Below are 57671 nucleotides of genomic sequence, written 5' to 3'. Positions count from 1 at the left end.
GGTTCAAAATGATGTGACCCACGTAACGATGGAGGTATCCTCAGCGGCACTAGAATTACACCGTGTAGAAGGGGTCAACTATGATATTGTGTCTTTAAACAATATGAGTAAAGAGCATATGGAGATGCATGGCACCTTCGAACGCTATTTTGAAGCAAAATCGAGCTTAATTCGAAATGCATCTGAGAATAGCTTTGCGATTTTAAATCTAGATGATCAATATTCTGCTTCGTTAGTGGATAAAACAAAAGCAAAGGTTATTTCATTTGGAATCGACAGTAAAGATGGCTATGTCCATTGCAAAAACTTGGATTTAACTACTGGTAGAGGGAAGTTTACCGTTGAGATTTTAAAGCCATTTGAAGCAAATGGTATTTCATATGAGCCAAGCGAATTCGATGTTGAATTAGCTGTACCAGGACTCCACTCAGTGTATAATGCGATGGTTGCGATCATTGCTTCACTTATTAGCGGAGTTCGAATAAGTACGATTCAAGAGACGCTAAAAGAATTTTCTGGAGTACCTCGTCGTTTTGAGTTCATCTATGAAAATGAAATTAAAGTAGTAGATGACCATTTTGCAAACCCAGGAAATATTAATGTTACCTTACAAACATTAGACTTTATGGATTTCGAGCAATTACAGCTTGTCTATGCGATTCGTGGACAACGCGGGGCAACCATTAACCGTGAAAATGCGGAAGTCATTGTAGAATGGGCAGATAAGCTTGGAATTAAGGAAGTTATTGCAACTCGAAGTGTATCCCATACAACGCCAAAAGACGAAGTGACAGATGATGAAGTCAAGGCATTTTTAGATGTGATGGAAAAAGCTAATATTAAAGTGGACTTATATAATGATTTACCAGATGCCATACATGAAGCATTATCAAAAGCGAATAAAGGTGATTTAGTACTACTTGCTGGATGTCAAGGTATGGATTATGGTGCAGGTATCGCCTTAGAAGCCTTAAATAAAGAAAATGCGGAAGTCAAATAGTGTCTATGCATAGTATGATATAAAGCAGGTGGATTGATTGAAACAGAAAAAGCTAGGCGTTTTAGGTGGGATGGGACCTGCTGCTACCTCGTTATTTTTTGATCGAGTTATTGAAAATACGGTAGCCAATAAGGACCAAGACCACATAGATATGGTTATTCTTAACCATGCTACGATTCCGGATCGGACAAGAGCAATTCTTGAAGATAATAAAGAACCGTTTTTACAAGCAGTTAAAAAAGATTTTGAGATTTTTGAAGCTGCTGGAATAGATAACATTGCCATTCCTTGCAATACGTCCCATTATTTCTTCCGTGAAATGCAGGAAATGACTTCGATAAACATAATTAATATGATCGAAGAAACGGTAACCCATATTCGAAATACATTTGGCAGTACAGCTAAGGTAGGTATTTTAGCAACGGATGGGACAATTAATACAGGTATATATCAGGCTGAGTGTCATAAATATAATATGAAGGCTCCCATCCCAAATGTGCATGACCAACAAAAAGTGATGCAAACCATATATAATTTCAAAGCAGATCAACCTGTTGATGTTCACGCATTCGAGCAAATTATTGCTAAGCTGATAGAGGATGAGAACTGTGATTGTGTCATTCTAGGATGTACAGAGCTTTCTTGTATTGAAATCTCAGAGCATTGGAAGCCGTATTGTGTAGATGCAATGCAGGTGTTAGTAAACGAGTCCATCATTCGCTCAGGCAAAGAATTAAAAAAGCGAGCAGTGGTCTCTAACCTGCCTATTTAGTTCAGCCATAATAGGGGTTTTATAATGAATAATGTATAAGAATAGCTACCGCATGTGAATGTTATATTCTCTAAGTGTAAGGAGGGAAGTTCGTGTTATCAGATAAAGAAGCATTTGATGAATTCTTACTCGAATCCTTCAAGGACGGTAGAAGTGTACGTGAATTGAGGCTTTCTGAGGAGGAAGCTAATTACATTAGAGTGAAAATACCTAAAGCAAAGTTTCGAAAAATAGCAGAACGCTGCAATACATCGGCTAAAGAATGGTATGAAGTAGATACTCGAGGTATGAAATAATAAATGTTAGGATGTTTCAGGAAGCTTGCTTAATCCTGAAGCATCCTTTTTTAATAGATGAAAAAGTCTGAGGTAAAGCCCCTAGTCTTATAGAGTGGAGTTGTTGGATTGGGAGATTCAACATGGTTTTAGCGCGAAGTTACGTTGGATTCGCGCGAGAGTCACCGCAAATCGCGCGAGGGTCATCAAAAAACGCGCGAGAGTCATCAAAAATCGCGCGAGCACCACAGAGTCGCGCGATTTTTACATAAGGTCGCGCGAAACACCCAAATCCTCGCGCGAATTGCTTTGCTTATCGAATGCGAGCTTATCTTAAACGATAAATAGGAATAACCCAACATGTCTACCTATTCCTCATTAGGATGAAGAAAACAGGTGTGTACTATGAACACTCAATTTAGCCTTTGGGTCCAAATAGGCTTTTGCGTGATTGATTGCGATAGTTGCTTCGCCAAATCCAGTAGCAATAAGCTTTGGCTTCCCTTCATACGAGCAAATATCTCCACAAGCATAGATTCCGGGAATGTTAGTCTCCATTTTACCATTCACGAAAACAGCATTTTTAGTCGTTTCTAGTCCCCAAGATTTTATCGGACCAATATTTGTGATAAAGCCATAATTGACGATGACCTCATCGACCGTGACCGTCTTCCTGTCTTGTTCTTTCACCTTCTGGAGTGTGACATGATGTATGTCATGCTCCTTTCCAATTAAGTCTGTAACTTCATATGGGGTGAGGATAGTTACGGACGAATGTTTGAGCTGTGTGAGACTATGCTCATGCGCCCTAAATGCGTCTCTCCGATGAACAAGCGTAACATCCTCTGCAATATCTACTAGTGCAAGCGCCCAGTCCACAGCTGAATCCCCGCCGCCGCATACTAATACCCTTTTGTTACGAAACCTTTCTAACTCCTTAATAAAGTAGTGTAAGGTATGCTCTTCGAATTGAGCTATATTAGCTAGTTTTAATTTTCTAGGTTCAAAAGCGCCCGCACCTGCTGAAATGAGAATGCTTTTCGAATAATGAACGGTTTTCGTTGTATAAATTTCAAATGTACCGTTCTCTAGACGAATAATATCTAGTACTTGCTCATTCAAACATATGGTAGGAGAAAAGGTTAGTGCCTGCTTATGTAGCTCCTTTACGAGATCCTTTGCCTTAACTCCCGGAAATCCTGCCACATCATAAATGTACTTTTCTGGATATAAGGCCGCTAACTGCCCACCAACCTCTGGCATACTATCAATCACTTTCACACTTGCTTCCCGCATACCTGCGTAAAATGCACTGAACAAACCAATCGGTCCAGCACCGATAATCGTTATATCCACCATCTCTTCCATGTGTTAGTCTCCTTTTTACTATTTTCCAGCACATTAAATAACAAAAATACATATAACGGATAAAATACGAATAAATATATTTCGATATATAAATAATAAGAATATTATAAATAAAAGTCAATCAATATTCTGAAATTTTAAAAATAAAGGTCTCTTCTCCTACATTTTATTGAAAAATTACACTTGAAATCGTTTTATAATCAAGTTTAACTCATATTGTTAGAATACATATTTAGTTGACTTAATTTAGATTATATTGACAATGGGTATGGTGATATTTAAACTAAAATAAACGTATTTTAAACGGACTAATAATTTTAGTGTTATTTTAATAAACATGCAATTTTGAGGAGTGGAGAAGTTGAAATATTCTATATCCGATTTGCGAAAAGTTGTATCAGATGGATTAACCCCGCCACCTTGTGATGTCACGATGCAAATAAAGGTGGACGAGGCAAATGATGGCATAGCTAAAGGGATTTGGACGGTAGATGATAAATATATAAATGGTTTAGGAGTTGTCATGGGGGGCTTTTTATCATCGGCAGCCGATATTTTAATGGCCTATGCAGTTGCTTCTAAACTGACAGAAAATCAGGGCTTTGTGTCGATTGATCTAGATACAACTTTTCATCGACCAGGCGTAAAGGGAGAAATAGAGGTAACCGCTAGAGTCGAGAAGATGGGAAGGACCTTAGCATATGTGGTGGCGGATCTAGTGCAGAATGAGAGGAAGATTGCTACTTGTGTATCTTCTTTATTGATTCAAGAAAAATAAATTACCCAATATATTTTGTTGTTCATCCATGTTTAATTCCTCAAAAATATACTTGTTTATGACGTAACGAGATATTCTACAATTAATACGTGAAGGATACCTTATGGAGGTGATGAACAATGTATTCTGTTGGGGAGTTGGCACAAATGGGGAATATTTCTGTACGAACATTGCAATATTATGATGAAATCGGTTTACTAAAGCCTGCTGCAAAAACAGATGGAGGAAACCGATTGTATGGTAAAAATGAGAGTATGAAATTACAGCAAATACTGGCTCTTAAATTTTTGGGTTATCCTCTAGAATCCATTAAGAGGATGTTAGGAACAATGGATCAAACCTGGGAAGAGACATTGCACCATCAACTTCAGTCTATAAAAAAAGAACAAGAGCACCTAAAAAAGATGGAATCCGCGATTCGTTCTATTTTGCAATCAATGGAATTAGAAGAAGAATTAAAATGGGACGTGGTTCAACAACTTGTCGACCTGTATAAAGAGAATCCAGCTAACATAAAACGTTATTTAGACAATTACTTTACACAGGAAGAACAACAATTTTTACATCACTTACCACATTTGGGGGATGAAAATCAAGAGGTAAGGGAATGGGTTAAACTCATCAAAGAAGTGAAAGCCAACCTCGATAAGGACCCTTCCTCAGAGGTTGCACAATCAATAGCCAAAAGATGGATGGATCAGGTCAACACCATGTTCCATGATAATGAGGAGCTTCGAGATAAATCCTGGAATGAAATAAAAAATAATAATAGTCCGATGGGTAATTATCCAATTGATGCTGATGTAATTCAATTCATTGAGCATGCTGTTGAAGAACTCTATAAGCAACGTAAGTAAACAAATCTTGGTAACAACATGTACTGATGAAGTCTGATGTTTAAATCTAATGCAACACATGTAGCTGACTAAGTTACATATCGGAGTTTTAGAAAACCACTAATTAAAGGCCGTAACATGAGGGTAGTGGAGCTTCGGCAAATGACAAGCTCCCTACCTCATGTTACGGCCACTCTAAATTAGTTTCGAATGAAAAAGACTTCCTACCTTTTAACGAAAATCCTACAGGTTTACTACTTATTCCAATTCGCCTGTATTTTTTGTACGTCCCCTTGTTCGTAGACATTCTTGAAAAATCGTCTTGCTGGCTCAATTAACATATTATAATAGTCCGTGAATAAGGAAGCAGCAGAGTCACCAAGCCATCTAGTTGGTAAAAGCTCCTGCGGTAGGTTTGGGTCAATGAATAAAAACTTCCGGTATTGATGGACTAAAAGCGCTGACTTCACAAAGCAACTACCATCCGTTAATTCCCCTTTTTCAATTTTATTTTTGTCGATAACGTATTTTTGACTATATTCTTGAATGAATAATTGATACTTTTCATTCACATCATCAAGATTCCAGCATTTTTGAACTAGATCTTCCTCATTATTCATACCAATATATGAGGCATTAAAGAACGAAACATACTCATGGATATCGTATTTCTCCATTAACAGATTTACTTGCTCTTCTAATGGATTTGGGGTAATCCAGCAGCTATTTGATAATAAACCAAATCCACTCCACACCAGTTCTTTTCTTAATTCATCTCGTAAATGGCGTTTATTCTCAGGAATGGTGTATACAAGAAGTCGCCACTGTCCATCCCAAGATGGGTGCTCGGTTTTATAGATACGCTTCGATGCTTCTTCCATCCTTGCTTTCCCTCGGTCAGTCAAGGAATAATAGCTCTTGTTGCCAATTTTTTCTGACTGTACCCAGCCCTGTTTACTCATTCTGGAAATAGCTGCTCGAACCGATTGTTCGTTATGACCAAATTCCTCCAATAATCGAATTAAGCTTCCAATCCATATCACATTATCATAATGCCTAATATAATCTCCAAATAACGTGAAGATCATGGACCTCGTATTAAATTGCTTTTCCACCTGAAACGTCCTCTCTTATGTCCATCGGGTTATGTAATTTTTATATGTTCAAATTTTAACAAAAAATCTGTGAGCTGAACAGTAAATGCCCTACTTTCTCATTTTTATAAATAATAACAGGAATAAAACGCTACATTTCTAACTGTTATATAAATTTGATATCGAAGCCTTAATACTAGATTGGCAGAACCCATTATAGCATAAAATGTCGATTAAATTTGTGAAAATTTAAAATTATTATATTGTCATAAATATGACACTTTGTTATCATTGCGTTAAAGAAACGTTATGAAGGGGTGGTAGAATGTATAACTATGTGGAGGACGGGGATTCCAAAACAACTGCATATGTTGAGCAAGATCCAGAGAAATATGATGCATTTATGGCCCGAATTAATTCTGGCGAAAAAATTGAAGCAGATGACTGGATGCCTGCCGATTATCGTATGGCTCTAATCAAGCTAATTTCCATGCATGGAATAAGTGAAATAATGGGAGCACTTCCTGAAAAAGAATGGGTGCCAAAAGCTCCAACCTTGAGAAGAAAGCTAGGCATAATGGCAAAGGTGCAAGATGAAATGGGCCATGGTCAATTATTACTTCGGGTCGCAGAAGACCTGATGAAGCCTTTTGGGAAGACGAGAGAAAATCTGATAGAGGATTTATTAAATGGAGATTTAAAGTTTCATAATGTCTTTCATATGCCAACCAAAACATGGGCAGATGCCGGTATGGTTGGTTGGCTAGTTGATGGCGCGGCCATTATGTCACAAACCAATATGCTAGATGCGTCCTATGGTCCATACCAACGGGCATTACAACGAATTTGCCAGGAGGAAGTTTTTCACGCCCAACATGGCGAGTCCATCATTATGGCATTAGCGGAAGGAAATGCGTACCAACGTGACATTTTACAGGAATCACTGAATCGTTGGTGGCCGGCACTACTCATGTTCTTTGGCCCTGCTTCAGCTGAAACGACTGGATCCTCGAAGCAAGACATTATGATTAAATATAAAATTCGTAAGAGTACCAATGAAGAATTGCGCCAAGCATTTTTATCAAAATATTTGCCTAGAGTATTTTCACTCGGACTAACCGTCCCAGACGATACGATTCGTTATGATGAAAAAGAAGAAAAATGGATTTACAAGCAGCCTGATTGGGATGAGTTCAAACAAATTATTCGAAATAAAGGGCCGAAATCAAAGGAGCGTTTACGATTAAGAGAGATTGCGTATAACCATAACCGTTGGGTACGCCAAGCGCTTGCTGAGGACCCAATCACGGTGTAAGGAGAGGAGGGAGAGACAAATGACGAAGGAATCCGATTTTTATCAGGTTTATGAGGTGTTCAGTAGAAGGGGTAACAAAGCGCCAATGCAGCATCAATTTAGTTTGCTAGCACCGAACCAAGAGATGGCGATGATCATGGCACAGGAAAATTTTATGCGTCGGGAAGACGTAGTGGATGTATGGGTCGTAAAGCAAAGTGATATTCGAAAGATGAATAGCGAGGAAAGACAGGTCTGGACTAAGCGCTTGGATAATAAAGCGTACAGGACAACTAAAGGATACGGGTATTTACGACAAAAGTGGAAGGAGAAAGAGCAGGGCATGCTTGATGAAAAAGAAATCATGTCTTGGAAAGAGGTGAAGAGAAAATGAGCGAGATAATCGAAACACCAGATCAAGCAAAGCAAGACCCTACGTATTTTCAAGCGTTAAAGGAGCTCTTATTTCAGTTAGCAGATGACGATTTATTGATAGCATTTAGAGGCTCCGAATGGTTAGGGTTAGCTCCTCATATTGAAGAGGATGTGGCTTACTCTTCTATTACCCAAAATACAATGGGGCATGCGGTAATGTACTACAACCTTTTAGAGGCGTTAGGGGTAGGAAAGGCAGATATATTGGCACATGACAGAAAGCCAAGTGAACGACGGAATGGCAGCTACTTGGAAAAACGCAATGGTGAGGGGACGTATTTAGAAGAACCATATTACGACTGGGCATTAGCAGTAGTGAGAAATTATTTCTATGAAACGTTTAAAAAGATTAAATTGGAAGCGATTGCAAATAGTTCTTATCAACCGTTAGCTCATGTTGCTAGAAAGGTATTAATGGAGCATCCGTATCACTTGGCTCATTGGAGGATTTGGATGAGACAGCTTCAAGGCGCTACCGAAGAGTCGAAGAAACGGATACAAGATCGCGTCGAGGAAGCATGGAATGAATTTGCTGATGTACTAGAACTTGGCGCATTGGAAGCAGATATGAGGAAGCATCAATTAATTATGATCAGTGCAGAGGAACTAAAGGCTAAATGGCTAGAGGAAGTAAAAACTGTGTTACGAGAGACACCACAAAGCCCACTTCAACAGAAATATGGGAATGGTAGAAACAAAGAGCATACTGCTGATTTAGAACAGGCGCTGGATACTTTAGCGGAAGTATATAACAGTGATAAAACAGCAGCATGGTAAACGAATCATCTTAATGTGTCATGTTACAGGAGAGGAGGAGAGACATTGGAGGAGATGACGAATTTAGAAGCGATTTATGCTGTCTTAAAGACTGTCGATGACCCGGAGCTCCCTTCTGTTAGTGTCTATGATTTAGGTATGGTACATGATGTCGCGATCGACGGAAATCAGGTGGAGATCAAAATGGTTCCAACGTTTGCAGGCTGCCCGGCGTTAGACTTTATCGAGGTAAATGTGCAAAAGGCTGTTGAAACATTAGAATGGGTTACCAGTTGCCAGGTGAAATTTACGATGGAGCATCAATGGTCAACCGATACCATAACCGAAAAAGGGAAACAGGAGCTAAGGAAGCATGGCATTGCGCCGCCACCAGAAAATTATCAGCCAGGGGATGAGTGGACGGTGAACTGTCCATATTGTGACTCGGATTACACGTCGATGGAAAATGTTTTTGGACCAACTGCATGCCGCAGTATCTTGTATTGCCGTGTCTGCAGGAATCCATTTGAAGCAATGAAACCAGTGGTAAAGCCACTTCATACCAATTATTAGGAGGAGAAAGTATGGTAAAACTTATTGCGTTATACAAGCAACCAGCAGATAAGGAAAAATTTGATGAGCATTATTTTAACACCCATGCACCAATTACAAGCAAGATTCCAGGATTACGAAAGATGGAGGTTACTAGAATTGTAGGTTCACCAATGGGAGAGAGTGAATTCTATCTATTGTGTGAGATGTACTATGACGATCATGAATCCTTACAACAGGCGATGAGAACAGATGAAGGGAAGGCATCTGGGAGAGACGTGATGAAATTTGCGGGCGATATTGTCACGCTCATGATTGGTGAAGAGGTAAATGACTAGATTCATTAAAGTCTACTCGGAAGACGGTGTTGGTGTCATTCAGTTCGATCGCCCACAAGTGCTCAATGCCTTGAACCGAGAAATGGTCGATGAAATTGTGACACAGCTTGAAGCCTTTGACCTGAATGGGTCCATCCGGGTCATTGTGTTAAAAGGGAATGAAAAGGCCTTTGCAGCTGGTGCTGATATTGAGGAGATGATGGAAGAAACGTCACTCTCATTAGAGCTCTTAAATCCATTTGCACAGTGGGATAGAATTAGTCTAATTAAAAAGCCACTACTAGCATCAGTAAATGGTTTTGCACTTGGTGGAGGATTTGAATTAGCACTTCACTGTGATCTGATTATTGCAAGCGAAGATGCTAAGTTTGGTTTTCCAGAAGTAAAGCTCGGTATTTTACCTGGGGCAGGTGGAACCCAGTTTCTTACAAAAGTGATGGGAGTTAGAAAGGCGTTAGAGTGGATTTGGCTAGGAGAACAAATGACAGCAAGGGAAGCTCTCCACTATGGGGTTATTAATCGGATTGTAGCACCGGAGCTAGTAGAGGAGGAAACAATGAAGCTAGCCCATCAACTATCCAAACAAGCTCCAATATCGTTACGGTTAATTAAGGAAGCCGTTCATGCAGCAGCTGACTCATCTCTACTTGAGGGGAAAATGCTAGAGCGGAAAAATTTTTATCTTGCCTTTTCCTCGGAAGATCAAAAAGAGGGAATGCGTGCATTCACAGAAAAACGAACACCTTCGTATAGGGGGAAGTAGTGATATGTACTATGAAACAATTTTTTATGAGAAAAATGAAAATATCGCCACTATCGTATTAAATCGGCCTGCTGCCTATAATGCATTTACAGAACAGATGAATGTAGAGATAGGAAAAGCATTGAAACAGGCAACGAAGGATGAAGCAGTGACATGTATTGTCATAACGGGGAATGGGAAAGCCTTTTGCTCAGGACAGGATTTAGCGGATGTCGATGAACATACGAACCATGCTGAATTCTTAAAGAATCGATATCATCCGATGTTAAAGCAGCTTAAGGAAACGTCGAAGCCTGTTATTGCTGCTATTAATGGAATTGCTGCTGGGGCTGGAATGAGCTTAGCACTAGCCTGTGACTTCCGTGTAATGAAGAACACAGCGAAATTCGTTAGTGCCTTTATGAATATTGGATTAGTTCCAGACTCTGGATTTCTTTATCAGCTTCCACGTATGGTTGGCTATGCCAAGGCAATAGAGATTGCAACATTAGGCAAACCAATCATAGCGGAAGAGGCTCTAGAAATTGGATTAGTCACAAAAGTTATTAGCGAAGAAGCGTGGGAATCACAAATAGGAGAATTTGCTTCACATATTGCAAGTCTACCAACAACGTCATTCTCCCTTATCAAGCGATATATGCTTGATAGTATGCACACAAGCTACGAAACCTTTTTAGAGCAAGAGGCTTTTGCTCAGAGAATCGCAGGATTATCACAAGACCACCAAGAAGGACTCCAAGCATTCATGGAAAAACGCAAACCAAATTTTGTTGGGAAATAAGGAGGAGAAATAATGGAACAAGTGGTATCCGATAAAATTACATCGGTTGGAGAAATGAAGCGTAGTCACTACGGGATGATTATTAATGGTGAGCGAGTAGAAAGTGTTTCAGGGGAAGTGTTTGAAACGTTTAATCCGGCAAAGGGAGAAGTTATTGCGACGATTGCGAAGGCTCAAATAGAAGATGCAGAAAGAGCGGTTCAAGCTGCGAGAAATTCCTTTGACAATGGAAAATGGCGTAAATATCCAGTAGGAAAGCGTGCCCGTGTATTAAATAAAATTGCGGAAATAATGCGTAGTCGCTTCCAGGAGCTTGTTGAGCTTGAGGTGTTAAATAGTGGAAAATCGCTTGGTGCTGCACAAGTGCAAATTAATCAAGCCATCGAAGACTTTGAATTTTATGCTGGTGCAATTGTTGGACATAGAGGAACGGTAAATAATATGCCGAATGGATTTTTCAATTATACACATAAAGAGCCTGTTGGCGTTTGTGCACAGATTATTCCTTGGAATTATCCGATGATGATGGCTGCGTGGAAGATTGCCCCTGCTATTGCTGCTGGTTGTTCAGTTGTTGTAAAACCAGCAAGCTTAACACCAATAACGGCCCTTCTATTAAATGAGATTTGTCATGAAGCAGGCGTACCAGAAGGAGTAGTAAATACCATTCCTGGTGCCGGGCACGTTGTGGGAGATTATTTAGTAACCCATAAGGACGTCAATAAGGTGGCATTCACCGGTTCAACACCAACTGGTCGTGACATTATGGAGAAGGCTGCTAGTACGTTAAAGCGTTTAACACTTGAACTAGGTGGGAAATCACCGAGCATTGTTTTTGAAGATGCGGACTTAGAAGCGGCTGTTGCAGGCTCTCTATTTGGAATCTTTTTTAATACCGGTCAGTCCTGTGAGGCAAGATCACGCTTATTCGTTCATGAAGCCATCTATGATGAATTTATGGAGCAGTTCGTTACAAGAACAGAGAAATTAAAGCTCGGCGACCCATTTGATAAGGCTACCCATATCGGTTCCATCATAAGTCGTAGCCAGTTGGAAAAGATTGATTCCTATGTGCAATCTGCCCGTGAAGAGGGGGCAACCATTGTAACTGGTGGAAAAGAGAGGAAGATAGAGGGCTTTGAAAATGGCTACTGGTATGAACCAACTATTATTACGAATGTAACACCAGATATGAAGGTCGTTCGTGAAGAAATATTTGGCCCTGTCGTGGTGGTAGAGAGATTCTCTGATGAGCGTGACGTAATAAAGCAAGCGAACGATACAGAGTATGGACTAGGCTCTGCTGTTTGGACGACGAATCAAGCGAGAGCAACTAGGGTAGCCCATCAAATTCAAGCGGGGATTGTCATGATTAACAGCCCGTTCTCCGCCTTCCCAGGAACACCATTTGGCGGGTACAAACAATCAGGATTTGGAAGAGAATTAACCGTTGAAACACTTGATTTATATATGGAGGATAAAAGTGTCCTATCTTATTACGGACCAAAGCCGATAAATCCATTTGGTGTGTAAGAATAGCTAATGATACGCCTTTGCTCGATTACATGTTACTTATTATAGAGAAAGCATGATGTCTGTTGGCGCTTCCTCTTACCGTTAGCGAATAAGCTAGGCTTCCATCGGGGGAATTTGCCAATACCTTGCTACAGGAGGTTACGCCACGTAGCTAGAGGGAATAGGGTCACCTATCCTCCCTCTGGTTTCTTCTGTGTATTTGGTCAGATAAGGCATGACCACTATTATATCCACTAGGCAATAATTATGAGAAAGGAATGCTTACACATGACGATAGAAAACATTACGGTCGTAGGAGCAGGTGTGATGGGAAGAGGTATAGCCTATGTCTCAGCACTGGCTGGCATACGCACGACACTAGTTGACATATCCGAGGAACAATTAAGGAGTGCCCTAAACGAATTAACCCGTCTTGCAGAAAAAGCAGTCACCTTAAATAAACTATCCGAAGCAGTAACAAACGAACTATTTTCCAAGCTACATACGTCATTAGACCTCGTCAACACCGTAAGTGACACAGATTTGGTCATTGAAGCAGTTCCGGAAAAACGAGCGTTAAAAAAGCATGTGTTAGAAACCGTTGATCAGCATGCACCAAGCGATATCGTAATCGCTTCGAATACCTCAACCATCAGCCCAACAGAATTAGGCTCCTATACCAAAAGACCCGAAAAAGTGGCAGCTATGCACTTTTTTAATCCCGTTCATCGAATGAAGCTAGTTGAAATCGTAAAGGGACTAGAAACAAGCAGGGAAACGGTGCAAATTATTCGGAAAGTTGCAGAACGTATGAATAAGGAAACCGTTGAAGTGAATGAATTTCCAGGCTTTGTGACAAGCAGGATTAGTGCGATGGTTGGAAATGAAGCCTTCTACATGCTTCAAGAAGGTGTTGCTAGTGCAGAAGATATCGATAAAGCGATAAAACTAGGATTGAATTATCCAATGGGGCCACTGGAGCTTGGCGATCTAGTTGGATTGGACACACGGCTCCATAACTTAAAGTATCTTCATGAAACATTAGGAGAAAAGTTTCGACCTGCACCATTATTAGAGCAATATGTGAAGGCCGGTAGACTGGGGCGCAAGACTGGTAGAGGGGTCTATGATTATTCTACGGATGGTGAGGTGGTGAAAAAGTGAGAGAAGTTGTAATTGTGGATGCAGTTAGAACGCCGATTGGACGGTATAAGGGAGCATTAAAGGATATCCGGCCAGATGATTTAGCAGCTGTAGTAATTAAAGCACTAGTGGAGAGAAATCCCAATTTGCCTGCTGCAGATATTGAAGAGGTCGTTTTAGGAAATGCTAACCAAGCTGGGGAGGATAATCGAAATGTGGCCAGAATGGCTGCTTTGCTTGCAGGTCTTCCAGTAGAAGTTGGTGGTACCACGATTAATCGTCTTTGTGGTTCTGGACTAGATGCTGTTATGTATGCGGCTAGAGCAATAGCGGTAGGTGAAGGTGATTGTTTCATTGCTGGTGGCACGGAAAGCATGACCCGTGCACCACTCGTTATGGCAAAGCCAGACAAAGATTTTCCAAGGGGAAATATGGAGCTTTATGATACGACCATAGGGTGGCGTTTCATCAATTCTAAGCTGGATACATTATATGGCACCGATTCCATGCCACAAACCGCTGAAAATGTAGCCAAACGCTATGGAATTAGTCGTAAGGAACAAGATCAATTTGCCTTTCAAAGTCAAATGCGTGCTAAAAAGGCAGTAGAAGAAAAGCGATTTTCTCGAGAATTAGTTCCGGTTGTCTATCACGATAGGAAAGGGAATGAGATTCGCATTGAACAAGATGAGCATCCCCGCCCAGATACATCCTTGGAGAAGCTGGCAAAGCTAAAGCCAATATTTGAAAGTGGTACGATCACAGCTGGAAATGCTTCTGGGGTTAACGACGGAGCCTCTGCACTTTTATTAATGAGTGCAAGTAAAGCAAAGGAATTAGGCCTTAACGTCTTAGCCCGTTATGTAACGGGTGCAACAGCAGGTCTTGAGCCAGCGGTGATGGGACTAGGCCCAATTCATGCTACGAGAAAAGCGCTGGCACGTGCCCACTTAACCGTACAGGATATTGGATTAGTAGAATTAAATGAAGCATTTGCCTCGCAATCTATTGCCTGCATTCATCAGTTAGAACTAGATTCTGAATTGGTAAATGTTAATGGTGGGGCTATTGCGTTTGGTCATCCGCTAGGTGCAAGTGGTGCCCGTATATTAACGACACTAGTACATGAAATGGGAAGACGGAGAAATGTTCACTATGGGTTAGCAACGATGTGTATTGGTGTAGGGCAGGGTATCTCGGTAATTGTAGAAGGAGTATAAGCATGCAAAAAACAAACAGGGTGTGAATGGAATCCTCCAAGAATCATCCAAATATAAATAGAATAGCACCACTCGAAAGGAGAAACAAATGGAAACAATTCTTTTCCAAAAAAACAACCATGTCGCCTACATTACGTTAAACCGTCCAAATGCCTTAAATGCTTTTAATTACCAAATGCTAACAGAACTAATGACGATCGTAAACCAAATCCATCTGGATCATGAAATTAGAGCGGTTATTATTACCGGTGCCGGTGATAAGGCATTTAGTTCAGGTGCCGATTTGAGAGAACGAAAATCGTTATCCGAACAAGAAGTAAGACGAAATGTGAAAGCGATTCGTGATTGCTTTGAGCGAATTGCTAATCTCCCACAGCCAACTATTGCTGCGATAAATGGTTACTGCTTTGGTGGTGGATTTGAGCTTATGCTCGCTTGCGACTTTGCGATTGCGGCACATGAGGTGAAAATGGGTCTTACGGAAACAAGCTGGGCAATCATTCCTGGTGCTGGTGGAACACAGCGCTTACCTAGATTAATTGGGGAGATGAGAGCTAAGGAGCTGATTCTTACTGCAAGGAAGATTACAGCCGATGAGGCAAAGGAACTTGGCATTTTGCTAAAAGTGGTATCGAAGGATTCTTTGTTAGATGAATGTAATAAGTTAGCCAATCGCATGCTTCAAAATGGGCCGATTGCTGTAACACAAGCAAAATATGCGATAACGGTTGGCATGAATACAGACTTGAAAACGGGCTTCGATATTGAGGCAAAAGCATATGAGCACACGATACCGACAGAGGATAGAATAGAAGCATTACAAGCATTTAGTGAAAAAAGAACACCTAAGTTCCAAGGAAAATAGGAGGTATAGTGATGAACAATGTAACTGAGCTTTTAACTATTTCCTATCCGATTATCCAGGGGGGCATGGGAAATATTTCAAATGCACAGCTCACTGCTACGGTCTCGAATGCAGGGGGATTAGGGACGATTGGTTGTGGCACGATGACACCAGTGCAAGTAGAAAACATAATCCTCGATACGAAGCGATTAACCAATAAGCCATTTGCCCTTAATATTGCACTGCAAGTATCGCCATTTGTTGATGAATTAATAGCACTAAGTATTCAACATGATATACCAGTGATCTCCCTTTCAGCTGGAAATCCAGCCCCCTATATACCGAAGCTACATGAACATGGGAAAGTCGTTATCGCAATTGTCGCCTCCGTAAAGCATGCCCAAAAAGCGGAAGCAGCAGGTGCAGATATTCTAGTAGCGGAAGGATTTGAAGCAGCTGGAATTAACTCGGCACTAGAGCTTACTACCTTTACATTGGTTCCACAAGTCGTCCAAAAGGTTACCATACCAGTCATCGCTGCAGGAGGTATTGGTAATGGGAAAGGGTTGGCAGCAGCTCTAATGTTAGGGGCAGAAGGGGTTCAAATTGGCACACGCTTTATTGCTACTAAGGAAGCACCTTTTCATGAAAATTATAAAGCCCAACTACTTCAAGCAAATGGTACGGATGCGATTATTATTGGGCGAAGCTTTAATAGATTAAGACGTGTAATCGGTACATCCTATGTCAGAAGTCTACTAGAAAAAGAGAAAAACGGTGTTAGCTTGCAGGAGTTTGCCAGCCTAACAAGTGAAGAACACCATGTAATCGGTGCGCTTGATGGTGATTTGGATCGGGGGTTTATTAATGGTGGTCAAGTAGCGGGATTAATAGAAGATATCCCAAGTGTAAGAACATTAATAGAGACCATGATGGAGGAGGCGAAAGATCAGCTAAAGTCTGGACTGAAGCAATTGGAAGCGATTAGCAAGATAGAGTAGTTTGAAAAATTTATATTTTATAATAATTGATTGACCGGAACATTACATAATGATAAAATTACGTTAAAATAACGTTATATTTTTAAATGATATATATAACTCTGGTTCTACTAGACTAGTATTGGAGGTTATTGGATGGAGAACGCTTATCCATTAAAGCAAGTAATCGATGACCAAGGCAATTTGCTCGATGTTACGAGTAAATCCTTGATACAAGAGGAGCTTGTTCAGAAGGCGTATTACCATATGTATCGAATTCGCACATTTGATAAAAAGGCCAAAAGCCTGCAAAGACAAGGGAGAATTGGAACATATCCTCCGTTTGAAGGTCAAGAAGCGGCACAGGTGGGAAGTGCACTGGCATTGCGAGAAAATGATTGGTTGTTTCCTACATATCGAGATCATGGTGCGATGTTAACCTTTGGGGCGGACATGACCCGGACATTTTTATATTGGAATGGACGGTTGGAGGGCTGTGTCCCACCAGAAGGGAAACATATCTTTCCAGCAGCTGTCCCGATAGCAACACAACTCCTCCATGCGGTTGGTGCATCGTGGGCTGAAAAGCGGAAGGGGACACAACATATCGCGATTGCCTATTTTGGTGATGGAGCAACGTCAGAAGGAGACTTTCATGAGGGATTGAATTTCGCAAGTGTCTTTCAAACACCAACGATATTTTTCAACCAGAATAATGGCTATGCCATTTCTGTGCCCTTTGAACGACAAATGAACTCGAAGACAATTGCCCAAAAGGGAGTAGCTTATGAGATTCCGAGTGTACGGGTAGATGGAAATGATTTTTTTGCGGTTTATTTTGAAATGCAACGTGCCACAGAGCGAGCTAGAAATGGTGGCGGTCCAACCTTGATTGAAGCTGTAACCTGGAGAACAGGAGCACATACCACTGCAGACGATCCAACGAAATATCGTCCAGAGGGGCAGGGAGCAGAAATTGTCGATCCGATTGTCCGAATGGAACGGTTTATGAAAAATGAAGGGTTTTGGCAGGATGCTTATATCCAATCCACTCAAGCAAAGATAGAAGAGGAAATTGAAGCAGCAGTTAAAGCAATGGAAACATATCCGAAGCCTAATGTGGAGGATTTGTTTGATCATGTATTTGCAGAGCTTCCTCATTCATTGGCTACACAAAGAGATTCCTATCTTCAGCTGTTAAGGGGTGAGTAAAATGACAACAGATTTTACAGAAGCGAAAAAAACAGCAACGAAAAGTATGACAATGATTCAAGCCATCAACGAAGGGATGAGGACAGTATTAGAGCAAGATGAAATGTGCTTGATCTTGGGAGAAGATGTTGGTAAGAATGGTGGAGTGTTTCGTGCTACCGATGGATTACAGGAAGCGTTTGGAACAGATCGTGTCATCGATACCCCTTTATCGGAATCTGGCATTATCGGTACATCTGTCGGATTAGCGGTTAATGGGTTTAAACCGATAGCAGAGATTCAATTCATGGGCTTTATCTACCCAGCTTATGATCAAATTATGACCCATGTATCGCGAATTCGCTCGCGTACAATGGGGAGATATTCCGTGCCGATGGTCATTCGTGCCCCGTATGGTGCTGGAGTAAGAGCGCCGGAGATTCATTCGGATAGTGCGGAAAGCTTATTTACTCATATGCCAGGGCTAAAAGTAGTTTGTCCGGCAACACCGTATGATGCAAAGGGATTGTTAATAGCAGCGGTAGAGGATCCGGATCCAGTGCTGTACATGGAACCAATGCATAGTTATCGTTCCTTTCGGGAAGAGGTACCAGTTGATGCATATACGGTTGAGATAGGGAAAGGGAAAAGGCGTATCGAGGGTAATGATGTCACCTTGATTACATGGGGAGCTATGGTCCCTTTAGTTGAAAAGGCTGCAAAACAAGTAGGTGAAGATGGTATTAGATGTGAAGTACTTGATCTTCGTACACTTTACCCGTTAGATGAGGCACTAATTGCTGAATCTGTGCAAAAGACCGGGCGAGCAGTTGTGATACATGAAGCACCAAGAACAGGTGGACTTAGCAACGATATCGTTACGATTATCAATGATACAGCTTTCCTGTATTTAAAGGCACCTGTGGAGAGGGTTACCGGTTTTGATGTCCCAGTCCCGTTTTTTAGCTTAGAGAACCATTATTTACCAACAGCTGAGCGAATCACAAAAGCTATTGAAAAGGTAATTCATTTCTAGGGGGGTAATTAAGGGAACGTAGTGAAATTCCCCCCCCTAAATAGTAAGCGTTTACAAATTGAATGAATTATCAAAAAAATAGGGTTGACTAAAGTTTTCAGTATGTTATAATTTCTCAAATTATACTTTAAGTTTAGAAGGGTTAAGGGGGAGTAGAGAGTGAAAAGAGGACTTCAGTTAATCGTTTTAGCATTAATTAGTGTAGTAGTTTTAGCTGCATGTGGTACAAGTGGAAGCGGTGATACATACAAAATTGGTGCATCGCAAATAGTGGAGCATCCATCGTTGGATAGAGCCTATGAAGGCTTCCAGGCAGCGCTAGAGGAAGCCGGGTTAGAAGTGGAGTATGACTTTCGGAGTGCCCAAGGAGATCAAAATAATTTAAAGCCAATTTCAGATGGCTTTGTTGCAGATGATGTGGATTTAATTTTTGCAAATTCAACACCTGCAGCATTATCAGCGCTGGAAGCAACAAAAGATGCACGGGATATTCCAATTGTTTTCACATCTGTTACAGATGCGGTAGAGTCAGGATTAGTGGAAGCAATGGATGAACCAGGGGAAAATATTACTGGGGTAACCGATTTACATCCCGAAGCAATCCAAGAAACAGTGAAATTTATTGATCAATACTTCCCAGACTCAACAGTCGGATTGATTTACAATGCAGGGGAATCGAACTCTGTGACACAAATTAATGCAGTCCAAGCGGCTGGTGAGGGAACTTCTTTAAACTTTGTAGAACGTACGGTTGCGAACTCATCTGAAGTTCAACAAGCAGCAACCTCATTAGTAAATGACGTTGACTTATTCTATATTGTGACCGACAACACGGTCGTATCTGCACTGGAAAGTGTAGTAGCGGTTGCCAATGAACAAGATATTCCTTTAGTTGTAGGGGAACCAGATTCCTTAGAAAAGGGTGGATTTGCTACATTTGGAATTGATTATTACTCAATTGGGAAGCGGGCAGGGGAAATGGCTGTTGAAATTTTGAAGAACGGTAAGTCTACAAAAGACATCCCAGCCGAGTATCCGCCAGAAATTCAATTATTTATTAATAAAGATGCTGCAGAGGAGCAAGGTGTTGAGTGGAATGCGGAATGGGATGCAACTGCTCAATTTAAAGAGACACAGTAATCATTTTGTTAGCAATGTACCCGATAATGAGACCCATTTGGAAGCAGGCTATTGGCCTGCTTCTCTATTCTAATGCGTGAGTTATTTCCACTTTATGTAAGTAGGTGGAAAAGGAGGTAAAGGAATCGTGGCTATATCGATATTTGGTGCTGTTGAGTCTGGGATTATTTATGCCATTATGGCTTTAGGGGTATATTTAACCTTCCGGGTATTAGATTTTCCTGATTTAACAGTAGACGGTAGTTTTGTAACTGGTGCAGGTGTTGCTGCCATTTCGATTGTAAACGGCGTATCACCAATCGTGGCTACCTTACTTGCAATCATTGCTGGTTTTATCGCTGGCTGTTTAACAGGCCTTTTGCATACAAAGGGGAAAATAAACGCTTTATTATCCGGTATTTTGATGATGATTGCCTTGTATTCTATAAACCTACGAATTATGGGGCAGCCGACAGTATCCTTGCATAATCAGCCAACCATATTCTCACAGCTTCGAGATATTTGGCCAGCTAGTATGGATAGTTTTTTCAATGGAATATGGACAGCCATTATGTCAGGACGTGCACCAGCAACATGGGTTATTGTACTCGTAATGATAATCGTAACGTTAGTAATAAAATTATTGACGGATGCCTTTTTAAAAACGGAAGTAGGATTAGCATTACGAGCAACCGGAGACAACAAACGAATGATTAGAAGTCTATCAGCTAATACCGATAATTTAATCGTGTTAGGAGTCGGCATTTCCAATGCTATGGTAGCACTTAGTGGAGCATTGATTGCGCAAATTGGTGGTTTTGCAGATGTTTCGATGGGGATTGGGATGATTGTCATTGGTCTTGCCTCGGTTATTATCGGGGAGGCGTTATTTGGTAAGAAGACTATTGCAATTGCAACAATCGCCGTAATTGGTGGTGCAATTGTGTACCGAATCGTGGTTGCGTTAGCACTTCGCGTAGACTTTTTAGATACCGGTGATATGAAATTGATTACGGCATTTATTGTCATCGTTGCATTAATTACACCGAAAATACTCCAAGCTCATAAGGAAAAGAAGCGGCGAATCAAAAAACGTGCCGCCATAAGTGGATTAAAGGAGGGGGCTTAATATGTTACATGTAAAGGAAGTCGCAATAACATTTAATGAAGGTACCCCCGATGAGAAGAAAGCATTACAACGAATTAATTTAACATTAGAAGAGGGAGATTTTGTCACTGTAATTGGCAGTAATGGTGCTGGAAAATCAACCTTAATGAATGTAATATCAGGTAATCTCATGCCAGATATCGGGGAAGTGGTCATTGGGAATAAAGATGTAACACTGCTTCCAGAATATAAACGGTCGGCATACATTGGGCGCGTGTTTCAAGATCCTATGGCAGGTACGGCACCTTCTATGACGATTGAAGAAAACTTAGCGATGGCCTACTCGAGAATTCGGAAAAGAAAACTAAGACGGGGAGTAACCAAAAAGCGTAGAGAAGACTTTAAAGAGCATCTAAAAACACTAAACCTAGGATTAGAAGACCGCTTAAATGCGAAAGTCGGGCTATTATCAGGGGGAGAACGCCAAGCATTATCCTTATTAATGGCCACCTTCACAAATCCAAAGATTTTATTACTTGATGAGCATACAGCAGCCCTCGATCCATCAAGAGCACAACTAATCACAACCTTAACGAAGGAAGTGGTAGAAGAACATGGGCTCACCACTTTAATGGTTACCCATAATATGCAACAGGCACTTGATTTAGGGAACAGATTAATCATGATGGATAAAGGCCAAATAATCTTAGACATTAACAATGAAAAGAAACAAAACCTAACAATTGAAGATTTATTAAGGGAATTCCAACGAATACGCGGAGCACAGTTTGAAAGTGACCGCGCCGTTTTGGGGTGATTCAAGTAGAACAGGAGCATCATTCGCTCCTGTTTTTTTTGGTGTTAGATTAGTTGTATGGAGAGAGGAGTAGTTTGTGCGTTTTTTGGGTGGAGAACGCGGGGGCTCGTGAATTCCGCGCGAGCAAGGGAGAAAATCGCGCGAGCCCGGAGGAAAATCGCGCGACCAAAGGAGAAAATCGCGCGACAGGAGGAATCTCGCGCGAATTTAGGGGAGTCCCGCGCGAATCAGGGTGAATCTCGCGCGAATTTAGGTAAGTCCCGCGCGAATCAGGAGGAATCCGGCGCGAACCAGGGAGAATCTCCCGCGGATCAGGGTGACCTCGCGCGAAATCGCGCGAGCAAGGAAGAAACTCGCGCGAGCAAGGAAGAAACTCGCGCGAGCAAGGGAGAAAAACGCGCGAGTCAGTGGAAAAATCGCGCGACAGGAGGAATCTCGCGCGAATTTAGGTAAGTCCCGCGCGAATTTGGAGGAATCCCGCGCGAATCAGGAAGAGTATCGCGCGAATCGGGAGGAATCCCGCGCGAATTTAGGGGAATCCCGCGCGAACCAGGAGCCCCCCGCGCGAATCAAATCCCCACACCCCTCCTACTTACAACCGCTCTTCCACCTCAACTAAAAATTCCCGAATACTCTTATCCCGGACAATATAATCAGCATAATGATCCATTGGTGTTGGCTCACGATTTACAATAACTAGCTTTGCACCGTGCTCTTTTGCAAGCATGGGGAACATATTAGCAGGGCTCACCGTCAATGAGGAGCCTAAGACAATAAATAAATCGGCTTTACTTGTTTCTATCTCCGCCTTGTAGAAAACATCCTCTGGAAGCATTTCACCAAAAAGGACAATTCCCGGTCGAACGGGACCATTACAGTACGCACAATGATGCTCCCCATTGATATACCGCTCTCTGACCTGCTCTCGTTTACATTGATTACAGAAAAACTTCCGAAATGTTCCATGAAGCTCCATCACATTATGACTCCCAGCATCATGGTGAAAGCCATCGACATTCTGTGTGATGATGCCATTAACAAGTCCTTGCTGCTCCCAGCGGCCTAATATATGATGCCCTTCATGTGGCTTGTATTTTGTTATCTCTCGAAGGCGGAATTGGTAGAATTCCGTAAATTCCTGAAAGTTATGCACTAATGCTTGGACATTCGCTAGTTCATCTGGATTAAATTTGGACCATAATCCTCTATCCTTTGAGCGGAAATCAGGAAGTCCGCTTTCCGTGGACATGCCAGCACCAGTAAAAAAGAGTGTATAAGAAGCAGAGCGAATTAAATCAACTATGTTCTCCATCGGTTCACCATCCTCACCTATTTATTATTATTTTACTGAATAAACCTACCAACTTCCAATTCTATTGGGATAATCTGGGACTACGTTGTATACTTTTAATTAGTTTAGAAACGATGGAATAGGGGAGGGAAAATCTGTTATGTACAAAATTCTAATTGTAGAAGATGATATGACAATCGCTCGTTCAATGAAAAAGCATTTAACATCTTGGGGATACGAAGTAGAATATATAACCGACTTTCATGATGTTATGGCATCATTTGTTTCAATAGATCCGCAATTAATTTTACTAGATATTTCACTACCATCATTCAATGGCTTTCATTGGTGCAGTGAGATTCGTAAAGTATCCAAAGTACCAATCATTTTTATCTCTTCTGCATCTGACAATATGAATATTGTCATGGCTATGAATATGGGTGGGGATGATTTTATCTCCAAGCCATTTGACTTAAATGTCCTAACCTCCAAAGTACAAGCAATGTTGAGAAGAACGTATGATTTTACTGGGCAAACGAATTTGCTTCAGCATAAAGGTGCTATTGTGAATGTAAGTGATGGGACACTGACCTATGATAGTCAAAAGATAGATCTGACTAAAAACGAGTTAAAAATACTACAGTTTTTATTAGAGAGTAAGGGGAAAACCGTTTCTAGGGATGCCTTGATGACAAGACTTTGGGAGACAGATAGCTTTATCGATGATAATACACTTACCGTAAATGTTACGAGACTACGAAAGAAGTTAGAGCGTGTAGGTCTCATCGACTTTATCATAACAAAAAAAGGGATAGGATATTTGGTGGAATAAGATGAATCAATCTAAATTTAAATTGTTTCTTCAGTACATAAAGTATAGAAAGTTTTATATCGTCCTATTTTTACTCATTACCCTTATTTTCTTCTTTGTAAATTATTTATACAACCAATCTCTAGAACCGGTAATCTATTCTGCCGTACTTTGTTTCTATATCGGAATCGTTGTCTTGGTCATTGGTTTTGCCAAGTTTTATAAACATTATCACAAGCTTAAGGAACTGCATAACACTATCACGGTAAAATTGGAACAGCTACCAACACCTCAAGATACGTTGGAGGCAACATACCAGGAGATCATCCAACTTCTCTATCAAGAAAATATGGATAGTAAGCATAGAGCCGATAGTAGCCATACCGATTTAATTGAGTATTTTACCCAATGGACCCATCAAATTAAAACACCAATTGCGGCCATGCGGCTTATCTTACAGACAGAGGAAATGGAGCATCACCAAGAATTATCAATGGAGCTAGTTAAAATAGAACAATATGTGGAATTTGTATTACAATACCTCCGCTTGGATACGATGTCCTCTGATTTAGAGCTGAGAGAATATAGCTTGGATGATATCGTAAAGCAGGCGGTTCGGAAAAATGCAAAGCTGTTTATTCGAAAGAAGATTAGCTTACATTTCGATGAACTGAACTGTCACGTACTAACAGATGAAAAGTGGCTTCTCTTTGTCATTGAGCAAATTCTATCGAATGCCCTGAAGTATACGAAGGAAGGTTCTGTTTCCATTTATATGGATCCTAACGAGGAAAAAACGCTCGTAATACAAGATACTGGGATTGGGATTCGGGCAGAGGACCTACCGCGAGTGTTTGATAGAGGCTTTACCGGCTTCAATGGTAGGATGTTTAAGAAATCTACGGGACTTGGATTATATATGTGTAAGCAAATTACAAGCAAACTCTCCCACCAAATGAAAATGGAGTCAGAAATTGGACAAGGCACCAAAGTGTCCATCGATTTAAAAACCGCTAATATTGAAATCGAATAGTTACCTTACATTATCGTAAGGTTGCTACCAGAATTGTAAGCAAAAGCGATGTCTAACGCGGTTTGATGGTTGGTATACTGAGCATGAAATAAGACGTGGAGGTAATAAGAAATGACGATACTTGAAGTGAATAATGTAAAGAAAGTGTATACGACACGTTTCGGGGGTAATCATGTTCAGGCACTAACCGATGTATCCTTTTCCGTTGAGGAGGGGGAATATGTGGCAATTATGGGGGAGTCAGGATCAGGAAAAACGACCCTATTAAATATCCTGGCAGCTTTAGATAAGCCGACAAGTGGGAATGTGCTATTAGAAGGCAAAAGCATTCTTACTATCAAAGATAAACAACTATCCTCATTTAGACGAGGGAATCTTGGTTTTGTGTTTCAAGATTTTAATCTACTGGATACGTTCTCCATTCAAGATAATATATTCTTACCTTTAGTCTTGTCTGGTAAATCATATAAGGAGATGCGCAGTCGTATAACACCACTTGCTCAAAAGCTACGGATCACCAAAATATTAGAAAAGTATCCATATGAAGTGTCTGGAGGGCAAAAGCAACGAGCAGCAGTAGCCAGAGCTTTAATTACTAATCCAAAGCTGATCTTAGCTGATGAGCCAACAGGGGCACTCGATTCCCGTGCATCGGATGATTTACTAAAAATGTTTACAACTATCAATGATGAAGGGCAAACAGTGCTTATGGTAACCCATAGTACGAAAGCGGCAAGCCATGCAAAACGAGTTCTTTTTATAAAAGATGGTACCGTATTTCACCAAATTTATAAGGGCTCGTTAACGAACGAGGAAATGTATCAAAAAATATCAGATGCCCTCCATGTTATCGCAACAGGCGGTGTGGAATATGAGTAGATTTTTCTATCCAACGTTAGCATGGAATAATTTGAAAAAGAATAGAAAAACATATATTCCGTATATCCTAACCTGTATTGGCACGATTGCGATGTTTTACATGATGGTTTTTATTAGTGGGAACCAGGGGTTAGAAGAAATACCGGGAGTAGAGGTTCTCCAATTATTGCTCACTTTAGGTAGTTATATTATTGGCATATTCTCGGTGATTTTTCTATTTTATACAAACAGCTTTATAACAAAACAACGACAAAAAGAGTTTGGCCTCTATAATATTCTAGGGATGGAGAAAAAACATATTGCAAAAATGATTACTTGGGAGGCTTTCTATGTAGCTGTATTCAGTCTAGTAGTAGGTTTAATAACAGGAATTGTGGTCAGCAGATTAATGTTTTTATTACTTATGAAGCTATTAACCTTTGAAATACCGTTTTCCACAGTAATCTCTATGCAACCATTACTTATTACGGTCATTCTTTTTAGTGTGATATTTTTGCTAACCTTGTTAAACAACTTAAGGCATATTCACTTGTCTAAGCCAATTGAGCTACTTAAGGGAGGAGAAGTTGGCGAGAAAGAGCCAAAGACAAAGTGGTTAATCGTACTAATAGGCATTATCGCACTATCAACTGGATACTATATTGCTTTAGCGACCGAGTCACCTTTAGCTGCTCTTAACAAATTCTTTCTAGCTGTATTACTCGTTATTATTGCAACGTATGCTTTATTTACTGCAGGTACTATAGCATTATTCAAAATGCTTCGGAAGAACAAGTCGTTCTATTACAAGACAAACCACTTTATTAGTGTTTCTGGAATGATTTATCGAATGAAACAAAATGCGGTTGGACTGGCAAACATTTGCGTACTATCTACGATGGTTCTTGTTATGTTATCGTCAACGGTTTGCCTATATATCGGGATGGAGGAGTTAATTAAAAATCGTTATCCAAAAGAAATTGCCGTTACCGCGTATGATGTTCAACCAGAAGATTTAGCAGTAATGGAAGAACTCATTCAGGAAGGGGCAAATGATCTTGCACTAACAATTGAAAAACCACATTACTATTACTATAAGGAACTTCAAGTAATCAAAAATGGTAATGAATTCGTAAGTGGGGCTGGAATGGGTTACGGTGCTGACATAGGCATGATAGTCCTCATTCCCTTAAGTGAGTATAATCGGATGGAAAATCGTTCAGAGCAATTAGCTGAAGATGAAGTGCTTTTATACACCTTTAGAGGTGAAGAAATCCAAGATTCGATTACGATGTTTGACCAAACGTTTACCATAAAAGAGCAGTTACCTGATCTACAGGTAGATGGAATTGCTTCAGCCATGATTTTGGATAGCTTTAATTTCGTCATTGTTCCTGATGAAGAAACCATTCGTGAGCTCGATCCTACTGATGCTGAAGGCTACAACGTATACTATGGGTTCGATGTAGATGGCGACGTAGATAATGAAATTGCCTTACCAGGTCAATTGACTGAGAAATTAAAAGCTGCAAAAATGGTTGGGCACGCAGAAGGTGCCGAGGAAAGTAAAGAGATATTTTACTCACTATATGGGGGACTATTTTTCTTAGGGATATTCTTAGGTACCCTATTTATCATGGCGACGGTATTAATAATTTACTATAAGCAAATCTCGGAAGGATACCAGGATAAGAACCGTTTTGAAATCATGCAAAAAGTTGGCTTAAGCAAGGCTGAAATTAAGAAATCGATTCGCAGTCAAGTATTATTAGTGTTTTTCCTACCGTTATTTGCTGCAGTAGTCCATATTTTATTTGCTTTCAATGTCATTACGAAATTACTGGAAGCTCTAAATTTAACGAACGTGGGATTATTTGCTATGTGTACAGCTGGTGTTATTATTATTTTTGCTGTATTATATTTGCTTGTCTATCTGTTAACAGCGAGAGAATATTATCGCATTGTAAGTAAAAATTAAAAATTTTACATGCTGGATACCCTATGGATGAGAAGGTTCATAGGGTATTTTGGTTATATGAATTCTAGAAATCTAGCAAGAATAGGATTGCAAAAATTATTAAACTATGATAGGGTAATAATACAATATATTGTGATGATGATGTAAATTAATACCATATATAGTGTCGTAAGTAATGGTGACACACATGTCTTAATAGGGAATCTAGTGAAAGTCTAGAGCTGTCCCCGCAACTGTAAGTGCCGACGAACAAGATATCCACTATATCGATTCATGGAAAGATATGGGAAGGACTTTAGTAGAATGAAGCGCAAGCCAGGAGACCTGCCATTAACTTATAGTTTCATTTTTCTTCGGGTTGAAAGAGCATGAAACGATGGATTATATACATAGATTTTGTATGGATTCTGTCGTTTTTTCTATGCCGTTCATCCCTCGGGTGAGCGGTTTTTTATTTGATTTATAGGAGGATTATTATGATAACAGTAGAACCAAGTAGTAAAGTGAATCTAGAGCAAGTGATAGACTTTGCTACAAAACGCTTAAAAATCAACATATCTGAATTCGATGTAACCATTCCTGATGACTATTCAACTGATAAAGCGATAGATGTACTCATCAGAAGAGCGTTAGAAAATATTGATGAAGCCAATCCGGATTGGACTTTTGTAGCTAGTAGACTATACTTACAAAAACTATACTACCATGCAGCTAAAAACCGTCAATATAGTCCTTCCTTAAAATATGGAGATTTTTATCAACTCCTTGAACTACTGATACAAGAAGGAATCTATACACCGAGCTTACTGGAAAAGTATACAAAAGATGAAATTATTACATTAGCTGGGAATATGGATTACGAAAAAGACTTACAATTTACATATCTAGGTCTATATACACTTGCAAATCGTTACTTAGCAACAGATCATGATAAGAATACATATGAATTACCACAAGAGCGTTGGATGGTAATCGCGATGCATTTGATGCAGGATGAAGATAAAAGTAAACGTTTGGATCTTGTACTGGAAGCGTATTGGGCATTAAGTAATTTATATATGACAGTTGCTACGCCAACTCTTGCAAATGCTGGTAAAACACACGGGCAATTATCAAGCTGTTTTATTGATACGGTTGATGATAGTCTGCAATCGATTTATGACAGTAATACTGATATTGCCAAGCTTTCCAAAAATGGTGGCGGAATCGGTGTATATATGGGGAAAATTCGTGCTAGAGGAAGCTCTATTAAAGGGTTTAAAGGGATGTCTAGTGGTGTTGTACCATGGATAAAGCAATTAAATAATACCGCAGTGAGTGTGGATCAGCTTGGTACACGAAAAGGAGCTATCGCTGTCTATCTAGATGTTTGGCATATGGATATTGAGGCGTTCTTAGATCTTAAATTAAACAACGGGGACGACCGCATGCGGGCACATGATATTTTCACTGGTGTTTGTTTACCTGATTTATTCATGGAGCAGGTAGAAGCACGTGGTGACTGGTATTTATTTGATCCACACGAGGTTCGTGAGGTAATGGGATATTCCTTAGAAGATTTCTATGACGAAGAAAAAGGCAATGGTACATGGCGAACAAAATATGAAGAATGTGTTCAAAATGATCAGCTTACCAAAAAGAAAGTACCTGCAATCTCGATTATGAAACGAATTATGATGGTTCAGCTAGAATCAGGTACACCATTTATGTTTTACCGTGATGAAGTAAATCGTCAAAACAGCAATAATCATAATGGAATCATTTATTGTTCTAATTTATGTACGGAAATTACGCAAAACCAATCACCAACAGAATTTCTAGAAGAATTTACCGATGAGAATGGCTATTTAATCAAGCGTTATAGACCAGGTGACTTTGTTGTATGTAATTTAAGCTCAATCAACTTAGGGAAGGCTGTCCCGGATCAAATACTAGAGCGACTCATTAAAATTCAAGTACGGATGCTTGATAACGTTATTGACATTAATACATTGCCGCTTTTACAGACACAAGCAACCAATCAGAAATATCGTGCTATCGGTCTAGGGACTTTTGGTTGGCACCACCTATTAGCGAAAAAGCATATTGCCTGGGAATCCGAGGAAGCAGTACAGCTAGCTGATGAACTTTATGAACAAATTGCTTTCTTAACGATTAGAAGCAGTATGGAACTAAGTGAGGAAAAAGGAAGTTATCCTGCATATGCTGGTAGTAAATGGAGTACAGGGACTTATTTTGATGAAAAAGGCTATGTGAGCGAGGAATGGCAGGAATTAAAATCTTCTGTCATGAAAAATGGTATTCGTAATGGTTATCTCATGGCAGTCGCACCGAACTCTACGACCGCATTAATTGCTGGGTCTACAGCAAGTATCGACCCAATTTTCAAGCCATTTTATTATGAGGAGAAAAAGGACTTTAAAATACCGATGACGGCACCGGAATTAGATCATCGCACATATGATGTGTACCGTCGTTCCGCTTACATCGTTGACCAACGTTGGTCTGTTAAGCAAAATGCTGCACGTCAGAAGCATATAGATCAAAGTATCTCCTTTAATCTATACGTTCCAAATACTATCCGTGCGAGTATACTACTTGATTTACATCTTCAAGCATGGAGAGAAGGATTAAAGACGACTTATTATGTGAGATCGACATCCAATGATGTGGAAGAATGTGAGTGGTGTTCAAGTTGAGAATGTTAATAGCATACTTATCCTATAGTGGCAACACAGAAGAAACAGCAGAATTGATTCAGAAGAAGCTTATAGCTAAGGGAGCATCGGTGGACATGCATCGGATTGGCATTGATCCACCGATCAACCCAAGTCACTATGATGTCATGTTTATGGGGACCTTCACTTGGGATAATGGGAGTACACCAGATGAGGTAAAAGACTTTGTGTTAGAAATAGGCTATAAACCGGATAATATTGCGGTGTTTGGAACAGGCGATACACAGTTTCCGTTCTTCTGCCAAGCTGTTGATAAACTAACACGATTTTACGAAAGCAAGTGGCAAGGGTTAAAAATAGAGCAATCACCTAGAGGTTCACAGGAAATCAAAATTGACCGTTGGCTGGAAGGAGTTTTACAGTATGTCAGACGTATTGCTTGAGAAAGCAAAAACAATGGAGCCGCGTAATCCGAATAAGGCGACTAAAGTATTTGGTGGCAAATCCAGTGGCATCCTCAATTGGAATGATATTAAGTATCCACATTGGTATAAAATGTACAAGCGATTAGTAGGGAATTACTGGCAAGCAGATGAAATTAATATGTTTTCTGATGTAAAGCAATTTCCGATGTTAACAGAAGCAGAACAGGATGCTTACTTAAAAGTAATTGGTCTGTTATCTACCTTGGATGCCCCGCAAACAAGGACAGCGTTGTTATTATCCTTATATGCAACAGATCCATCTGTACAGTCCATTTTAGCGGTGATTTCACAGCAGGAGGCTGTTCATAATGAAAGCTATTCTTATGTGCTTTCTTCAGTTGTGACACTGAAAGAACAGAATGAAGCATTCGAATTAGGAAGAAAGAATCCGATTTTATTAAAACGAAATGAACGGTTAATTACAGGCTATAATGAATTTGTAGAGAATCCAACTGTGGAAAATATATTGAAGACATTAGTGTACACATCGCTCTTAGAGGGGTTATTCTTCTACTCAGGATTTGCCTTTTTCTATCATCTTGCAAGGGAAAATAAGATGGTAGGAACGTCGACGATGATTAGCTATATCAATCGAGACGAGCTAGAACATGGCAAGTTTATCTCGGAGCTTTTCCGGGCAACACTAGCGGAGTACCCAGAGCATAATAATAAAGAATTCATTGACTGGGTATATCAAGAATTTAAAGTCGCAGTGGATATGGAAATGGAATGGTCGAACTATGTCCTTTCCGATGTGGATGGCATGGACTTGAAGCAAATGGAAGGCTATATTCAATACCGTGCCAATAAAATGCTCCGATTACTCGGGTTAAGCGAAATATATCCAGATAATGTGGAAAACCCAATGAAGTGGATTCGTGCATATGTAGATAATATTGATGGGACAAAAACCGATTTCTTTGAGCAGAAATCAAGACAGTACACGAAAACAAGTGATTTAAATGGGTTTGATGATCTGTAAAAGTGAAGGCTTGTTACGTTCCATACAAAAACTCGTACCATGAATGAGTGGTACGAGTTTTTTAAATTTAATGGTATTGTGTGGGTGTTATCCACGTTTTTAACCTCGAGAAATGATAATAATTAAGCTTCAGTAGATACTTCTTTATCCTTATTACCTTTTTTACCGGATACAAACCATCCAATTACAGCTACTGCTAATAGTACTCCCCAGAACACAAAAGTCCATGCTGTGCTATGTGGGAAATCGTGTGGTAGGATGTGTACTTTATCATGACTTAATGTAATAACAGCAAGTTTTACCCCAACCCAAGCTACAATTAGATATGCGACCGTTTCTAGACCTGGTCGTTTATCCAATAGTTGGACAAACCAGCCAGCTGCAAATTTAATCAATACTAATCCAGCAATACCTGCCACTACGACAATAAGGAATTGACCAGTATCCATTCCACCGAAATGACCTAGGCCTGTTTCTGGTAAAACAATCGCTAACGCAACAGCAGCAAGAATTGAATCGATAGCAAATGCTAAGTCAGCTAAACCAATTTTACCTACAGTCGGCCAAAAACCTTTTCCAACCGATTCCTTCTCCAGATCCTTTTTATCCCCTTTAGGTTTAACGAAATGATCTTGAATCACATGTTTTAAACCTAAATAAATCAAATAAGCGGCACCGATTGCTTGCACTTGCCATACATTAGCTATAAAGGATATAGCAAATAATGCAGCAAATCGGAATATGAATGCCATTAAAATACCGTAGTTAATAGCTTTCTTTTTCTGATCTTCAGGTAAATGTTTTGCGATAACAGCTAATACGAGTGCGTTGTCAGCAGACAAGATCCCTTCTAACCCAATCAAGATTAACAGGGTCCAGGCATACTCTAACCAAATTGACTCCATGTTAGTTTTCTCCCTTCCAACATAAAAAATAGAGGCTCAATACCACCTGAAATGGTAAAGGCCTCTAAAAAAGAATAGACCTTTACCAAATCGGCAAAGGTCTTGCTAACAACACCGAGTTGCCAGAAATGCCGAGAGTATTCAAGATACTCTGAAATGACGACATAACTGTTAAAGCTACTCCCCTTTGAAATTATAAGTTAATTTAATCATTAATTCGAATATATGTCAATACATGATCTAACCATCGGGTGAGTGGCCCTTACCTAACACTAGTTTGAAACGATTACATGCATTTATTCCAAGATGATATTCCAAAATGATGTAAATTATGGAAGGTGAGTTGAGCTTGGGTTTGGCAGAGGACTCCTTTTTTAGGATGAGAAGCTGAGGAAGGTAACAGAGAAGCGCCATCAGAGCCCTTTTTAAGTAGAAATAGCTGAAAAAGGTAACAGAGGAACGTCGTCAGAGCCCTTTTTTAGGATGAGAAGCTGAAAAAGGTAACAGAGAAGTGCTGTCAGAGCCCTTTTTGAGGATGAGGAGCTGAAAAAGGTAACAGAGGAGCATCGTCAGAGCCCTTTTTTAGGATGAGGAGCTGAAAAAGGTAACAGAGAAGCGTCGTCAGAGCCCTTTATGAGGAAAAGAAGCTGAAAAAGGTAACAGAGAAGCGTCGTCAGAGCCCTTTATGAGGAAAAGAAGCTGAAAAAGGTAACAGAGGAACGTCATCAGAGCCCTTTTTAAGTAGAAATAGCTGAAGAAGGTAACAGAGAAGCATCATCAGAGCCCTTTATGAGGATAAGAAGCCAAAGGAGGTAACAGAGAACCACCATCAGCAAATAAAGCTAACCGCTCCCCTCAATCCTACCCCAAAAATAAAAGGCCCTCCTACATTAAGAAGGCCTACAAATCCGCTAAGAGATTAAAATCCTTTAAAACTGGAAAATTGGTACTTCTTCTCCAGTAGTGCCAATGACAACGACTTCACAGTCAAGCTTTCCACATAGGTGATAGGAATCCGAATTAGGATCTTTTACATAAACAGGAGTTAATTCCACGTGTTTGATTATTTTGTCGAATGCTTCATCACGTGAAATAGTGACATCTTCAGCTTTTGCATAGGATTCGAACACTTCAAATAAAAGCTTGCTATCCCAGTAATTAGCTGTTTGTAAGCTATCTCTTGAGATAATTACTTTTAATTTTCTATCTAATGGTGTGCTTGCTGCCATTTTTAATTCTGTAATGATATAGTTACCTTCTGGGTACATACCGGTCAGTGTCCACTTACCAGAATCGTCTGGATAAAGATTGCTCAAAAAGTCTTTCGTTTCCTCCATTGTGGATTGTATTTCATCGTCTGTTAATGGGTTCACCCTTACTTTCGCCATTGCATCTTCGTAAGAGATTTCTGTAGAGAAATCAATCTCTTGAGGTGTGAAATCTCTTTGGCTAGTGCTAGCCCATTCCAAGAGTACGTTTAACTCCTTATAAGTATCTATTTGATAAAGGGAGGCAGGTAAAATGATGTTGGATTTATCATTACGAATAAAAATTGTATCCATTGTCCAAACCTTTAGCCACTTTTCTTCTTCCTCAATTGGTGTTTCTATCAATTTTAGCTGTTGCTTGATGTTTTCCATTAAATCCTCTTTCATTAAGGAGAAGGGCTCCCAATCGATATCTTCTTCGGAAGGAAAAACGCCATCTATTGAAAACTGTGTTAGCTGATTGTTTTCATTGAAGGTAATATCGATATTACCAGAAGGTGCTACGGCAATATTGTCTACTGTAGCTTGGAAACTAAATGCCGTCCCGTCTTCATAATCAAGCTTAAATTGTCTACCGAACATCATCCCGGTCTTTTCCTCCACCCATTCAATCACCGATTCTATTTCGGGAGGAGGGAAAATGCCTTCTGTTGCATAGGATACATCGTTTACGAAAATTAGCTGTTTAAGTTCGTTCGTATGAAGGTTGACCTCTAATACTGCAGTTCCCTCTGGATTATATTCTTCATTTTCTTCGGACTGATGAACTGGAAACCACTCTAAAGAGAGTATGTAATTCGTCTGATTCTCCTGTGTTGTTTCCGAGAAGATATGCTCACGTTTTAAAACATACTGCTCCAAGCCATATTCTTGCTGAAGTTTATTCGCTATTTCTTTTACATGCTCGTTCATCGTATTACCTCACTTTCGGGTTCGCTAACATTATAACAGAGGTTTTGCATTATTTAAAAAAAGTTCTTTACCTTCCCCTTAGGGTAACGTTTATAGTGGAATAAAGAGGGGGTTTTATGATGCAAATCAAGGAAGCGGCAATGTATTTAAATACGACACCAAAGGCGATTCGCTTTTATGAAGCAAAGGGGTTAATTACACCAAAGAAGGATGAGGGAAATCAGTATCGTTACTTTTCGGAAAGTGACCTTTATAGATTAAGCACGATTCTAGCATTACGAGAGATAGGAGTGGCTGTGCAAGATATCAAAACGATACTAGAAGATCCTAATCTAAGTATTAGACAATATCTTGACATTCAACGATCGGCTCTTTTTGAACAGTGGTTAGAGATGAGGGATATGATAGAGACGATTGATGAAATGCTGGAGCAAAATTGGAAGAATGATTCGATTGAAGCGATTCATCAGCTAGCAGCTCATTTAAAGAATATGAAGGAAATCCGAGGGAAATGGCAAGACCGATGGAATTTTAACGAGCAAGCCAAGGATTATGATGACCATATTAAAAAGGAAGGACATGTATTTAATGTACATGAAGGCTATGATGAAGGACTTCAAGCTGTAGTCGAGAAAGTGAAGCTAGGTTCTTGTAGTGTGGTAGCTGATATTGGAATTGGTACAGGAAATTTAGGGGCAAAATTTCTTCCTAACCACAAGGTGATAGGAGTAGATCAGTCAGAGAAAATGCTAGAGAAATGTAAGGAAAAACATCCAACTATTGAGACTCGAAATGGACATTTTCTCGCTTTACCATTATTGGATCAGTCTGTCGATGCTATTGTTTCTAGCTATGCTTTACACCATCTTCCAGATGAAGAAAAGCTGTTAGCCCTTAAAGAAATGAAACGAGTGCTAAAACCTAATGGCCAAATTGGTATTGTTGATTTGATGTTTCAAGATGAAATACATCGAAAAAATGTGTTAAACCAATTCCTGAAGGCTGGCAATCATATTGCGGTGGATTCCATTGAAGATGAATATTATGCGAATCAATCACTACTAGTAGAATGGCTAAAACAAAACGGCTATAAAGTAGAAGCGATACAGATTAACCGTATATTGGGTCTGATTTACGCTTATAGTTGAAATCTTCTTAATATAACTTTATGATAAAGGGAAATAACGGCTATGGAGGGATTGGATGGGTATTTTCGTTACAGAACTAGAAGCGTTTACGGCGGTTGGTGTGTGTTGGAAGGGGACTTTTAAACAAGCTCAAGCGGGAGAGATTAGAACCTTTATGCAGGAATTCCGTGAACGATTAGGAGAGCTTCCTCAAGATGCGGATAAATCGGAAATAATAGGACTTTCATATGATGTCACTTCAGAGGGCTTTACCTATTACTTATGTTGTAAAGTGCCAGATTCAAATGGGCAGCTACCGGAAGGGATGGAGCAAATAACGGTTCCTGCCTTAACTTATGCGTCCTATGAGCATACAGCAGAAGAAGAGGTGAATGGATCATACACGAACATATATGGTTGGATCGAATCAAATGGATATCGTGCAAATGACGAAATTAATTTAGAGCATGTCGAAATCTACCCCTCAGATTATCATCCCATTAATGAACGACCAAGGCTCACCATCCATATTCCAATTAATCGGTAAAAAAAGATGTCTCATATGGGTTTGATTTCCCCTATGAGGCTTTTTTTGTTCAGCGACGGGAAAAGTAATTGACCTTATCAAACTTGTTGTATACCGGAACAGTTGTGTCTAGTCCCTAGATCAGCCCTCTCCTAGAATATAATTGCTTCATTGGCAGGTAATCAATATCAAAACATTATCGGAATTATAGTGCGATCTCCCCCTATTTCTCTCAGCTTGAAAAGCAATAACCGTACGCTAATCCGGAAAATTCAGCTTGAAACTGTAATTAACAACAACTTAACTAAAATTAAACACTCGAAAAAATAACGTATAATGGTAAAATAAGAAGTATATGTAAATATTTTCGCAATTCAAATATAGGAGGGCGCGTATGGAGGAACATTTTTCACGACCGAAGAGCTTTGGTACAGTACTAGACCAAACGTTTAGAATAAGTAAAAATAACTTTTCGACTTTTTTTCTAGTTTTCCTCATTATGGTAGGTCCACTGATTCTTTTAGATGCACTACTTTCATTAGTATCAGGAACGAGCTTCTTTCGTGATATGGCAAGTGGCTCCACCTTTTTAGACCGGCTAGTTAATACGGTAGATGAGGCATTATATGGTACCACTACTGTCTTTGACGACTTACGTACGATAATTATTGGTCTTGGAGGACTTGTATTATACCCATTAGCAACTGCCGCGGTCATACTCGCGATAGACGCAAAAAGAAGACAAGAAGAATTTACTGCCGGATCGCTTCTTAAAGAGTCACTTACTAGATTTTGGCCGATTGTTGGTAGCTCACTCTTATTCGGTGTTATCGGGTTTGGACTGATTTTCGTCCCTACTTTCATTATTGTCATGATCGCAACAGTAGGTTTAATGGTTGATCCGATTATCGGGATAGTTATGGGAGTTGTGTTATTTCTAGCTGCAGCAGTAGTTGTTGCTTTTCTACTAACTAGATGGGGACTTTATCTACCTGCTGTCGTATTGGAACCGTGCGCCCCTGGATTAGGTAGAAGCTGGCAATTAACAAGAAAGAACTTTTGGAGAACCTTTGGCTTACTTGTTGTAATTGCTCTTATTTCGATGATAATAAGTTCCGTATTTGAAGTAATCTTGACACTGCTTTTAGGCTATAGTGTGCTGTACAGTATACTTGTCGATATCATTTCAATCATTACCATGATGTTCTTCTCTGTAGGCTATGGGTTAATCTATTTTGACTTAAAGCTACGAAATGATGGGGATGACTTAATGGAAATGATTGATAACTATGAAACTACTAAACCATAATCCCTAACCTTAAGGTGATAAAAAATGACTGATTTGGATCAAGCAAGAGAGAAAATAGAAGAAATAGTAAATACCGAAGAATACTTGAAGTATTATGAGGATAATCGCGGGTTCCTAGAACGATGGTGGGATTCAGTAGTGGAATGGTTCAACGAGCTACTATCCAGAATCTTTGGATCCATATCAGCGTCTAATGGGTTTGCTACGGGATTAGTAATTGTTATAGCGATACTTGTAATCATGCTAGTTCTCCTTGCTATTTTCTTCTTACTTAGGCATTACCGGAGAAAACTTCATTATCGTGATCGTCAGCTCTATCGTAAGCAGGAGAAGAACTGGTCTTATGTAGAACATTTATCGGAAGCGGAAAAACAAGAGGAAAATGGCAACCTTCAAGTAGCAACTCGACATTTATTCTTAGCATTATTACTTAATTTTCATGAAAGAGGCTATGTTGAAGCAAGAATTTCAAAAACAAACTGGGAATATTTTGAGGAAATCAAACAGCTGGAGAAGGGTCGAGCTGAAAGCTTTTATAAGCTGGCCCGGATTTTTGATGACGTTGTATATGGAGAGCAGCCAGTAGATAGCGCATCCTATCAATCCTATAAATCATCCGTGTTGCGTTGGGTTTTAACATCGGAACAGAAACAAGAAGAAGGCTAAGGGAGGCACTCAATATTGCAAAAATCAATAACGAAGACATGGGGCTGGCTCTTTGTACTCTTAATTATTTTCATCGCCATTAGTCTTGTTTTCGGTTCTAATAAATTGGAGGAATATCCGCCCTATTTATCGACATCACCATCTCCAACCGGGGTAAAAGGCTTTTATACCTATTTAAATGAAAATATCGATTCCGTTGAACGGTGGGAAGAATCACCAAGTCAACTAGTGGAGGAAGAAAACCAGCTTCTCCTCATGGTGGAGCCGACCTTAATTTCAGATCAAGCTGTCATGAATGAGTATGTTTCATTTATGGAAGCAGGAAATACCATTCTTCTTTTCAAGAATAATTTGGAGGGTATGTTTGGAATAAGTACAACCTATGGAATGGTAGAGGGAGAAACGGTGATAATGGAAGATGCTTCTGGTTCGGAATATGAAGCTACCATGAACACACAAACACGGATATTACCGGAAAATAACGATGAAATACTATTGCAGGATGATCAAGGAGTCATCGCAATAAAACGTTCATATGGTAATGGAAATTTAATAGCAGTAAATTCACCGGACTGGCTGACGAACCACTATATTTTAGAAGCGAATAATCTCGATGTTGTATTAAGCCTATTAGGTGAAGAGAAGTGGGAGGAGATTCGTTTTGATGAATACACCCATCGATCATTAAAATCTCAGGCAATGCACGACATTTATCCAATGTGGCTACTTGTAGCAGCTTTCCAGCTTATTCTCTTTACACTATTGTGGCTTCTTTATAAAGGGAAACGATTTGGGTCAATTCGGACACCAAGGGAGGAATATGTTCGCTTTAGTGATGAACATATTACAGCACTAGCTGCCTGGTATAAAAGAGGAAAGGCATATATGGAATCCTTGAATAGCCAAGCGGATTATTTACGCTTATTACTTCGGGAAAAATGGGGAATTTCCTACCAAAAAGAATGGAAGGACTTAGAGGAAGTATTAGCTGTCAAGCTACCTTTGATAAAAGATGATGAATGGACCTCCTTTTTTAGTGAGATAGAGGCAGTTCTTCATAGAAAGAATATAACAAAGCAAGAATACTTATTATGGTCAAAACGAATGGATCGTTTACGGAAAGAGGTGGAGGCAGAATGAGAAATGAATTAACAACCTTAATAGAAAACTATGAAAAACGTATTTTAGGGCAATCTACGAATCTACGCCTACTATTATCTGCCATATTATCAGGTGGCCACGTACTTCTCGAGGGGGTACCAGGAACAGGTAAAACACAAATGGTAAAAACACTTGCAAACCTTTTGGGCGGAGAATTTAATCGAATTCAATTTACACCAGACTTACTACCAAGCGATATTACAGGTAGTACGATCTACAATATGAAGGATAGTACATTTCAGACGTTAAAGGGTCCAATCTTTGCTAATGTGTTATTAGCGGATGAAATTAATCGTACCCCGGCTAAGACACAGGCCGCACTGTTAGAAGCGATGGAGGAAAAGCAGGTTACCATTCAGGGAGAGACATACCCATTGCCGGAGGTCTTCTTTGTAGTGGCTACGCAGAATCCAATTGAATTTGAAGGAACTTATCCACTTCCAGAAGCGCAGCAGGATCGTTTTCTATTAAAGCTATTTATTCAATTTCCTTCTTTAGAAGAAGAAACGAATGTTTTATTAAATGTACTTGAAAATAAAACCTTTATCGATGAGGTTCAATCTATTATGGATATGGATACATTTCTCGCCATTCGTAAGGAGATTGAAGCTGTTACATTAAGTGATGACGTATTATCCTATATCATGCAAATTGTTCGTCGTACAAGAGATACGGAGTCGATTCGGTTTGGAGCAAGTACTCGTGCTGCAATTGCACTAGGTAAGGTTGCTAGGGCTTGGGCTTATTTATCAGAACGTGATTATGTGACACCAGACGATGTCAAAATAATTGCTAAACCTACATTAAGACACCGTATTCAGCTATCTCCTCATATGGAATTGGAGGGAGTGAACATTGACCAAGTTATTGAAGAACTTGTGGGCTCGGTTCCTGTTCCAAGATAGAGGGATTGTACCAACAAGAAGGTTCCTGGTCGGATATGCCATCCTTTCCCTAATCATTATCTTGTTAACACTTGTTGGCCTATCCTGGACCTCTGTAATACTACTAAATGTATTCGTATTACTAGCTAGTTTACTGGATTTATGTTTTACACCAAAACGAAGCCAACTAGAATTTACAAGGGTCATTTCACAGCAATTAGAAAGAGGCCTTCCATATAAGGTAGCAATCGAAGTGAGAAACGAGTCTGATTTAAGCTGTAATATGCAATTGATTGATGGGGCACCACAATCCTTTCAAGCCTCACTTCCGCTAAAGGGAGAAGTAACCGGAACAGGGACGACAACCTTAACATATGACGTAATCGCCCCAGTACGCGGTTTATACGAGTTGAAAAAAATCTATGTGCGCTATTATAGCGCCTATGGACTATGGCAGAAGCAAACCGCTCAGGAAATCATAGACGAGGTTAAAGTCATCCCGGATTTGACGGAAACGAAGAAGTATTTGGAGGATGCCCAGCACTATCTGATGCATGAAGGAATGAAAATTCGCAAACGGAAAAGTGGTGTAGGGGAATTTTCTCAAATACGTAATTACGTCGTAGGTGATGACCCGAGAAAGATTAATTGGCGCCAGACAGCTAAATTACAGTCTGTCATGACAAATGAATTTGAACCAGAGCATGGAAAACATGTGATGCTACTTATTGATTGTGGACGGATGATGGGGGCAGAATTGAAAAGTGCGAATCGGCTGGAAAGGGCATTAGAAGCTTCCATTACGGTTGCTGCAGCTGCACTTGGTAATGGAGATTATGTTGGCGTGATTGCTTTCTCCAAAGATGTTTCCGTCTTTGTACCACCAGATAAAGGGATGGCCCAATTACAAAAGATACTTCATGCAATCTATGATTTGAAGGTGGATGCAGTTGAATCGAATTATGTTCAAGCATTAAACTATTTACAAGCAGTACAGAAAAAGCGAAGTTTAATTCTCTTGTTTAGTGATATGCAAACATTTCTTCAAGAAGACCGCACGTTAGGCTACTTTGAAGGAATTAAAAGACGTCATCTATTCCTTTTAGTTACAATACAAGATGAGTTGTTAGTAAAGCGGGCAAAAGAAAATCCGAATGATGTAAATCAAGCCATGATCAAAGGTGTCGCTCAACAGCAGATTCTATATAAGAAACGTCAAAAGGTGAAATGGGAGAAGCGAGGATTTTTGATGGTGGAAGCAAAGGAAGAGCGGCTAGCAACAGATGCCGTCTCCCATTACATCCAGATTATGAATCAAGGCCTACTTTAGGTTTTGGATGAAGTAGAACTTTTCCTAGGGCGATGTAAGCAATCATACCGACTACGGTGATTCCAGCTACGATGTATTTTGCTTCGAGTGAAATAGCAGCGGGTGTGATAAAGCCTTCAATAATACCAGCAATTATGAACAGCGGAACGGTCCCTAGGAAAAGCTGTACGGACCGTTTTCCGTGATATTTTAACTGGTAGCCCCTTGAATATGCACCAGGAGCAAAGAGCTTATACCCCATCAGGAGACCGGCACCACCTGCAATAAAGATAGCGGTTAATTCGACCATACCATGTGGTACGATATAAGCCCAGAACTCATAGGACATATCATAATGCCAATACAGTCCAGCCAATGCACCAACAAGAAGGCCGTTATAAACCATTAAATATACAGTTAATAGACCAAATGTAATTCCGCTGGCGAATGCGAGAATGGCAACCTGTATATTATTGGTCATGATTTCCGCTGACATCAGGGAGGAATCAACAGATTCGTGCCCCTCACCTAATCGTTCCGGATCCACACTTTGTGAGACCTCTGCTGGAAGAACAGAATATAAATGAAGTGGATCATCAGCAATTGCAAGAAAGCCAGCAAGCCCACCAGCGAAGAATAATAAAGCGGCAACTACGATGAATTTCCATTGCTCATATAACAGTCCGACAAACTTTTTGGAAAAAAAGTCGCGAATCTGTTTCCCGCTGGTCACTTGGTTTTTATATAATAGGTTATGAGATTTACCGACTAGCTCATTAATGTAAAAGGTAATTTCCTCATTAGGGAAATAGGTCTGACTATACGATAGATGCTGACTAACCTTTTGATAAAGACTATCAAACTCGGTAATCGTCTTACTCGTCACATTTTTTCTTCCTTTACTTAATAGGCCGATATATTGCTCAAGCTGTCTCCATTCCTCACGATGGAGCTTAATAAATTGTTTTATATCCAAAGAGAGAACCTTCTTTCTGAACGGTTGTTGGTTACGTTATGTACAAAGATAATAGAATTAATGCTCTGTCACAATCACGGGAGGCTGTGATGTATCCATTAATTAGATTATTTCCTTTGTTTATAATTATAATTTAAAGAATAGTGAAACATCAACAGGAGGATTAAGATGAATCAAGGACAAGTCGAAATAAAAACACCTCAATTTGTTTCCCTTCAATATCAGGTTGCTGGACTAGGTAGTCGTGCAGCTGCAATGTTAATTGACCAGGCGCTCATCATGGTTACTAATCTTCTCATCTATCTTATCTTCATCATCGCTAACCTATCCGATATGTTTTACTTTTCGGATTCTTGGCTACCAATTGCAATCGCAATTACTATCGTATTTGTTATTAACTGGGGTTACTTCTTTTTTGCGGAATATTTCTTCAGTGGGAAAACACTTGGGAAAAAGTGGCTAGGAATTCGTACCATCCAAGAAAATGGTCATAGTCTAACACTTTTATCTAGTTTAATTAGAAACCTCCTTCGTATCATCGATATGCTACCTACTGGCTATTTTGTAGGAATGATGTTTGTATTTTTTCATTCAAAACATAAGCGGCTTGGTGATATTGTGGCTGGTACGATTGTAGTACATGAGCGAGGTGTAAAAAAAGAAAGAACCTCAAGAATAGATAAGGAAATTGCCAGACGTGGCCTAACTAAGGATAGCTTGCAACTTGAGGACTGGGCATTGCGTGCGATAGGAAATAAAGAATGGGAATTATTACGAGCTTACAGTAGAAAATTCCTGAATGTAAGTGTAGTGCAAAGAGCACAACTTACCAACCATCTTGCAGAGAAGCTACTTCCGAGATTAGGGATAGCCATTGATGGTAAGCCTATTACCGAGCGGGAGAATATTCTTCTAACCCTTTATGTGATTGCTAGAGAAGAGTGGGAATATGAGCTGTCATGAATAGATATATTATCAATACGATGAGCTAGTAGAACTTAAAAGCGAAATTCTTGAGAATCTATATGATCTATCTGTACCTGATAAAAGGTTTTATTAAACTAAAAAAGGCCAGACCCTATTTAATAAGGTCTGGCCTCTTCATATGTGAATTAAGAACGAATCCACTTCCAAATCTCGCCAGGTGTAGCATTTTTACCATACATTAAAATTCCAACTTTAAAGATCTTACCAGCAAGCTTCATAAATACGAAGATGCTAATCAGCAGAACAGCTAAAGCAATTAGGATTTCAATCCATGGCCATTCCTCTAATACGGTTAGGCGCATAATAAGAACACCTGGGGAGGTGAATGGAATATATGATGCGACCTTAGCAACTAAGCCACTTGGATCAGAAAGGACTGGTGCAATTAACACGAATGATAGGAATGGAAGCATCATGACTAGCCCTTGGAAGTTACCACTTGTAGACATATCAGCCATTGTCGCACCAATCCCAACGAAAATGGATGCGAATAGTAGATAACCTAGAATTGCAATTAACACTAATAGCAAGGTTTCCGGAACTAATAAGTACTCCATTACGGGCTCATCTATTTTGAATGCTGCAAATGGTACAACAAATAGAAGCAATACCACCACTTGAATAATACCAAGAACAAAATAACCAATAATCTTACCATTCATTAATTCACTAGGTGTCACGGATGAAAGAATAATCTCCGCAATTTTATCCTTTTTCTCCTGAGAAGCACTTTGGAAAATCATCATACCAGTGATTACGATGGAGAATAGTATGATTCCTGCAAAGAGACCCGGAACAATTTTTTCTAACGGATTATCTTCCAGCACAGATTCCTGCCCATCTTCCGTCATGATTTCATCAACAGCTACTTCTTCAAACAGTACACTAGTTGAAATGATTGCTAATTCCTCATCTGTTAAGTCTAACTTGGAAATTCTCTGCTGTTGTAATGGTCCCGCTAAAAGATTTACCTCGCTACTAAAGCTTGAAGGCATATCCTCTGTAGTATAGACAGGGATTGCGCCCGACTCTAAGCTTTCCGAGTTAAGAAAGATGTAAGCGGTATTCTCACCATTTTCTAGCTCTTCTTGAATCTCATTTTCGGTTAAATCGGTTTGGTGTAATACCCAATCTAAATCATACTGGTCAGCTGTTTCTTCCATTAAATCAAATACATTCATCTGATCATTAACAAAGATAGTTACCTCAGTTGATTCACTATCAGAACCAAATAGGCTTCCTAGAAATCCGAACGCTAGAATTAATAGTGGTGTAAGGAATAAACCAATAACAAATGATTTATTTTTTAAATTACGCTTGATTTCCCATTTTGCTACTTTCATTGAATTACGCATCTAGATCACCCGCTTCCTGAATTAACTTCCTGTTGGTCGCAATATCGATGAAGATTTCATGTAAAGAAATACGATTGATTTTTAATTCATGTACAGTTAAATCAGATGGCAAGTTTTTAAGCCAGCTTGTAGGCTCGACATCTGAATCAAGATATAGAATGGTTGTTTCGTCTTTCTCCTCTACACGTTGAACAGAGGGGATACGTTCTAAATCTTGGCGAGCATTTTTCCCACGGATTGTACATTTAAAATTAGCATATTTCGTTTTCACTTCATCTAATGTTCCATAGATAACCTTCTGACCGTTTTGAATCATAAAGAGACGGTCACACATTTCTTCGACTAGATTCATCTGGTGAGAAGATAATAGAATTGCTGTCCCTTTATCTGCAAGACTACGAATTTCTTCTTTAAACAGCTCTTGACTAACAGGATCTAGACCAGAAAAAGGCTCATCTAATATTAAGAGTTCCGGTTCATGGAGAATAGCACCGATAAATTGTACCTTTTGCCCCATCCCTTTCGATAGCTCTTCCATTGAAACCTTTTCTTTTCCTTCTAAATCAAATTTCTTCAAATACATGAGAATCCGTTCTTTTGCTTTATCTAGTGGATAATCTTTTAGATCGGCTAAGTACAGTAAAATATCCATGACTTTCACATTCTTGTATAACCCGCGTTCTTCTGGCAAATAGCCTATCTTGTTGCGAGGAATTTCTTTTCCTTGATGGTTATGAAACGTAATCGATCCTTCATCGGGATACATAATCCCCATAATATTTCTAATCGTGGTGGATTTACCAGCACCATTAGGACCTAAGATGGCCATGATCTCGCCTTTCCTTACTTCAAAGGAAATCCCCTTTAAAGCCTGTTTGTCTTTGAAGGATTTTCTTAACCCTTCTACGGTCAGCATAACTTCCATGTTATTCCTCCTATAGTTCTTTTTTTGTTAGTAATAGGGTAATAATGTCTTCCATTTCAAGTGAACTACGGTTATTCCATTTCACGTTATTCATTTCAAGAAAGTGTTCTGTTTCTGATGGGTTATCTGAAATTAAAACATTCCCCTCACGTGATATGGCACCAGGAATTGGGGTTTCTGGAACGGCACCAGCTAGCCAATAACGGGCATAATGTTCCATTAGTTCCTCTTTTTCAAAGTTACCAATTACTTCCCCGTTATGTAGTACGAATAAGTAATCGGAAAGTTTCCTAATATCATCAATTTGATGACTTGCAATGATAATGGAACGATTGCCAGGCTCCATCCAATCTACTAATAAATCGATTAATAATTTCTTAGATGGGATATCCATAAAATTGGTAGGCTCATCTAAAATAAGTAGTGGTGCGTTTCTAGGGATGGTTAGGGCAAGGTTTAATTTTTGTTGGACACCCTGTGAAAGTTTACCAAACCTTTTATCGACTGGAACATGAAATAATTCAATCATTTTCTGGTATAGACGCTCATCCCAATTTGGATAAAGTGGGGCAATTAAATCCTTTAACATCGTACCAGTGAATGAATCCCAGCCTATAGTGGTTTGGGGCTGGTAGGCAACAAACTGCTTCCAATTTTCATTATCACCGTGGACTAACATATTGTTTACTTTGATATTTCCCATTTGTGGCTGTAATAAATTCATGATTAATTTCAGTAGTGTACTTTTACCAGAGCCATTATTTCCGACTACTGCGGTGATCGTTCCGGGTTCTATTGATAAATTAACTGGACCAAGATGAAAATCATCTACATCTTTCTCAAGATTTTCAATATATAGTAGAGAATTCGAATTCATAGCTAATTATCTCCTTTCTCTTTCAATTCCAGTAGTTCGAGAAAAATCTTCCTAACTTGGTTTAGACTGTAGTCATAGCTTAGTGCGGTATCAATAGCATTTTCTAAGACGTTATAGACAGAGGTTACTTTGACCTCTTGTTTTAAATCCTCAGATATATCAGCGACAAATGTCCCTTTCCCTTGAGAGGTTTTAATGAAGCCTTGCACCTCCAGGTCTTGATAGGCTCTTCGTGTTGTAATAATACTAATTTCTAAATCCTTTGATAAGACTCTGATAGAAGGAAGTGGTGTGCCAGCAGATAAGTGACCACCAGCAATAAGGGCCTTAAATTGGTTCACGATTTGGTGATAAATAGGCTCTCTTGAATCCTTTGAAATCCTGATAGGAAGTTCCACGATATACACTCCTTTCTATTAGAGGAAATCAACCTGTTTAAATTGTTTGACCATTTTGTTCTTCCAATAGTTCAATCCAATAATGGCCGCCATAATGGATAGAATCGCAGAAAGAAGCGTCCACTTTTTGGCAATAATAATGGTCCATTCTACTATTCCGTAAGTAAAGAAGGTTGGAAAAGATAGGATTAATATTACAATACCAAGTAATAGTATTACAGATAGGACAGTTGTAAGCCGCGAACCATTATTATTAGTTCCAATATCTATAATAAGTGCACTATAGCCTATATAAATACCGAATGATAGCCAAATAATGGCGAATGAAATATAGGCATCTAGTTCCATCATGCTTTTTATTTCTGGACTAACTAGATAAAGCATGAGGAACATATATAATTGAAATGGGAATGAGCTTAAAAAATAGTGAATGATAGATTTCAATACAATAGTTTGTTTCTTAATTGGTAAGCTTAAGCCCATAACAACCGTTGGCGACACCCATGTATGACCACTGATTCGTTGAAATTGTAATCCCATAGGTCTGTGCCATATGGGACCGTAAATAAATAGCAGTAAGAAAAACAAATCCAACCCGACAAATCTATCCTCTTGATTTTGAAGAGTTATCAAAAATAAGATGGTGAACAAGGAATAGAATAAAAATAACCCAATAAAACTTTTCCATGATATTTTGATTTCTGTTTTGACTAATGGAATAGCAGCTTTAAAATTGTCTTTTAGCATGTCATAACCTCCATATCTTTATCCGTAACGAAGTTTTTTTAGAGCTTTTCTCATAGAGCCTATCCATGCTTTATATCCAATAACTGCTATGATGATGGAAATGCCTGCTGCTAACAGTGGAAGATTATTGGCGAATACAATGGACCAATATACAATTCCATGTCCAAATAAGACGTGAAAGATGGTTAGTATCATAAATGTTAGTAGAGTTAATAGGGTAAAGGTAATTAGGGAACCTACATTAGTTACTGCCAATCCTTCCGAACCGATATTTAATTTCGGAATGGAATAACCCAAGCTGATGGAAATGGCTAGCCAAATCATACAAAAGGACAGAAATGAACCAACGGACAATATATTGGTTAACGGTGTTGCTAGGTATAGTATTAAAAGTGCTACAACCTGTATAGGAAATGTATACAGAATGTGCATAATCAATCTACTAGTTATAATCACTTCATCTCTTATTGGTAGCTGCTTTTGCAAACAGACGATAGGTGAAGCAAATAGACCATTTTGCAATTGCTGAACTTCAAAGTTCTTTGGCTTAGGGAATAGTGGAGATGAACTAAATAGCAAAAGGAATAAAAAATCAAATAAGATTGTTCCATTTTCCATATAGGATGAAAACTCCCTTATGAAAAAGAGTGTAAACATGATCGTAACAAGATATGCCAACACAATATTAATAACTGATTTCTTTATCTCCCACTTATTTAGTTGAAATGCCGTTTTCCAACTATTCATGGTAGTCTCCTCCTCACAAGTGTTATACTGTATATATCTATATGCACAGTATAACTTTAGCTTTTGATTCTGTCAACAGGAAGAATAGAATATTGTGAATAGTTCCCTTCAAGCTTTGTACCCACGCATACTATGACCTATCTAAAAAGCTCACATTATGCACGTTCACAATTTTGTAAAATATATTGTGAAATAATGCACAAATAGATATTTACATAAATAAGTTCACATGTTATTATCAAGGTGTAATAAGGAAACACACTTACAATATATTGTGAAATAGTGAGCAATTAATTAAACAAGATAAAAAAGGAGATGGATTAAATGTTGAATGTTATTCGGGAAAATAAAGTAGCAGCGGGGATTCTAGCAATTATACGTATTTACATTGGTTATGCATGGTTAACAGCTGGTATTGGGAAATTAACTGGTGGAACATTTGATGCAAGTGGATTTTTACAAGGTGCGATTGCAAGTGCTGGAGGAGATCATCCGGCAGTACAAGGATGGTGGGCAACATTTCTAGAAACAGTAGCTCTCCCAAATGCCGATCTATTTAGCTTTATGGTTATGTGGGGAGAGATATTAGTAGGTATTGCACTCATTCTAGGTATTTTCACTAACTTCGCAGCATTAATGGGCTTAACAATGAATTTTGCATTTCTATTCAGTGGAACAGTAAGCACAAATGCACAAATGGTTCTATTAACCGTGTTCCTAGTAGTGGCAGGATTTAATGCTGGAAGATATGGACTAGACAGATGGGTAATGCCTTTCTTAAAAGCACATATGCCAATTCGTAAGCATAGAGAAAAAGTTGCCGTGGCATAATGAATAGGAACAAGCTGGTCACTTACAGGGTGGCCAGCATATATTCACCATAAAATATAGGTTCTAAAAGGAAACATTAAATAGGATAAATTATGGTACGCCACTTTTTTCAATTAATATTAGTCTTTTGTTCGTAACGTTATATAAATCTCTTTTAAGCTTGCCTCATGGTTATGTGAATTGAACTAATTTCTTCAACTCATTTTCCATTGATTGTTGCTCCATTTTAGAGACATTTCCCATTAGCCCATCAAAGATTGCAAAGACACTTCCTCCAACTATAGAATAATTACATGTTTAGCCCTTTCTATTCATGTGAATAATGTAAATAATTAACATTCAGTTGGAGGGAAAAGCATGATTAGAAAATGGGTCATTATTGTATCAACCATCGGGGTAGTTTTAGCTTTGGCTTTAGCAGTCCTCAACCATGATGGCGGTCAAGAGGACAATCCGAGTATCGAGACAACCGGTACATTGAAAGAGGTATCTGATTCACTTCTAGTAAGTCTGATAAATAATAAGGGTGAGCAAATTGGTCATGCCAAGCTAACGGAGACATCAGAAGGAGTGAGCATTAGCCTCGATGCCTCTAATTTACCACCAGGTCCACATGGATTTCATATTCATGAGAAGGGAGTCTGTGAAGCACCAACCTTTGAGTCAGCAGGTGCACACTTTAATCCGACTAATGCCAAGCATGGCTTCGATCACCCGGAAGGACCACATGCAGGTGACTTACCCAATGTGGAAGTGAAGGCTTATGGTTCCGTGTCCACAACGGTGGTAGCCAATATGGTGACATTGGAAAAGGGAAAAGATCATTCACTATTACGTGAAGGTGGAACAGCATTAGTCATCCATGCTAATCCGGATGATTATAAATCGCAGCCTTCTGGTAATGCGGGTGACCGAATTGCTTGTGGCGTAATTGCAGAATAAACAATAGTAGGACTCCGAGTAAAGCAGCTTGGAGTCTTTTTTCTGTGGTAAGGAATAATGTATCGCTATTCTCTTTTTTTGACGTGGTAAGAAGTTACCATTTAAATGTTCACTTTAAACAAATTTTGAAAAAAAGTAACATTTATCATTGACATATTTGTGAATATGGAACATAATGATGTTAGTTACTAACATTAAAGTGTTAAAAGATAACGAAAAAGGACTGATGAGATGCAACCATCAGAACGAAGACAATGGGTTTTAGAAAAGATAGAACTTGAAGGTAAAGTGGAGATTGATTCACTTTCCAATGAATTAAATGTATCTCCGATGACAATTAGACGTGATTTAGATCAGCTAGAGGAAGAAGGTCGCGTGATTCGAGTTCATGGTGGAGCAGTAGCGGCACGTACCCTTATTCCGGAAACGCCTTTCCTTACAAAAGAAGGCCGACATACTGAAGAAAAGAGACAAATTGCTAAGAAAGCATTATCCCTTGTGAGAGACGGTCAAATTATCCTTTTGGATTCAGGAACGACAACATTAGAGATTGCTAGATTGTTAAAGGTTAAACAAGATTTAACCGTCATAACAAATGATATAAAAATAGCAGCAGAATTAGTTGATAGTAAATTGAAAGTCATCGTAACCGGTGGAGAATTACAAAATGATGTTGGAGCATTATTTGGTCCGCAGACACATCACTTTTTAAAAAACATCCATGCGGATTTATTTTTCCTAGGTGCACATGCCATTGATTTACAAGCGGGTATTATGTCACCAACATTTGAGAAATCATTAGTAAAACAATTGATGATGGAAGCGGCAGAAAGCACATGGTTAGTAGCCGATTCTAGCAAAATTGGTGAACGTGCATTGTCCAAGGTATGTGATTTACAAAGCTTAACAGGGTTTATAACCAATGAACATATTTCTGAAGAAGTAAAAGACCAGCTCTCAGAAATTATGCCGATTATATAACAACTGAGGTGATACATCATGAAGGTTGGTGTTGTTGCGGACGATTTAACGGGCGCAAATGCAACCGGTGTCAAATTAAGTAAACAAGGCTTTACAGCGGCGACTGTTGTATTTAATGATGAAATTCCAGAAATGGATGAATTAGATGCTGTTTGTATTGATACAGATTCACGATATGCATCTGATCGGATTGTCATGAATCGAGTAAAAAATGCAACAGAAAAATTCCGCACTTGGGGTGCACAAGTAATTTGTAAACGGATTGATAGCACTGTTCGAGGGAAGATTGGTTTGGAAATTGATACGATTTTAGATGAAGTTGGAGATGATAGTCTTGCTGTTGTCGTTCCATCGTTTCCAGACTCAGGAAGAGTGTGCTCAGGTGGTTACTTACTTGTCAATGGTGCCCCAGTACAAGAAACAGATGTAGCGAAAGACCCAGTTATGCCAATTAAACAGTCTTACGTACCAGCTATTATTGAAGAACAAAGCAAATTTGAAGTTGCCCATATCGGATTAGATACTGTCTTAACGGATTCAGCGAAAATCAAAGCAGCCTTTGATTCCCATATCCAAGACGGGAAGCGAATCATTGTAGTGGATGCGGTGACAGATGAAGATATTGAAGAAATTGCTGAGGCAATGGTGCAAATTCAAGGAGTACAACTTATTCCTACTGACCCAGGCCCATTAACAGCATCTTATGCAAGGGCATATTCACATCAACATGTTGAACAAAGCAAGGTTATTGTGACAGTTGGTAGTGTAACAAGTTTAACAGGTCAGCAGTTACATTATTTAAAGGATAAAACGAATGCTACACCTGTTTATGTAGCAGCTGAAAAACTAGCTACTATGAAGGATTCCTGGGAATTAGAAGTGAATCGTGCCGTGAAGGAAGCGTTAGAACGGATCCATCAGGATGATGTCCTTATTATTACAACCCACAAGGAGCAAAACGATTTAATAGATTTCCAATCGATTGCTGCTATGGAAAATGCTACCCAAGATGCCTTAGCGAAACGTATAACCGATGGCCTTGCAAAGATAACGAGACTAGTAATGGAACAAACAAATTACACTATTCAAGGTTGTTTTACAAGTGGTGGAGATGTAACCGCATCCCTTTGTGCGCTAAGCATGGCTTCAGGTATTAAGCTAGAGGATGAGGTATTACCACTTGCAGCATATGGAACACTGATAGGTGGACATTTCCCAGGGCTACCTATCGTCACAAAAGGTGGTATGGTCGGGGATAAAAAATCTATTTTTGCATGTGTAAAATATTTAAAAACAAAAAGGAGTGCAGCACGATGACAAAAGTAAGAGAAGTTATTGCGATACCAATGGGAGATCCAGCAGGAATTGGACCAGAAATTACAGCGAAAGCACTAGCTAACCAAGAGATTTACGATATGTGTAAACCGGTTGTGGTTGGAGATGCGAACGTCTTTAAGAAAGCAATCGAAATTGTCGAAAAGGATTTAACAGTGAATGTAATTACTTCCCCAGAGGAAGGTCAATATGAATATGGTACGGTTGATCTAATTGATTTAAACAATATTGATATGACAGAGCTAGAGTATGGGGTTGTTCAGGCACAATGTGGAAAAGCGGCATTTGAGTATATTGAGACATCTGTTAATCTAGCAAAAGCAGGTAAGGTAAAAGCTTTAGCAACCACACCAATCAATAAAGAATCCTTAAAAGCTGCCGGTGTTCCTTACATTGGACATACGGAAATGCTTGAATCATTGACCAATACAAAAGATCCATTAACCATGTTTGAAGTACGAAATATGCGTATCTTCTTCTTAACACGTCATCTTTCACTTAAGGATGCCATTGCACAAATGACAAAAGAGCGTGTTCGTGATTATTTAAACCGTTGTGATAAAGCACTTCAACGACTTGGAATCGAAAACCGTAAAATTGCAGTTGCAGGATTAAATCCACATAGTGGTGAAGGTGGACTATTTGGAATGGAAGAAGTAGAAGAAATCCGTCCAGGTATTGAAGCTGCTATTGAAGATGGACTTGATGCTGTAGGACCTGTACCAGCTGACTCTGTTTTCCACCATGCATTGAATGGGAAATTTGACGCGGTGCTATCGTTATACCATGACCAAGGACATATTGCTGCCAAGATGACAGACTTCCACAGAACGATTTCTATTACCAATGGTCTACCGTTCTTAAGAACATCTGTTGACCACGGTACGGCCTTTGATATTGCTGGTAAAAACATCGCGGCAAGCTTAAGCATGGAAGAATGCATCAAGCTCGCAGCACAATACGCACCAAAATTCACTGCAGACACAATGGAATAAAGGATAAAAATTACTGAGGATGCGAGTCATCCTCAGTTTAAAACCGGTGAAATGAAAGCCATTACACTGTTATGGGGGAATAAAAATGGAAGTATCAGGAGTTCAAATGATAATTGGACTAATTATCGGTATTGCATTACTAATTTTCTTTGTATTAAAAACGAAGATTCATGCATTTTTAGCATTATTAATAGCAGCATCCATAACCGGTATCATCGGAGGAATGAGACCTACTGATGTAGTATCTACGATAACAAGTGGATTTGGAAGTACGTTAGCTTCCATTGGTATTATTATTGGTCTTGGAGTTATGATGGGACGAATATTAGAGGTTTCAGGAGCAGCAGAAAAGCTTGCCTACACATTAGTAAAGAAGCTCGGTAAGAAAAAAGAAGAATGGGCTATGGCTGTAGCAGGGTATATTGTTGCAATCCCTATATTTGTTGACTCAGCATTTGTTATTTTACAACCTTTAGTAAAAGCGCTTTCGAAGAAGACTGGTAAATCAGTTGTTGCATTAGGTGTAGCATTAGCTGTTGGCTTAGCGGCGACACACCATACGGTTCCACCGACACCAGGTCCATTAGGAGTAGCAGGAATATTTGGTGCAGATGTTGGACTAATGATTTTAACTGGATTATTATTCTCTGTTCCAATTATTATTGTCGGTGTACTTTATGCAAAATGGATTGGGAATAAAATATATCAACTTCCTGAAGCAGAAGGGGAAGGCTTTGTAAGACCAGACGAAAAAGAAGTATATAAAGAATTTCTAGAGGCGGTGGAAGAAAGAGAACAGAATCTTCCTTCCTTTACGAAAGCAATTATGCCAATTCTTATTCCAATTATTTTAATCTTCCTAAATACTACCTTGGGTGCACTTCAGGATTCAGGGATAGTCGCAATGAATGAAACATTTCTCGATTATGTAAAATTCTTTGGTAATCCTGTAATAGCTGTTGCACTAGGATTAATATTTGCTATTTATACGCTAGCAAACAAGCTCCGCCAAGCTGAAGCATTAGATCGTATGGAAGAAGGTATCAAAACAGCTGGTATTATTTTATTAGTTACTGGTGCTGGTGGAGCACTTGGGGAAGTTCTTCGTGTAAGTGGTACTGGTGACTTTATTGCAGAGCAAGTTGCTACTTGGTCTATTCCAGCTATTTTAGTACCATTCTTTATTGCGACATTTGTACGTTTAGTACAAGGTAGTGGAACAGTTGCAATGGTTACGGCTGCTTCTATCTCAGCGCCAATTGTAGCTACATTAGATGTAAATCTTGTACTAGCAGCACAAGCAGCAGCATTAGGTGCGATGGTATTCTCGTACTTTAACGATAGTTTATTCTGGGTAGTAAACCGAATGCTCGGTATTAAGAATGTGAAAGAGCAAATTCTAGTTTGGTCTGTACCAACTACGATTGCATGGGGCGTAGCATTAGTAATGCTAGTAGTTGCAGATTTCGTTGTTCGTATGTTTTAATTAATAACTCTCAAGCGTCATGATGCTTGGGAGTTATTTTGGTTACAATCTTGTGCTGTAGGAAAAAAGAAACAGCTTTATCGATATAAATAAACCACTTATACGAATATATGTTCGTGTTTTTGTCAAAGCTATATATAATCGGGACAAGATAATGTTTCATAGGTGTTCGGCTTCATCTTATTATTGGAGGTGATGCTACTGAGAATATATGAGGTCATGATGGTGCTTGGAAACTTCGGGACATTGCTGTTAACACTTCTTGCTTTCGTTTACAGCCTGATTAACAGAAATTAAAATAGGCCCACCATAACGGAGGACCTACACGAGTCATGAGTAGCCGAACCTAAAGGAACCGCTTATCATAGAGTCCAGTGGCAGCTGGACTCTTCTATTATGTTTAGTATATCATAACCCGTATCAACTATAGGTAAATTTTCGCGGTTTCGAAAGGATTTTTATATTTTTTACCCCATTCCTATTCTAGTCATACTCATGTATAATGTATTTCGAGCATCGAAAGAAAGGAGATAAGAATGGGCGCACAATTGGAACTACAACAAAATGAAGAAATAAAAGAAAAAATTTGGACGCGAGACTTCATTCTAATATGTCTGGCTAATTTTTTTATCTTTTTCGGGTTTCAAATGACATTACCAACACTTCCAATCTTTGTAAAGGAGTTGGGAGGAAGTGACCAGTTAGTCGGTGTTATAGTCGGCATTTTTACGTTTTCAGCATTACTTTTAAGACCTTATGCTGGTCACGCATTGGAGACTAAAGGGCGACAATTTATTTATATGATTGGGTTAGGAATTTTTGTCATCTCAATCGGTTCCTTTGCCTTTATTGCAAGTATTACGTTTCTTATTATTATGCGGATTGTTCAAGGTGTAGGTTGGGGTCTATCAACAACTGCGACCGGTACGATAGCGACGGATATCGTTCCTGCTAGCAGGCGTGGTGAGGGGCTTGGTTACTTTGGGCTTTCTGGTAATATCGCGTTAGCCTTCGGTCCAGGGCTAGGACTGGCATTAGTAGGGAAGATTTCATTTGCAACTTTATTTCTAATTTGTGCTGCATTAGGTTTAGTGGCGCTACTTCTTTCTTCAAGAGTCCGGTATAAGAAGGTAGAACAAATCCCTGACAAAGCTGTTACTCCAAGATTTGATGTGTTTGAAAAATCGGCGATTCAGCCTTCTATCTTAGTATTATTTATTACCTTTACATTTGGAGGAATTGCAACCTTCTTACCATTACATGCTATGGATCATGATGTAGCTGGTATTGAATTATATTTCTTTATTTATGCTGCATTCCTATTTATTTCCCGCACCTTTGCTGGAAAAATCTATGATAAAAAAGGGCATGTATACGTATACTTGCCAGGTACCTTCATGATACTAGTCGCCATGATTCTACTAGCCTGGTTACCTAGCACCTTTGTTCTATTAGTTGCAGGGGGACTATATGGGTTAGGATTTGGAACGGTTCAGCCGGCATTACAAGCGTGGGCAGTTGAAAAAGCGGCAAATAATCGGAAAGGAATGGCCAATGCCACCTTCTTCTCATTCTTTGATTTAGGAATTGGATTCGGAGCATTAACCTTTGGTCAAATTGCTTATCTGTTTAATTATAGTACGATTTATCTAACTGGGGCGGTTTCTATCTTCATTTCCATGCTAGTCTATGGATTAATGGTTATAAAAACGAAAAAGGAGCATACAATTAGACAAACGAAGCAAAGTTAATTAAATTGCTTCGTTTTTTTGTGTCATTTGAAAACCCCTGGCTATGCCGGGGGTTCCGGAGAGCTTATAGCGTGGTATTAAAATTAAAAAAGGCCTCTCTTCGTGATAAGATATAGTTGGTTTCCCGACCACTACATCAA

The 57671-nt window shown here is 39.4% G+C and carries 57 protein-coding genes and 1 riboswitch (1 of these 58 running past the window's edge); of the genes, 45 read left to right on the top strand and 12 right to left on the bottom strand.

The features are described 5' to 3' along the window. The 3 genes from AAIB49_RS09595 to AAIB49_RS09585 form a co-directional block, all read left to right on the top strand. Positions 1-1000, top strand: partial view of a Mur ligase family protein gene (locus tag AAIB49_RS09595; protein ID WP_343457943.1) — the 3' portion only. 494 nt of this gene lie to the left of the window's left edge; the window shows 1000 of its 1494 coding nt (coding positions 495-1494); its start codon lies beyond the left edge, outside the window; its stop codon occupies positions 998-1000. 37 nt (positions 1001-1037) lie between these two features. Then, complete coding sequence (gene cuyB / locus AAIB49_RS09590; protein WP_339212867.1) at positions 1038-1772, top strand: cysteate racemase; 735 nt, start codon at positions 1038-1040, stop codon at positions 1770-1772. Between the two features lie 92 nt (positions 1773-1864). Next, a complete protein-coding gene (locus AAIB49_RS09585) occupies positions 1865-2068 on the top strand; it encodes a hypothetical protein (RefSeq protein ID WP_339212869.1) in 204 nt (67 codons plus the stop codon). 357 nt (positions 2069-2425) lie between these two features. Here the strand turns inward: AAIB49_RS09585 and AAIB49_RS09580 are convergent, their stop codons facing one another. Further along, positions 2426-3415, bottom strand: a complete 990-nt coding sequence (locus tag AAIB49_RS09580; RefSeq protein ID WP_339212870.1) for an NAD(P)/FAD-dependent oxidoreductase — start codon at positions 3413-3415, stop codon at positions 2426-2428. Positions 3416-3776: 361 nt separating this feature from the next. Between AAIB49_RS09580 and AAIB49_RS09575 the strand changes: the two genes are divergently transcribed. Together AAIB49_RS09575 and AAIB49_RS09570 are read left to right on the top strand one after the other, a co-directional pair. After that, positions 3777-4193 carry a PaaI family thioesterase gene (locus AAIB49_RS09575; RefSeq protein ID WP_343457942.1) on the top strand — a complete coding sequence of 139 codons (417 nt, stop codon included), beginning with the start codon at positions 3777-3779 and terminating at the stop codon, positions 4191-4193. Positions 4194-4312: 119 nt separating this feature from the next. After that, the gene (locus AAIB49_RS09570) at positions 4313-5050 is read left to right on the top strand and encodes a MerR family transcriptional regulator (RefSeq protein ID WP_343457941.1); all 738 of its coding nucleotides are present in this window, start codon (positions 4313-4315) and stop codon (positions 5048-5050) included. 233 nt (positions 5051-5283) lie between these two features. Here AAIB49_RS09570 and paaX read toward each other — a convergent pair whose 3' ends face one another. Continuing rightward, entirely contained in the window at positions 5284-6117 is an 834-nt protein-coding gene (gene paaX, locus AAIB49_RS09565) for a phenylacetic acid degradation operon negative regulatory protein PaaX (protein WP_343457951.1), read from the bottom strand. Between the two features lie 331 nt (positions 6118-6448). On the opposite strand from paaX, the gene paaA reads away from it, so the two are divergent. From paaA to AAIB49_RS09480, 17 genes are all read left to right on the top strand, one after another. Further along, on the top strand, positions 6449-7438 hold the full coding sequence (gene paaA, locus AAIB49_RS09560) for a 1,2-phenylacetyl-CoA epoxidase subunit PaaA (RefSeq protein WP_343457940.1): 990 nt from the start codon (positions 6449-6451) through the stop codon (positions 7436-7438). Positions 7439-7457: 19 nt separating this feature from the next. Further along, positions 7458-7811 carry a 1,2-phenylacetyl-CoA epoxidase subunit PaaB gene (paaB, locus tag AAIB49_RS09555; RefSeq protein WP_339212878.1) on the top strand — a complete coding sequence of 118 codons (354 nt, stop codon included), beginning with the start codon at positions 7458-7460 and terminating at the stop codon, positions 7809-7811. Beyond that, positions 7808-8629 (top strand): 1,2-phenylacetyl-CoA epoxidase subunit PaaC, encoded by an 822-nt coding sequence (paaC, locus tag AAIB49_RS09550; RefSeq protein WP_343457939.1) that lies wholly within the window; start codon positions 7808-7810, stop codon positions 8627-8629. The genes paaB and paaC overlap by 4 nt, the downstream gene beginning before the upstream one ends. 54 nt (positions 8630-8683) lie before the next feature. Continuing rightward, the gene (gene paaD / locus AAIB49_RS09545; protein ID WP_343457950.1) at positions 8684-9181 is read left to right on the top strand and encodes a 1,2-phenylacetyl-CoA epoxidase subunit PaaD; all 498 of its coding nucleotides are present in this window, start codon (positions 8684-8686) and stop codon (positions 9179-9181) included. A gap of 11 nt (positions 9182-9192) precedes the next feature. Further along, positions 9193-9498, top strand: coding sequence for an EthD family reductase (locus AAIB49_RS09540; RefSeq protein WP_339212882.1), 306 nt, complete (start codon positions 9193-9195; stop codon positions 9496-9498). Continuing rightward, positions 9491-10261 (top strand): enoyl-CoA hydratase/isomerase family protein, encoded by a 771-nt coding sequence (locus tag AAIB49_RS09535; RefSeq protein ID WP_343457938.1) that lies wholly within the window; start codon positions 9491-9493, stop codon positions 10259-10261. Before AAIB49_RS09540 ends, AAIB49_RS09535 begins: the two co-directional genes overlap by 8 nt. Before the next feature lie 4 nt (positions 10262-10265). Further along, positions 10266-11042: an enoyl-CoA hydratase-related protein gene (locus AAIB49_RS09530; RefSeq protein WP_343457937.1), complete on the top strand. Its 777-nt coding sequence runs from the start codon at positions 10266-10268 to the stop codon at positions 11040-11042. A gap of 12 nt (positions 11043-11054) precedes the next feature. Then, on the top strand, positions 11055-12575 hold the full coding sequence (locus AAIB49_RS09525) for an aldehyde dehydrogenase family protein (RefSeq protein WP_343457936.1): 1521 nt from the start codon (positions 11055-11057) through the stop codon (positions 12573-12575). 270 nt (positions 12576-12845) lie between these two features. Continuing rightward, positions 12846-13721 (top strand): 3-hydroxyacyl-CoA dehydrogenase, encoded by an 876-nt coding sequence (locus AAIB49_RS09520; protein WP_343457935.1) that lies wholly within the window; start codon positions 12846-12848, stop codon positions 13719-13721. Next, complete coding sequence (locus tag AAIB49_RS09515) at positions 13718-14920, top strand: thiolase family protein (RefSeq protein ID WP_343457934.1); 1203 nt, start codon at positions 13718-13720, stop codon at positions 14918-14920. The genes AAIB49_RS09520 and AAIB49_RS09515 overlap by 4 nt, the downstream gene beginning before the upstream one ends. A gap of 88 nt (positions 14921-15008) precedes the next feature. After that, on the top strand, positions 15009-15785 hold the full coding sequence (locus tag AAIB49_RS09510; protein ID WP_343457933.1) for an enoyl-CoA hydratase-related protein: 777 nt from the start codon (positions 15009-15011) through the stop codon (positions 15783-15785). Between the two features lie 11 nt (positions 15786-15796). Next, entirely contained in the window at positions 15797-16765 is a 969-nt protein-coding gene (locus AAIB49_RS09505; RefSeq protein ID WP_343457932.1) for an NAD(P)H-dependent flavin oxidoreductase, read from the top strand. Between the two features lie 135 nt (positions 16766-16900). Further along, entirely contained in the window at positions 16901-17956 is a 1056-nt protein-coding gene (gene pdhA / locus AAIB49_RS09500; RefSeq protein WP_343457931.1) for a pyruvate dehydrogenase (acetyl-transferring) E1 component subunit alpha, read from the top strand. Between the two features lies 1 nt (position 17957). After that, positions 17958-18971, top strand: a complete 1014-nt coding sequence (locus AAIB49_RS09495; protein ID WP_343457930.1) for an alpha-ketoacid dehydrogenase subunit beta — start codon at positions 17958-17960, stop codon at positions 18969-18971. 159 nt (positions 18972-19130) lie between these two features. Continuing rightward, positions 19131-20111, top strand: coding sequence for an ABC transporter substrate-binding protein (locus AAIB49_RS09490; RefSeq protein ID WP_343457929.1), 981 nt, complete (start codon positions 19131-19133; stop codon positions 20109-20111). 127 nt (positions 20112-20238) lie between these two features. Then, positions 20239-21219, top strand: a complete 981-nt coding sequence (locus tag AAIB49_RS09485) for an ABC transporter permease (protein WP_211741083.1) — start codon at positions 20239-20241, stop codon at positions 21217-21219. 1 nt (position 21220) lies between these two features. Beyond that, complete coding sequence (locus AAIB49_RS09480) at positions 21221-22015, top strand: ABC transporter ATP-binding protein (RefSeq protein ID WP_339212906.1); 795 nt, start codon at positions 21221-21223, stop codon at positions 22013-22015. A 592-nt stretch (positions 22016-22607) separates the two neighbouring features. Here the strand turns inward: AAIB49_RS09480 and AAIB49_RS09475 are convergent. Continuing rightward, on the bottom strand, positions 22608-23327 hold the full coding sequence (locus tag AAIB49_RS09475; protein WP_343457928.1) for an NAD-dependent deacylase: 720 nt from the start codon (positions 23325-23327) through the stop codon (positions 22608-22610). A gap of 139 nt (positions 23328-23466) precedes the next feature. Between AAIB49_RS09475 and AAIB49_RS09470 the strand changes: the two genes are divergently transcribed. The 7 genes from AAIB49_RS09470 to AAIB49_RS09440 all read left to right on the top strand — a co-directional run bounded on the left by AAIB49_RS09470 (position 23467) and on the right by AAIB49_RS09440 (position 32131). Beyond that, positions 23467-24138, top strand: coding sequence for a response regulator transcription factor (locus AAIB49_RS09470; protein ID WP_339212910.1), 672 nt, complete (start codon positions 23467-23469; stop codon positions 24136-24138). Position 24139: 1 nt separating this feature from the next. Then, on the top strand, positions 24140-25150 hold the full coding sequence (locus tag AAIB49_RS09465) for a sensor histidine kinase (RefSeq protein ID WP_339212912.1): 1011 nt from the start codon (positions 24140-24142) through the stop codon (positions 25148-25150). A 111-nt stretch (positions 25151-25261) separates the two neighbouring features. Beyond that, positions 25262-26029, top strand: coding sequence for an ABC transporter ATP-binding protein (locus AAIB49_RS09460; protein ID WP_343457927.1), 768 nt, complete (start codon positions 25262-25264; stop codon positions 26027-26029). After that, on the top strand, positions 26022-27986 hold the full coding sequence (locus AAIB49_RS09455; RefSeq protein WP_343457926.1) for an FtsX-like permease family protein: 1965 nt from the start codon (positions 26022-26024) through the stop codon (positions 27984-27986). Before AAIB49_RS09460 ends, AAIB49_RS09455 begins: the two co-directional genes overlap by 8 nt. Positions 27987-28146: 160 nt before the next feature. Next, a riboswitch (cobalamin riboswitch) is annotated at positions 28147-28332 on the top strand. A gap of 130 nt (positions 28333-28462) precedes the next feature. Further along, positions 28463-30685, top strand: a complete 2223-nt coding sequence (locus AAIB49_RS09450) for a ribonucleoside-diphosphate reductase subunit alpha (protein WP_343457925.1) — start codon at positions 28463-28465, stop codon at positions 30683-30685. A gap of 2 nt (positions 30686-30687) precedes the next feature. Further along, positions 30688-31107, top strand: coding sequence for a flavodoxin (locus AAIB49_RS09445; RefSeq protein ID WP_339217898.1), 420 nt, complete (start codon positions 30688-30690; stop codon positions 31105-31107). Beyond that, on the top strand, positions 31088-32131 hold the full coding sequence (locus AAIB49_RS09440; RefSeq protein ID WP_343457924.1) for a ribonucleotide-diphosphate reductase subunit beta: 1044 nt from the start codon (positions 31088-31090) through the stop codon (positions 32129-32131). Before AAIB49_RS09445 ends, AAIB49_RS09440 begins: the two co-directional genes overlap by 20 nt. Before the next feature lie 122 nt (positions 32132-32253). Here AAIB49_RS09440 and AAIB49_RS09435 read toward each other — a convergent pair whose 3' ends face one another. Next, positions 32254-33036 (bottom strand): TerC family protein, encoded by a 783-nt coding sequence (locus tag AAIB49_RS09435; RefSeq protein WP_343457923.1) that lies wholly within the window; start codon positions 33034-33036, stop codon positions 32254-32256. 929 nt (positions 33037-33965) lie between these two features. Then, positions 33966-35216 (bottom strand): hypothetical protein, encoded by a 1251-nt coding sequence (locus AAIB49_RS09430; RefSeq protein WP_343457922.1) that lies wholly within the window; start codon positions 35214-35216, stop codon positions 33966-33968. 119 nt (positions 35217-35335) lie between these two features. Between AAIB49_RS09430 and AAIB49_RS09425 the strand changes: the two genes are divergently transcribed. The 7 genes from AAIB49_RS09425 to AAIB49_RS09395 all read left to right on the top strand — a co-directional run bounded on the left by AAIB49_RS09425 (position 35336) and on the right by AAIB49_RS09395 (position 42219). Then, positions 35336-36364 carry a MerR family transcriptional regulator gene (locus AAIB49_RS09425; protein WP_343457921.1) on the top strand — a complete coding sequence of 343 codons (1029 nt, stop codon included), beginning with the start codon at positions 35336-35338 and terminating at the stop codon, positions 36362-36364. 55 nt (positions 36365-36419) lie between these two features. Further along, positions 36420-36890: a GyrI-like domain-containing protein gene (locus AAIB49_RS09420; protein WP_339212927.1), complete on the top strand. Its 471-nt coding sequence runs from the start codon at positions 36420-36422 to the stop codon at positions 36888-36890. A 373-nt stretch (positions 36891-37263) separates the two neighbouring features. Then, complete coding sequence (locus AAIB49_RS09415; RefSeq protein ID WP_339212929.1) at positions 37264-38178, top strand: hypothetical protein; 915 nt, start codon at positions 37264-37266, stop codon at positions 38176-38178. Positions 38179-38202: 24 nt separating this feature from the next. Then, positions 38203-38844, top strand: a complete 642-nt coding sequence (locus AAIB49_RS09410; protein ID WP_343457920.1) for a DUF4129 domain-containing protein — start codon at positions 38203-38205, stop codon at positions 38842-38844. Positions 38845-38859: 15 nt separating this feature from the next. Further along, complete coding sequence (locus AAIB49_RS09405; protein ID WP_343457919.1) at positions 38860-39984, top strand: DUF4350 domain-containing protein; 1125 nt, start codon at positions 38860-38862, stop codon at positions 39982-39984. Then, complete coding sequence (locus tag AAIB49_RS09400) at positions 39981-40910, top strand: AAA family ATPase (protein ID WP_339212934.1); 930 nt, start codon at positions 39981-39983, stop codon at positions 40908-40910. The genes AAIB49_RS09405 and AAIB49_RS09400 overlap by 4 nt, the downstream gene beginning before the upstream one ends. Continuing rightward, on the top strand, positions 40861-42219 hold the full coding sequence (locus AAIB49_RS09395) for a DUF58 domain-containing protein (RefSeq protein ID WP_343457918.1): 1359 nt from the start codon (positions 40861-40863) through the stop codon (positions 42217-42219). Before AAIB49_RS09400 ends, AAIB49_RS09395 begins: the two co-directional genes overlap by 50 nt. Here AAIB49_RS09395 and AAIB49_RS09390 read toward each other — a convergent pair. Then, complete coding sequence (locus tag AAIB49_RS09390; protein ID WP_343457917.1) at positions 42197-43174, bottom strand: stage II sporulation protein M; 978 nt, start codon at positions 43172-43174, stop codon at positions 42197-42199. The two genes, AAIB49_RS09395 and AAIB49_RS09390, sit on opposite strands and share 23 nt — an antisense overlap. A gap of 168 nt (positions 43175-43342) precedes the next feature. On the opposite strand from AAIB49_RS09390, the gene AAIB49_RS09385 reads away from it, so the two are divergent. Then, complete coding sequence (locus AAIB49_RS09385; RefSeq protein ID WP_343457916.1) at positions 43343-44137, top strand: RDD family protein; 795 nt, start codon at positions 43343-43345, stop codon at positions 44135-44137. A gap of 149 nt (positions 44138-44286) precedes the next feature. Here AAIB49_RS09385 and AAIB49_RS09380 read toward each other — a convergent pair whose 3' ends face one another. The 6 genes from AAIB49_RS09380 to AAIB49_RS09355 are packed head-to-tail and all read right to left on the bottom strand — an operon-like array spanning position 44287 to position 49210. Next, complete coding sequence (locus AAIB49_RS09380; protein ID WP_343457915.1) at positions 44287-45516, bottom strand: ABC transporter permease; 1230 nt, start codon at positions 45514-45516, stop codon at positions 44287-44289. Continuing rightward, complete coding sequence (locus tag AAIB49_RS09375) at positions 45509-46441, bottom strand: ABC transporter ATP-binding protein (RefSeq protein ID WP_339212944.1); 933 nt, start codon at positions 46439-46441, stop codon at positions 45509-45511. The genes AAIB49_RS09380 and AAIB49_RS09375 overlap by 8 nt, the downstream gene beginning before the upstream one ends. A 10-nt stretch (positions 46442-46451) precedes the next feature. After that, positions 46452-47318 carry an ATP-binding cassette domain-containing protein gene (locus AAIB49_RS09370; protein WP_339212946.1) on the bottom strand — a complete coding sequence of 289 codons (867 nt, stop codon included), beginning with the start codon at positions 47316-47318 and terminating at the stop codon, positions 46452-46454. 2 nt (positions 47319-47320) lie between these two features. Continuing rightward, the gene (locus AAIB49_RS09365) at positions 47321-47716 is read right to left on the bottom strand and encodes a GntR family transcriptional regulator (RefSeq protein WP_339212948.1); all 396 of its coding nucleotides are present in this window, start codon (positions 47714-47716) and stop codon (positions 47321-47323) included. An 18-nt stretch (positions 47717-47734) separates the two neighbouring features. After that, positions 47735-48463 (bottom strand): hypothetical protein, encoded by a 729-nt coding sequence (locus AAIB49_RS09360; protein ID WP_343457914.1) that lies wholly within the window; start codon positions 48461-48463, stop codon positions 47735-47737. 18 nt (positions 48464-48481) lie between these two features. Then, positions 48482-49210 (bottom strand): hypothetical protein, encoded by a 729-nt coding sequence (locus AAIB49_RS09355; protein WP_339212952.1) that lies wholly within the window; start codon positions 49208-49210, stop codon positions 48482-48484. A gap of 324 nt (positions 49211-49534) precedes the next feature. On the opposite strand from AAIB49_RS09355, the gene AAIB49_RS09350 reads away from it, so the two are divergent. The 8 genes from AAIB49_RS09350 to AAIB49_RS09315 all read left to right on the top strand — a co-directional run bounded on the left by AAIB49_RS09350 (position 49535) and on the right by AAIB49_RS09315 (position 57531). Then, positions 49535-50041 carry a DoxX family protein gene (locus AAIB49_RS09350; RefSeq protein WP_343457913.1) on the top strand — a complete coding sequence of 169 codons (507 nt, stop codon included), beginning with the start codon at positions 49535-49537 and terminating at the stop codon, positions 50039-50041. A 357-nt stretch (positions 50042-50398) separates the two neighbouring features. Continuing rightward, positions 50399-50983 carry a superoxide dismutase family protein gene (locus AAIB49_RS09345; protein ID WP_343457912.1) on the top strand — a complete coding sequence of 195 codons (585 nt, stop codon included), beginning with the start codon at positions 50399-50401 and terminating at the stop codon, positions 50981-50983. Positions 50984-51214: 231 nt separating this feature from the next. Further along, positions 51215-51964 (top strand): DeoR/GlpR family DNA-binding transcription regulator, encoded by a 750-nt coding sequence (locus AAIB49_RS09340; RefSeq protein WP_343457911.1) that lies wholly within the window; start codon positions 51215-51217, stop codon positions 51962-51964. An 18-nt stretch (positions 51965-51982) separates the two neighbouring features. Further along, complete coding sequence (locus AAIB49_RS09335) at positions 51983-53281, top strand: four-carbon acid sugar kinase family protein (protein WP_343457910.1); 1299 nt, start codon at positions 51983-51985, stop codon at positions 53279-53281. Continuing rightward, the gene (pdxA, locus tag AAIB49_RS09330; RefSeq protein ID WP_343457909.1) at positions 53278-54294 is read left to right on the top strand and encodes a 4-hydroxythreonine-4-phosphate dehydrogenase PdxA; all 1017 of its coding nucleotides are present in this window, start codon (positions 53278-53280) and stop codon (positions 54292-54294) included. Before AAIB49_RS09335 ends, pdxA begins: the two co-directional genes overlap by 4 nt. Before the next feature lie 85 nt (positions 54295-54379). Beyond that, positions 54380-55780 (top strand): GntP family permease, encoded by a 1401-nt coding sequence (locus AAIB49_RS09325; protein WP_343457908.1) that lies wholly within the window; start codon positions 54380-54382, stop codon positions 55778-55780. 195 nt (positions 55781-55975) lie between these two features. Continuing rightward, positions 55976-56077 (top strand): putative holin-like toxin, encoded by a 102-nt coding sequence (locus AAIB49_RS09320; protein ID WP_343457907.1) that lies wholly within the window; start codon positions 55976-55978, stop codon positions 56075-56077. Between the two features lie 239 nt (positions 56078-56316). Continuing rightward, positions 56317-57531: an MFS transporter gene (locus tag AAIB49_RS09315; protein ID WP_343457906.1), complete on the top strand. Its 1215-nt coding sequence runs from the start codon at positions 56317-56319 to the stop codon at positions 57529-57531. The last annotated feature ends 140 nt before the right edge of the window (positions 57532-57671 follow it).

Source organism: Ornithinibacillus proteolyticus, assembly GCF_039581225.1.
In the GTDB taxonomy this organism is placed as follows: Bacteria; Bacillota; Bacilli; order Bacillales; family Amphibacillaceae; genus Ornithinibacillus; species Ornithinibacillus massiliensis.
The sequence above is the reverse complement of the archived record's forward strand: the minus strand, read 5'-3'. Positions and strand labels throughout refer to the sequence as shown.

Bases quoted from the DNA above. Each gene is read 5' to 3' on its own strand.
- AAIB49_RS09580 (WP_339212870.1), bottom strand. From the start codon at position 3,415: ATGGAAGAGATGGTGGATATAACGATTATCGGTGCTGGACCGATTGGT.
- AAIB49_RS09570 (WP_343457941.1), top strand. From the start codon at position 4,313: ATGTATTCTGTTGGGGAGTTGGCACAAATGGGGAATATTTCTGTACGA.
- paaX (WP_343457951.1), bottom strand. From the start codon at position 6,117: ATGATCTTCACGTTATTTGGAGATTATATTAGGCATTATGATAATGTG.
- paaA (WP_343457940.1), top strand. From the start codon at position 6,449: ATGTATAACTATGTGGAGGACGGGGATTCCAAAACAACTGCATATGTT.
- paaB (WP_339212878.1), top strand. From the start codon at position 7,458: ATGACGAAGGAATCCGATTTTTATCAGGTTTATGAGGTGTTCAGTAGA.
- paaC (WP_343457939.1), top strand. From the start codon at position 7,808: ATGAGCGAGATAATCGAAACACCAGATCAAGCAAAGCAAGACCCTACG.
- paaD (WP_343457950.1), top strand. From the start codon at position 8,684: ATGACGAATTTAGAAGCGATTTATGCTGTCTTAAAGACTGTCGATGAC.
- AAIB49_RS09540 (WP_339212882.1), top strand. From the start codon at position 9,193: ATGGTAAAACTTATTGCGTTATACAAGCAACCAGCAGATAAGGAAAAA.
- AAIB49_RS09535 (WP_343457938.1), top strand. From the start codon at position 9,491: ATGACTAGATTCATTAAAGTCTACTCGGAAGACGGTGTTGGTGTCATT.
- AAIB49_RS09530 (WP_343457937.1), top strand. From the start codon at position 10,266: ATGTACTATGAAACAATTTTTTATGAGAAAAATGAAAATATCGCCACT.
- AAIB49_RS09525 (WP_343457936.1), top strand. From the start codon at position 11,055: ATGGAACAAGTGGTATCCGATAAAATTACATCGGTTGGAGAAATGAAG.
- AAIB49_RS09520 (WP_343457935.1), top strand. From the start codon at position 12,846: ATGACGATAGAAAACATTACGGTCGTAGGAGCAGGTGTGATGGGAAGA.
- AAIB49_RS09510 (WP_343457933.1), top strand. From the start codon at position 15,009: ATGGAAACAATTCTTTTCCAAAAAAACAACCATGTCGCCTACATTACG.
- AAIB49_RS09505 (WP_343457932.1), top strand. From the start codon at position 15,797: ATGAACAATGTAACTGAGCTTTTAACTATTTCCTATCCGATTATCCAG.
- pdhA (WP_343457931.1), top strand. From the start codon at position 16,901: ATGGAGAACGCTTATCCATTAAAGCAAGTAATCGATGACCAAGGCAAT.
- AAIB49_RS09495 (WP_343457930.1), top strand. From the start codon at position 17,958: ATGACAACAGATTTTACAGAAGCGAAAAAAACAGCAACGAAAAGTATG.
- AAIB49_RS09480 (WP_339212906.1), top strand. From the start codon at position 21,221: ATGTTACATGTAAAGGAAGTCGCAATAACATTTAATGAAGGTACCCCC.
- AAIB49_RS09475 (WP_343457928.1), bottom strand. From the start codon at position 23,327: ATGGAGAACATAGTTGATTTAATTCGCTCTGCTTCTTATACACTCTTT.
- AAIB49_RS09470 (WP_339212910.1), top strand. From the start codon at position 23,467: ATGTACAAAATTCTAATTGTAGAAGATGATATGACAATCGCTCGTTCA.
- AAIB49_RS09465 (WP_339212912.1), top strand. From the start codon at position 24,140: ATGAATCAATCTAAATTTAAATTGTTTCTTCAGTACATAAAGTATAGA.
- AAIB49_RS09460 (WP_343457927.1), top strand. From the start codon at position 25,262: ATGACGATACTTGAAGTGAATAATGTAAAGAAAGTGTATACGACACGT.
- AAIB49_RS09455 (WP_343457926.1), top strand. From the start codon at position 26,022: ATGAGTAGATTTTTCTATCCAACGTTAGCATGGAATAATTTGAAAAAG.
- AAIB49_RS09450 (WP_343457925.1), top strand. From the start codon at position 28,463: ATGATAACAGTAGAACCAAGTAGTAAAGTGAATCTAGAGCAAGTGATA.
- AAIB49_RS09445 (WP_339217898.1), top strand. From the start codon at position 30,688: ATGTTAATAGCATACTTATCCTATAGTGGCAACACAGAAGAAACAGCA.
- AAIB49_RS09440 (WP_343457924.1), top strand. From the start codon at position 31,088: ATGTCAGACGTATTGCTTGAGAAAGCAAAAACAATGGAGCCGCGTAAT.
- AAIB49_RS09435 (WP_343457923.1), bottom strand. From the start codon at position 33,036: ATGGAGTCAATTTGGTTAGAGTATGCCTGGACCCTGTTAATCTTGATT.
- AAIB49_RS09430 (WP_343457922.1), bottom strand. From the start codon at position 35,216: ATGAACGAGCATGTAAAAGAAATAGCGAATAAACTTCAGCAAGAATAT.
- AAIB49_RS09425 (WP_343457921.1), top strand. From the start codon at position 35,336: ATGCAAATCAAGGAAGCGGCAATGTATTTAAATACGACACCAAAGGCG.
- AAIB49_RS09420 (WP_339212927.1), top strand. From the start codon at position 36,420: ATGGGTATTTTCGTTACAGAACTAGAAGCGTTTACGGCGGTTGGTGTG.
- AAIB49_RS09415 (WP_339212929.1), top strand. From the start codon at position 37,264: ATGGAGGAACATTTTTCACGACCGAAGAGCTTTGGTACAGTACTAGAC.
- AAIB49_RS09410 (WP_343457920.1), top strand. From the start codon at position 38,203: ATGACTGATTTGGATCAAGCAAGAGAGAAAATAGAAGAAATAGTAAAT.
- AAIB49_RS09400 (WP_339212934.1), top strand. From the start codon at position 39,981: ATGAGAAATGAATTAACAACCTTAATAGAAAACTATGAAAAACGTATT.
- AAIB49_RS09385 (WP_343457916.1), top strand. From the start codon at position 43,343: ATGAATCAAGGACAAGTCGAAATAAAAACACCTCAATTTGTTTCCCTT.
- AAIB49_RS09380 (WP_343457915.1), bottom strand. From the start codon at position 45,516: ATGCGTAATTCAATGAAAGTAGCAAAATGGGAAATCAAGCGTAATTTA.
- AAIB49_RS09375 (WP_339212944.1), bottom strand. From the start codon at position 46,441: ATGGAAGTTATGCTGACCGTAGAAGGGTTAAGAAAATCCTTCAAAGAC.
- AAIB49_RS09370 (WP_339212946.1), bottom strand. From the start codon at position 47,318: ATGAATTCGAATTCTCTACTATATATTGAAAATCTTGAGAAAGATGTA.
- AAIB49_RS09360 (WP_343457914.1), bottom strand. From the start codon at position 48,463: ATGCTAAAAGACAATTTTAAAGCTGCTATTCCATTAGTCAAAACAGAA.
- AAIB49_RS09355 (WP_339212952.1), bottom strand. From the start codon at position 49,210: ATGAATAGTTGGAAAACGGCATTTCAACTAAATAAGTGGGAGATAAAG.
- AAIB49_RS09350 (WP_343457913.1), top strand. From the start codon at position 49,535: ATGTTGAATGTTATTCGGGAAAATAAAGTAGCAGCGGGGATTCTAGCA.
- AAIB49_RS09345 (WP_343457912.1), top strand. From the start codon at position 50,399: ATGATTAGAAAATGGGTCATTATTGTATCAACCATCGGGGTAGTTTTA.
- AAIB49_RS09340 (WP_343457911.1), top strand. From the start codon at position 51,215: ATGCAACCATCAGAACGAAGACAATGGGTTTTAGAAAAGATAGAACTT.
- AAIB49_RS09335 (WP_343457910.1), top strand. From the start codon at position 51,983: ATGAAGGTTGGTGTTGTTGCGGACGATTTAACGGGCGCAAATGCAACC.
- pdxA (WP_343457909.1), top strand. From the start codon at position 53,278: ATGACAAAAGTAAGAGAAGTTATTGCGATACCAATGGGAGATCCAGCA.
- AAIB49_RS09325 (WP_343457908.1), top strand. From the start codon at position 54,380: ATGGAAGTATCAGGAGTTCAAATGATAATTGGACTAATTATCGGTATT.
- AAIB49_RS09320 (WP_343457907.1), top strand. From the start codon at position 55,976: ATGCTACTGAGAATATATGAGGTCATGATGGTGCTTGGAAACTTCGGG.
- AAIB49_RS09315 (WP_343457906.1), top strand. From the start codon at position 56,317: ATGGGCGCACAATTGGAACTACAACAAAATGAAGAAATAAAAGAAAAA.